Raw genomic sequence first — 53,877 nt, 5'->3', positions numbered from 1 at the left:
GAGAGGCTGTCGAAGTCATAGGCGCCTTTGGCGGCATCGGTGATCGTCGTCTGGCTGTGCACGTTCAGTGCTGCCATGGAAAGGATCAGGAGGCCGAGGAGCGTCCTCAGGGCGAAATGGCATAAGCGTCTTTGCATGATGAGGTCCTTTACAATGGTTACTGCGGTCCGGTGCTTGCGCGAAATGCGCATGGTCAACGTGTGGATGTAGTGGGTGAAAACTGGCATGATGCGCTCCTTGACAGCGGATGGAACGGCCATCCGGCCTGGATCTGGGCAACTCGTTATCGGGACGTGAGACTGATGTCTTTTGCGGGCATAGAAAACCCCGTGCCGAGAGACGATCAGAAGTAGCACGGGGACGCATGAAGGTCCGCGGGGTGCGGGTCCGCTGAGGGGACGCGAGGGTATTCTGAAGCGGTTGTTTATGAGCCTATGCGAATCGCACGGGCGTTGTGGTGTTACGAGTCCTCTTTGTTGGTTTCGTCAGTCGCAATCGATTGGATTTTCCTGTAACTCCTCGTAAGGCCCCGATGGACCGGTACCTTTACCGGTCCCCGGGCGTACCGGCGCGTTGCGCGTGCAACGTCGATCACCGGTTCTGTTCCAGTTTAGACAGCCGCTGCTCCAGCGACTGGATGTACCGTTCTTGCCTGGCAAGCTGCTGTTCCTGCGCGTCGATCACCTCACGCTGGGACGAAAGCGTTCTGTGCTGGTCGATGGTGTAGAGCATCAGTTCCTCCACCTTCTCCAGCAGCCGGGTCTGCATCCGGCCGACGCTGACGCCTTCGGCTTCCATCTGTGCGCCCGGGGCGATGCCCGGCAGGTGTCCGCGTTCCCGGATGTGTTCCTTCAACGCGTCCAGGGACATGAGGTCGTAGTCCTCGTCGAAGACGTAGTCGGCGGGCGTGACATCCTCCAGGCGGATCTCCTCGGCCTTGATGCGGCCGTCCACGACGAGCCGCTCGTCCGGGTCGTCCACGCCGATGCCCACGTTGCCTTCAAGCCGGTAGACGTTGCCGGCGTCCGACACCGACCACGGACTGCCAGCTTGCACGGTGACCGTAAAGGCGGTATTCATCGTTTGTCCCAGCGTCACCGTGATCTGCGCCTGGCCTTCCGCTACGGCTGTGATCGTAAGCTCGCTGCCGCTCAGGCTCAAAGTCACAACTTCCGTGTCCGGCGTAGTCGCTCCGAACTCAAGCGTTCCGATCATGCCGGTAACGAAGGTGGACAGGTCCAGCTCGAGCTCGCAGCAGATCGCTACGGCCTGCGCCGGTATGGTCCCCAGCGTCGGTGTCGACTGGTCGGGAGCCGGTCCGGCGAACGGTTCGGCGAACGCGTCTTCGAACTTGACTGCGGCCTGTGTGCCTGGCGTGATGAGTGCCACCAGCATCGCAACGTTTAAAAACATCCTGAACATGACTTGCTCCTTTCTATGGTTAATGGTAACCCTGGTGCTTCGCGATTCCCGGGCTTTGCGGTTCCCGGGATGTGGATCCTGCCAGAAAGTCATCTTTCCCATCTCCTGAGCCGTTGCTCCAGCTCACTTACCTGCGTCTTTTGAATCTCCAGCTTCTGCTGCTGCGAGGCGAGGCGGTCGCCCTGTTCGCGAAGCTGTTCGTGCTGCGCGATGATGTAGAGCGACAGTTCCTCGATTTTCTCCAGAAGCGTGGTCTGCATCCGGCTGATGCCCAGGCCGTTGGCCTTCATCTCCGCACCGGAGGCCACACCCGGCAGATGGCCGTGTTTCCGGATGTACGAGTCCACTTCATCCAGAGAAAGGAGGTCGTAACCCTCCTCGAACACGTAGTCGGCAGGGATCATCCTCAGCCGGTACCCCTCCGCCTTGACCGTCCCGTCCACGACGAGCTTCTGGTCCGGAACTTCCACGCCGATGCCCACGTTGCCATTAAGCCGGTAGACGTGCTCACCGGAGACCGACCAGGGATAGAGACCCGGATTATCCACCGCGGCCTCCACCGTGACCATGAAGGACAGTGACACGGGATCGCATGGATCACTTTCGGCCGTATCGGTAACCGTTACCGCGATGGCCTCGATCTGGCCGGCCGCCACCGGATCGATTTTCAGGTTGGTTCCCTCGATTGCCGCCGTGGCGATTCCCGGACTTGGGGACGTTACCGTGATTTCGATATCGTCCTGATCGATGTGTTCGAAGTGTTGCGTCAGATCGATTTCCGTCGTGCCCGCGCCCGCGATCAACGTCTGGGCCGGGATGGGTGCGTCCGCGATCGCGGCTGGGCAGGGCAGGATCACGGTGACTACAAAGGACTGCTTCACAGCATCGCAATCCTGCTTGCTGACCGTAACGCTTATCGTATCCATGCCGGCGGCCGAGGGTGTTACCGTCAGCATGGCTCCCGCAAGACTGGTCGTCGTTACGCTCGTATCGGTCGAGTTGACTACGTAGATCGGGACGAAATCCACCGGAAGCGAGAAATACTGCGTCAGATCGATCTGGGCGGCGCTCCCTCCCAAGGTGAGCGTCTGATCAGCTATGCTGCCCTTCAGCATGGGACAGATTGGCGGTTCGGTGACGGTGAGTGAAGCCGTACCAGAAACATCGTCTGTCTCCGCCGTGATGGTCGTCGAACCTGCATTCACGGCCGTGGCCAGCCCCGATGAACTGATGGTCGCGACCGTGGTGTCGCTGCTCGTCCAGGTAAAGGTTTTGCCCGTTATCTCTGTACCGGCCGAGTCGGTGGCCTTCGCAGTGAACTGCTGCGTCTCGCCCTTCTGGATTGATGCCGAAGCAGGACTTACAGTCACGGTGATCTCAGGCGGTGGTGCCTGGGGGTCCACCCTGACGTTGAATACCTGGCTGACTGCGGTTCCACATCCACATCTGGAAACCGTAACCGTAACCTGGGCAGTTCCGGCGATCCCAGGAGATATAGTCAGTGTGGTGTCCGTTCGACTGGCTGTAGCCACGTCGGAATTCGATGATTCGATAGCGTAATCGATCCCGTTGCTGGCCAGGTTGGTGAAATGGGCGTTGAGGTTTACGTCGACAGTGCTTCCGCCGACTAACAGCGATACGTCTCGGCTGGGCTGGGTTTGCTTTACCGCGGGACATTCGGATGCCGAAGGCGCAGCTGCGATGTTCACGTTGAAGTCTCGCGTGACATCGGTACACCCGTCTGCACTTGCTGTAATGATGACCTTACCGGTATCTCCGTGGGTTTTGGGGTCGATGGTAAGCGTGTCTCCGGAAATACTCACATTCGCTTTAGTAGTATCCGGGTTGTTGGTACTGTAGGTCGGGCTGAAGCCTGTCGGAATCGTAAAGTAGGTCGATACGACCATCGTCACCGGATCTCCTCCCACGCAAACAAAAGGGACTTCAATGACCTCGGTGTTTGCCGTTGGACAGGATGGAGGGGGTGGAACTACTGGTGGCCCGACCGATACGTTGAAGTCCCGCGTGACGTTGGTGCACCCGGTCGCGCTGACCGTGACGATGACCTTTCCGGTATCTCCCTGGGTTATGGGCTCGATGGTAAGCGTGTCTCCAGAGATGCTCACATTCGCAATGCCCGGACTCGGGTTGTTGGCGCTGTAAGTCGCGGTGACGCCTGTCGGTATCGTAAAGTACGCCGATACGTCGATCGTTACCGAATCCCCGCCAGCGGACATGGTCGGAACTGTGATGGGGACGGTATTTACTGTCGGGCAGGAGGGAGGAGGGGGATCCTTTGGTGGTCCAACTGATACGTTGAAGTCTCTTGTGACATCAGTGCACCCGGTGGCACTGGCTGTGACGATGACCTTCCCGGTATGCCCCTGGGTTACGGGTCTGATCGTCAGCGTGTCTCCGGAGATGCTCACATTCGCAATGCCCGGGCTCGGATTTGTGGTGCTGTAGGTCGCGGTGACGCCTGTCGGTATCGTGAAGTAGGCCGATACGACCATCGTCACAGAATCTCCCCCAGCTGACATAGCTGGGACCGAGATGGGGACAGTGTTTGCCGCCGGGCAGGGTGTAGGTGTCGTATCCTCAGGCCCCACGACGACTCTGAAATCCTCCGATATACTTGCAGGTATCGGGTCGTTATCGGTTGCGGTCACCGTGACCTTGCCGATCTCTCCCTGGGACTTGGGAGCCACCGTCACCTCGCTGCCTGATATGCTGACCCTGGCTACTGAGGTATCCGGGTCGTCTACCGTAAAGGTGAGCGTGTCTGAATCAGGGTCGGAGAAAACGCCCGACACGTCGAAACGCTTCGATGGGCCTCCCACCCTGAGGTTTACGTCTGCAAAGCTGTCCACGATCTCCGGTGAACGGTTGGTCACGGATACGCTTATGGTCTGAGCGGCCGAAGCCTTGTCAATGTCTTCGGCTTTCACGGTGATCGTCGCATTTCCAGTTCTGCCGGAGGTGATCGTGACGGTGCTGCCGGACACACTGGCGGTGGCCACGGCCGTATTGGACGATGTCGCGCTGTATGTAAGCGTATCTCCATCGGGATCGGTGAATTTGCCCGAGACGTCTACGTCAAGGGTGTGCGATTTTTTGTAGAGGGAAACTCCACCGATCGATCCTCTCGTCCGCGGTGATCTGTTAAGCACAGTAACCGTAAAATCAGTTGAAACAGAATCGTCGAGCGCATCCGTAGCCGTCACCGTAACGGTCGCGTCGCCGCCGTCATTTTTGGATGCGATCGTCACGGAATTTCCGGAGACGCTGACGCTTACCATTCCCGTATTGGACGTTCTGGCCGAGAAGGTGATGGTATCGCCATCCGGATCCGAGAAGTGGCTGGATGCGTTGATGCTTGTCGAACGATTCTTGTTGAGTGATATGGCAGAAATGGCACGCGTAACCCTGGGAGGCCTGTTTTCTACCGCTACGCTGAAGCTGTGTGTTCTTCTTGCGTTGTCCGTATCTTCGGCCGTCACGGTTATTCGGGTAGAGCCGAGTATACCGGGATCAACAGAAATAGAGCTGCCTGAAACACTGACCGTGGCCACGGACGTATCACCCGACGAGGCCGTATAGGTGAGGGTGTCGTTATCTTCATCGTTGAAATGATCCGACAAGTCGACACTTTGAGCAGCCTGGTTCCTGTGGAATGTCATTGCAGGAATGATTTTCCGTAGTCCAGGAGGCCGGTTTATCACTCTGACGTCAAAGCCCTGCGTAGCGGTGGCGTCGTCGGTATCTGTCGCGGTGACGGTGATCGTGGCCGTGCCTGTTACCCCCGACCTGACCGTCACCGTGCTGCCCGATACACCGACGGTCGCCACGCTCGTTCTGGACGATGAGGCTGAGTAGGTGAGCGTGTCGCCGTTGGGATCGGAAAACTTGCTCGAAACAGACACGCTCCGTGTCTTTCCTTTTTTGTACAGGGTTACATCGGAGATGCTCCCCTCGGGCTGTGGCGGGTCGTTGACCACCGTAGCGGTGAAATCCTGCGTCGCGGTCTCTCCATCGGGGTCCCTGGCCGTGACGATGATCTTGCCCGTTGAGCCGGTAGCCACCGGTGAAATCGTGACGGTACTTCCCGATATGCTCACGGCGGCGATGGACGGACTCGGGCTATTCACCGAATAGGTAAGCGTGTCGCCGTCCGGATCGGAGAACTTGCCCGAAACGCTTCGTGTGGCCGAGGATCCGCCCTTGCTGAGGGAGACATCCGAAATGGATCCCACGGCCGTGGGCGCCCTGTTCGGCGTCGGAGGCGGTGGTGGCGGATTGCTCACCGTGGCGGTGAAGTCCTGGGTAGCGGTGAGGCCGCCCGGGTCCCTGGCCGTTACGATGATCTTGCCGGTCGTGCCTGCTGCTTTGGGCTTCACCGTGACGGTGCTTCCCGAGATGCTCACGCCGGCGATGGACGGATTCGGGTTATTCACCGAATAAGTGAGCGTGTCACCATCCGGATCGGTGAACTTGCCCGATACGCTTCGTGTGGCCGAGGTGCCCCCCACCTGCAGCGTCACATTGGAGATGGACCCCACGGCCGTGGGTGCGCGGTTCACTGGCGGGGGATTCTCCACGGTTGCGGTGAAGTCCTGGGTGGCGGTCAGGCCGCCCGGGTCCCTGGCCGTGACGATGATTTTGCCGGTCGTGCCGGCGGCCACGGGCGCGATCGTGACGGTGCTTCCCGAGATGCTCACCGAGACGATCAACGTGTCCGGATCGTTTACCGAATAGGTAAGGGCGTCACCGTCCGGATCGGAGAACTTGCCCGACACGCTTCGCGTGGCCGAAGAGCCTCCCACCCGCAGCGTTACATTGGAGATGGATCCCACGGCCGTGGGCGTCCTGTTCGGCGGCGGGGCGTTCTCCACGGAGACGTTGAAGTCCTGGGTGGCGGTGAGCCCGCCCGGGTCCTCGGCGGTGACGACGATCTTGCCGGTCGTGCCCACCGCGACGGGCGCGATCGTGACGGTGCTTCCCGATATACTCACCGTGGCGACCGTCGGACTCGGGTTGTTCACCGAATAGGTGAGTGTGTCGTCATTGGGATCTGAAAAGTACGAAGAGGCGTTGACCGTCGCCGAGGAGCCTCCGACATACAGCGTCCCGACGTCGATGTAGTCCACCGTTTCCGGCGCCTGGTTCTGCGGAGGCGCCGGGCCGAAGGGAGACCCCGGCACTGCCCCGCGCGCGGCCTGTCCCGGTCCGGTCGCGAGCAGCAAAAGAGTCAGTAGTACGCGAAACATGACATTTCCTTTCATGGTGTGCATCCGTTGGTGGATGAGTGTTTCCGGCCGGACCCTCGTCCGTTCCGGGTGGTCAATAGCTCCATATCGCCGGACGGGGTATACCCGGCGCCTTGTCGAGATCGTCGAGGTGCACGTAGCGGCTTCGGAAGTCTCCCCGCTGCCGGATGCCGACGCCGGTGAAACCGAACATGAGCGCCATGCGGACGAGCCGGTGCGCCTTGTCGCCCGAAATGGCGATGTCCACGGCCCGGCCGGCCAGGTGAGCGGAACGGGGACGGCCCCCCACCTTCGCGTTGTGCGCCGGCGACCGGTACGCCGACGTGATGATAAGCGGGAAACCGAATTCCTGGCGCAGCGCCACGAGCCGGAGCATGAAGCGCTCGTCCATCTCGTGCCGGCCGGTGTCCGGCGAGGAAAGGACCTGGTTCGGGAAGAACGGCCATGACTTCATCTGCAAACCTCCTTGTCTTCCCTCCCTCGCGTCGAGGGGCGCAGACTTCGGAGAGGGAAGACCTTTGTGTACTGCGGTGAACGATACGATTGCCGATGCCCCATCATTCCTGCTCCCTGTGCCTGTCGAGCACGACCTCGTAGATCAGATCGATCTTGGCGGTCAGGTTCTCGATGTCCCGTTCGATCTTCGACAGGCGGACCTCGCGCATGGTCATGCGGTCGACAAAGGGAGCGATGAACTTGAAGATGAAAATCCAGAGTGCGGTCAGGACGCCGACGACGACGATCCAGACTGAGATGTTTTCGGGCATTTTGACTTTCTCCGGCTCATGCCTCGAGCCCGGTAGAGCGGTGAAAAGCGCGATGCAGCGGGCGAGCGCCCAGTCGCGTATCGCTTCCAGGCGCGCCGCCGGCCGTGTGTTCGAGCGAGTCGGTTTTTCGGGAAAGGACATAAAAAAACCCCGTGCCGTAGGTGGATCAGAAGTGGCACGGGGACGCTTGAAGGTCCGCGGGGTGCGGGTCCGCTAAGGGACGCGAGGGTATTCTGATGCGGTTTTCAGTGACGCCCGCGCTCCTGGCACGGGCAGCATGACAGTACTATACATGTGTATAGCATATCTGTCAAGCGGGTTTTTCAAAAAAACGCGATTTGTTTCCTTTTTTGCTGCAGTGGCCTTTACTGCAGTGACCGCTTAAGCTCCTTTCATTGTGCCTGGTTGTTTGCCTTGCACCTGCGGCACCGGATGCTCCAGGGTCGGGTGAAGTACTTGCCCAGCATGCGGCCGCACTTCCAGCACCTCGGCTCGTAGTCCGTAACGGGGTCCGAAATCTTGGATTCGTCTTCGGGGTGCTCGGCCTGATTTCCGCCGGATTCCGGTTCATCCGGGTGCTCGCACCCGTTCCCGCGCGGTGAAACGGTGGTACATTCCCGGTCAAGCCGGTTTCCGCACACCGGGCAGTTCCAGTAGGGACGATCGCCGGTCACGAGAGACATGGACTGGCCGCAGCACTGGGGAATGTTGGAGACGGTCATGAGAAAAGCCTTTCTCCGTCCTCCGGACGGCATAAACCATGCAGGAATGTTCGAATCCTGCACGGTTGAAAGTTATGAAATATGTACAAAACTAATGTTTAGTTAAGAGCGGAATATGTCAACAGGTTTTTTATTCGATTGGGTCCGGGAATTTGGCGCAAATTACCCGCATTAGCCCGTTTCCGGCGTGCCGCGAATACCGAAAGTTATTGTAAACGTACGGGTTGCGAGGAACGGCTGTTGGAAGGGGGTTGTTCGAGGGCGGGCGGGGGACATTCACCGGACAGACGGACGGTATACTATTGCGTCAGGGGGAGTTACGGGCTTTCTGATATTTGAGGAAGAAAAAACTTCATTCCGGTAACCGGGCGCGGTCGCCATTCTGGCACACGTTGCATACGCAGACCCTTCGTCTAGGGACCTGAGTCTAGGGACCTTCGTCGATCCACGCGACGACCTGGGGCATATCCGCGGGAGTACGCTGGGTTCTGAGGCGGTCCAGCGCATCCGCCGCACGGTAGGCTGCTTCTATATCATCGGTTTCAAACGCCTGGCCGGTATGGTGCAGATACAACTCGGCCGGGGTCGCGAGGGCCGCGGCCGCGGACAGCCCGCCCAGGCGCCGCAGCACCGGAATGAACAGCCTGCTTTCGTACGCCTCATCGCTGTCCGTCTCGAATCGGTCGGCGTCGATCACGGCGCGGTCGATGTGGGGCGAAAGACCGCAGGCCAGCAGGCACCACGGACCGGCCGCGCCGATGCCGACCAGGGACACCGAGGCAACGCCGCCGGTTCGCCGAAGCCAGGCGACGGCCGTAAGGATGTCCTGCACGCGGTTCGCGGTCGTGGTGCGGTTGTAGGTCGAGAAGTAGGCGTGTTCCCCGGAGGCCGGTTCGCGGTCCGCCGGGTCAATGCCCGCCGGGTCTCTTTCCTCACTCTCATTGTCCGCCAGGTCCGTGAGAAAGACGTCCGCCGACAGGACGAGCAGGCCCTTGCCCAGCAGGTGCTGAACAAGCGGGCCGGGATCCCGCCCGTTATCCTGCGTCATTGCCGACGCGCCGTCGGGATGAACCACGAGGACGGCGCCGTGAAGAGGGTCCGGCGGGCGAAATTCGATGAAGGGAACCCGATCGCCGAAGCGCTGCCATCCCATGAATCCTGACTGGACCATACAGGAATCGGACCGGTGCATGCCCAGGCAGGTCGCGACCAGGTCGCCGTCGGCCGCGTTGGGGGATCCGATGATCGATCGGAATCCGGCCGACATGACCTGCCGGAACCTGCGCAGCGACCTGGCGTCGGAGGGCTTCATCTTATTGAGCTGCTTCCGGGCGCGATCGATCCATACGTCCGTCAACCCCTCTTCGTCGACCCAGTCTTCCGGCCGGTTTTCGGCCGTAACCGCCAGCATCGATTCCGGCGGTTCCGGTTCGACGGGCCGCTCCGAAAACTGATTGCCGCTTTCGCTGTCCAGCATCCACCTGCCGAACCAGGCGTACACGGCCTCCCTGCTGGCGGCATTGTAGTTATGGCCCGCGTCGATCTGCACCTGCGTCAGGTGATCCTCCGCGTCGTAGAGCGCATAGACCGCCCGGATGGCCGGGTACTCCAGCTCGGGCGTATTTACCGTCCAGTCTCCCGTGGCGGACACCAGCAGCAGCGGCCGCGGCGCGGCGAGGGCGGCGATCTCCATGTTGTTTGTTTCGATGCGGAGATTGGGGCCGTTCTCGCAGATGCATCCGCCCTGCATGTGCGCCGACACCATGTTCACGGGCGCGGCAGCCCGAACGCGGTCGTCCACGGCGGTGAGCATGAAGGTCTGCGTCCCGCCGCCCGAGGCCCCGGTGCATGCGATGCGGCTGTTGTCCACGTCCGGCAGCGACTGGAGGAGATCGACGGAACGCATGCCGTTCCAGAGCTGCAGCCCCATGAGGCTGAGTCCCCAGAGCTGCTTCCGGTCGTCGCCGAACGTCCGGTGGTCCAGTTGCGTGCTGTCGTTGTAGCCGGCCATGGACCACGCGAAGGCCACGTAACCCTGGAGGGCGAAGTTGATGCACCGGGCCGGTATGGACCCATCGGGCTCGTGGGCCAGCCTGCCCTCCTTCCAGTGGCCGTGGGGATTCAGGATAGCCGGGCGGGGGCTGTCGGGGCTTGAGCCTTCGTCCCCGGCGGGGCGGTACAGGTTCCCGGTCACGTAGAATCCCGGCAGACTCTGGAATCGTACGTTCTCGATGCTGTACCCATCGCGTTCGACGCGGTGCGTGATCTCCGCGTTCAGCGGGCTGCGGGCGGGGTTCGGCCAGAGCCCCATGCTGACCAGGATATGCTCCCTGAGCGACCGGGCGCGCTTCTCCCAGGCTTCCTTCGTGGTAGGCGCGACGAACTCGCAGGGCAGGTTCAGGTGGCGTATCTCGGTCCTGCGGCGGTCGACGGGAGGCAGGGGATCATGGCTGTACATGGAGGGCTCCGAAGAGTAAAACCAGGCGGTGCACGCGAGAATCGCTCAGGATACGTTCCAGGGCCCGCCCGGCCGCTGGTACTCCGCGCCTGCGGGCGGGAGGAACTGGCGAAGATGCCGGCATCCCAGGGCGAATCCGGCCAGCCCGGGCATGCCGCGGTCCTCGTTCTCGACGCAGAGCACGTAGTCATATCCCGACTCGACCAGGGCGCCGATGACGGTGCCCCAGTTCAGCTGGCCCCGACCCGGCACGCGGTACTGCCACCACCAGTTGCCGATGATGCCCTGGCGAAGCAGCATGCGCGGGCTCACCTCGGCGTCCTTCACGTCCGCGTAGACCCACTTGCCCGCGAACATGCGGATGGCGTCCTCGGCGGGCAGGATCATCATCCACAGCCAGTGGGAAGGATCGCAGGAAAGGCCCAGGTGATCGGACGGCACCGCGTCGAGCACCCGCTCCCACATCTCCGGGTTGCAGGCGATGTTCCCCATGCGCACCGCGCCGTCCAGGGCGATGGTGACGCCGTGGTCTTCGGCCAGCTTCACGATGGGCGTATAACGCGCCTTAAACCGTTCCACCAGTTCCAAGGACCGGTCGCCGGGGTTCCCGGGCGGGGACGAAAACTGCCCGTAGAAGTGCCAGCCCACGGGACTGCCCGCGTGGGTGACGACCACGGGAACGCCCAGGGCCGAAGCCGCCAGGATGGCCTTGCGGAGCCGGTCCTCCGCCGCGTCCGCCTGCGCCACGTCGTCGTCCAGCAGGTTATTGTGGGCCGACAGCGCGGCCAGGTAGACGCCATGCGACTTCAGCGTGTCGTTGACCTCGCCGGGCCCGTCGGCGAGGATGCGGTCCGGTTCGACGGCCCCTCCGGCCGAAAGCCGCACCGCGTCGAACCCGTTCTCCTTCGCCCAGCCGGCGCATTCCGCCAGGGACCAGGCGTCCCCTCCCACGCTCGTGAAAAAACTGAGGTCCATGGTTACCCGCCCGGGCGCTGCGCGTTCACCGCCAGTCTGTTCAGCCGGACGTACCAGGCGCCCGATTCCGGTTTGCGGTACTTGTCGCCGATTTCGTCGAGGGCCACTTCGTCCGATTCCAGGACCGCGTGCAGCGCCGCCCTCCAGTCCACGGCGCCCCGGTTCTTCCGGTAGCGGACGTTGAGCAGCCTGCCGCTGCGTCCCTCCTCCGGGGTGAGGTCCAGCAGCGCTTTGCGCGCCGCATCGAGATCGGCCCTGGCGGCCTCGAGCCGCTTCAGGCACTGCACGTAGTCGTGTTCGGCGCGCTCCCAGTCGTCCCTGGAATCCATGTAGATGATCCTTGTCGATGTTTCTTGAATACGTGTGCTGAATGTAAAAAGGGTGTTATGCGGCGGCAGCTTGCGTTATACGGCGGCAGCGCACCCGGACCGCTTCGCCCACCTAAGCCGATTCGTATCGGTCCGTCGGCGTCTTGACCAGTTCCAGCGAGGGAATGTACCCTTCGTTTTCGATGTAGTAATGGGCGTGATCGTGGCATCCGGGCGGCTTCGTCCCGTCGAACACACTGATTGTGAAATCTTCGCTGTTCGTCCCGGCGCAACCGTGTTCGAATCCCGCGGGGATCATCCAGACGTCGCCTGCTTCCAGGGCGAAATCCTCCCGGTTGCAGTCGTGATCGATCCAGAATCCCGTCCCGCTCCCTTTCAGTATCAGCCAGGTCTCGTCATGGTCGTGGAAGTGCTTCTCGCACGTGGGCAGGAGGAAGCCGCCCTTCATCAAGGCTTTGTGGTGGGCCATCGGAGTTCCTTTCGGATTTGCGTGGCGTTGCGTTAAGCGAACGGATCATCGAAAGTCGCGGTTTTTCGAACAACGAAAGCGGCGGTAAACAGACTATCAAAAGTCGCGGTTATCCGACCGTCTGAAACTGCTGCCATTATTCGAATGACTTTACAAAAGTGTATTATAAGACCCCCTTAACGATACATCAAGGATCAATGGGAGGTGTGATCCCATGTGTAGTCATGACGCGGAGTCCTTAAAAATGGTATCCACCTCCGTAAAACGAACCACGCGGGCATCGGGCAGGTCCGGGGTTAGGTCGCCCGCGTAGACGACGTATCCCTTCCGCGCGGCGGGCGCGAATTTACGGAATCGCGTGATCCCTTTAACGAATTCCATATTGAAGGTCATGGCCGACTTGATCTCAATCGGGATCAACTCCCGATTCCGCCTGAACAGCAGGTCGACTTCATCGCCCCGGTTGTCGCGGTAGAAGTAGAGTTCGGGTTCTTTCCCCGCGTTGAGTCTGTATTTCAAGGCTTCGATGACGACCATGTTCTCGAAGAGATTGCCGATCAGCGGGTCCCGGGCCGCCTGTTCCGGAGATTCGATACCGAGCAGGTAGGAAGCCAGTCCGACATCGGTGAAATAGATTTTCGGCGATTTGATGATGCGCTTGCCGAAGTTCTCGAAATAGGGATTCAACCTGAAGACGGCGTGCGACGCTTCCAATACCGATAGCCATTCCTTCAGCGTGGTGCTCGACACGCCCAGGTCGCCGGCCAGCGCGTGGAGGTTCAGTACCTGGCCGACGCGGCCGGCCAACAGGCGCATGAAGTGTTCGAAATCCGTCAGCCTTCGGATGTTTATCATTTGCCTGATGTCGCGCTCGATGTAAGTTTGACAGTAGCTGCGGTAGAGTCGGGTCGGATCGACGTTTTCGTCGTACAGCCTCGGCATGAATCCCTGGTGTATGTACTCGTCCCGCGTGCAGCGGATGCCGGCGGCTTCGAGTTCCGAAATCGACAGGGGCAGCAGGCGCAGGAGGGCGGTTCGGCCGGCCAGGGATTGGGAGACCGCTTCCTGCAGGCGCAACTGGTGGCTGCCCGTGAGAATGAACTGCCCGCGTTCCCGGCTGCTGTCGGCAAGGACCTGGATGACGGACAGCAGTTCGGGTACGCGTTGGATCTCGTCGACGATGACGGGTGGCGGAAACTGGGAGAAGAAGGCGTGCGGATCGCCCATGGCAAGCTGGCGCGCATCGGGCGCTTCCAGGTTCGCGTAGGCGTGCCCGGGGAAATGCATCCTTGCCAGCGTGGTTTTGCCCGCCTGACGCGGCCCGATGATGGTCACCACGGGAAATTCCGCCGCGGTTGCGGTCAGTTCTCCGGCGATTTGTCTTGAAATCATGGCAACAGTCCCGGTTCTTGTTTAATACCTTCGCATGAGATCAAAATATCGGACTTCTGTACAATTTTCAAGTTCAATTTGAAATTTGTACAAAAACACGCTTCAAAACGCCGCTTGCATCACCATAAGTTCCATTCGGAATGAGGCGCCCACATGCCAGACTACCTGACCCTCGACCTGTCCGCACTGTGTAACGCCGGTCTCGACGTCCTGGATGAGAAGCCCAACACGCCCATCGGCGAACAACTGTGCCGCGGCCTGCCCTTCCGGGTAAACGACGATCCCGCGAACTGCTTCATCGCATTCGATAAGGCCTCCGGCGGAGTGACCATTCCCGTCAACAGCCGGGCTACGGGCCTGATCCTGGCCCATCGCCTGCTGAAATCCGACCTGATGGAGGGCGGTCCGCTGGGGATCCCCGTGGCGGAATACGTGTTCCGGCTGAAGGGCGGCAAGGAGGGCGGCAAGGAGAGCGGCGAGGAGATCCGCGTGCCCATCCGCGAGCGTTTTGAGATCGGCCATATCTCCCTGGGGGGCAAGCCTTTTATCGCCCTCACGGATCGGGGCCCGGTGAAGATGCGGCGTTACGCGGGGGACAACTGGGGCAACTCGGGCAAGCGCCAGACGGAAGTCACGGGCGACTATTCCCGGGGATACTACCTCTGGGCCTGGCGGAACCCCCATCCCGACCGCGAGATCGTATCGTTGGAGGTCATCCCGGCCGGGCCGCCTTTCATCATCGCCGGACTGACGGTTTCGCAGGCCAACGAGCATCCTTTCGTTCGCCAGGGGAAACGCGAGGCACGCCTTACGCTGACCGATCCCGAGGACGCCGAAAAGCCCTTCGACCTGCGCGTGGACGTGGACCGGGGTGTCGCCTCCTACGTCCATCCCTTGCCCGAGGCATCGGCCGATGACTTCGTCGGCGACGATTTCGCCGGCTGGGGCGAGGCGCAGAACCCGAAGTCGAGCCCGGCCTACTTCGAAGTGGCGGCCATCCCGTCCGCGACGGTGTCGGTGAAGCAGGGCGAGGAAACCGTCGGCGAGGTCAAATGGGGGGACGTCGAGCAGAAGAAGGTGGTCGAGACGCCGCGCATGCGCGTGGAGCTTCTGGACCGGGGCCGGAACTGGGTAAACGTCAACGTCCTCGATGACGACACGGGAAGGCCGGTCCCCTGTCGCGTCCATTTCCGCTCGCCCGAAGGCATCCCCTACCAGCCCTACGGCCACCACAACCAGGTCAACTCCAACCTGGACACCTGGCACATCGACATCGGCGGGGATCTCCGGCTGGGACAGATCACCTACGCCTACATCGACGGGAAGTGCCAGGGGTGGCTGCCCCGCGGCGAGGTCATCGTGGACGTGGCGCGGGGGTTCGAGTACGAGCCGCTGCGGACCCGGGTGAAGATCGAACCGGGCCAGCAGGACCTGACCCTTCGCCTGAAGCGCTGGGTGAACATGAACGCGCAAGGCTGGTACAGCGGGGATTCGCACGTCCACTTCCTCTCGACGCAGGGCAGCCACACCGAGTCCCAGGGGGAGGACCTGAACATCGTGAACCTGCTGCCCTCGCAGTGGGGCAATCTGTTCACGAACACGGAGGATTTCACGGGCCGGCCGAGCGTCTCGCAGGACGGGAACAACATCGTCTACGTGGGCCAGGAGAACCGACAGCACTTCCTGGGCCACCTCATCCTCTGGGGCCTGAAGGAACCGGTGATGCCCTGGTGCACCGACGGTCCGGGCGAGGCGGAGCTGGGCGGCACCCTCGAGATCACCATGAGCGACTGGGCGGACCAGTGCCACGCGCAGGGCGGCTCGGTCATCATCCCCCATCTTCCGAACCCGAACGGCGAACCCGCGGCGCTCATCGCCACGGGCCGCGTGGACGGCGTGGAGATGCTGCGCCACCAACCCTTCAACCACATCGAATATTACCGCTATCTCAACTGCGGGTACAAGCTGCCGCTGGTGGGCGGCACGGACAAGATGAGCAGCGACGTGCCCGTCGGCCTGTACCGCACCTACGCCTACATGCCCGACCAGGACTTCACCTACGACAACTGGTGCAACGCCGTCTCGCAGGGGCGCACCTTCCACAGCGGCGGTCCCATCATCCACCTCTCCGTGGACGGGCACCAGGTGGGCGACACGGTGCAGGTGTCGGGTCCGGGCACGGTGGAGGTCCAGGCCTGGTCGGAGAGCATCTTCCCGATCCACACGCTGGAAATCGTCCAGGGCGGACGCGTCGTGGCCTCCACGGAGGACCGCAACGGAACGCGCCGCCTGGAGCTGAAGGCCCACGTGAAGGTGGACGGGCACACCTGGCTGGCCGCGAGATGCGCGGGGCCGGATTATAGCAGCGTGCCCCATCACGACGGCTGGGGACGGGGGATCTTCGCCCACACCTCGCCGATCTACATCGCCTGCGGGGGCGAGTGGTGGATGTTCGACCGGGACGCCGCCCAGTACATGCTCACCCTCATCGACGGCGACCTGCAGTACATCTGCCGGACCGCAGTGCGGCACGAGCCCGGCACGGCCACGCATCATCACGGCGAGGAAGACCATCTCGCCTACCTGGAGCGGCCCTTTGTCGAAGCCCGGGAGGCGATTCACCGCAGGATGCACCAGCTGGGGATACCGCATTAGTGGCCTGGGCATTCTGAATGCATGAGTGCCCTGGCCGCATCAGTAAGTCAGGATTCGCAGATCAGCATTACGCAATCACAGGAGAGCAAGCCATGAGTTCAAGCAACGTAATACGCATCGGTTGTGTCCAGACGCCGGCCACGGCGACCTTCGAAGAGGCCATCGAGGTCGCCGGCCACCTGGCGGGCGACGCAGTGGCGAAAGGCGCCGAGTTGGTGTGCCTGCCCGAGTTCTGCGGCGGCCTGAGGACCGACAACGGTATGATCTGTCCGCCTTCGGCGCCGGAAGCGGACCATCCCGTGGTCGCGTCCCTGCGGGATTTCGCGCGGAACGCCGGCGTGTGGACGCTCATCGGCTCCGTGGCGGTGGACGGGCTCGACGGCCGGCTCATCAATCGCGGTTTCCTGGTGGACGACCAGGGAGAGATCCGCGCGCGCTACGACAAGATCCACCTCTTCGACGTGGACCTCTCCCGTGACGAGCAGTACCGGGAATCGGATGTCGTTTCCCCCGGCGAGACGGCCGTGGTGACGGACACGCCCTGGGGCCGGCTCGGCATGACCACCTGTTACGACCTGCGCTTTCCCCAGCTCTACCGCACGCTGGCCCAGGCCGGCGCCGAGATCCTCGCCGTGCCGGCGGCGTTCACGAAGACGACGGGACAGGCCCACTGGCACGTGCTGAACCGCGCCCGGGCCATCGAGAACGGCGCCGTGGTGGTGGCGCCCTGTGCCGCGGGTTCGATACCGGGCGGCGGCGAAGTGTACGGTCATTCGCTCATCATCTCCCCGTGGGGCGAGGTCCTGGCCGACGGCGGCGAAGACGTGGGCGTCATCGTCTCAACGGTGGACCTGGGCAGCGTCGCCAGCGCGCGCGGCCGCGTGCCGAGTCTCCGCCACGACCGACCGTTCAGCCTGCCCGCGAAGACCAGGGCGGACCGGCGATCGGTGGCGTGAGTCGTCGTTCGAAGGAACTCGTCCATGGGAGCGCTTCCAGTTGAAAGAACTCATCCTGGTACGGCACGCCAAGTCGAGCTGGAAGGACCCTACCCTAAGCGATCATGACCGGCCGCTGAACAAGCGCGGGAAGCGGGACGCGCCGGAGATGGGGGAGCGGCTGGCAGCGAGTGGGTACGATCCGGACCTGATCGTTTCGAGTTCCGCGGACCGGGCACTGGACACGGCGAGGACCATAGCCGGGAAACTCGGATACCCCCGAGAGCGCATCGCGGAGGAGAAGCGCCTCTTTCACGCGGGCGTTGCCGAACTGCTTCAAGTGATCCGGGGCACGGATGATTCGGTGGATAGCCTGATGCTGTTCGGGCACAATCCCGGGTTGACGGATCTTGCGAATCACATCGGCCCGAGAGAGATTTTCAATATGCCCACCTGCGCCGTGCTGCACCTGCGGTTCCAGGCTGACACTTGGTCCACCGTGGGAGAGGTGCCCGGCGACGAAGTGCTGTACGATTATCCGAAGCGCGTGGCGCGGTAGCGCATCGCAGTAGCACAACGCAGTAGAAGGTTATTTTACGTGGACGGTCCGCAGGGAGATATATGAGGAATTCCGGAGGAAGCTAAACGAGGAATGCTGGAGGGTTGAATGTCCGTCGATACGAGAGAAATGAAGTTCACTGCGACTGAAGAGAAAGGCGAGGTTTCGGCCATACTGGCGAGGCCGGCTGGCCCGGACGGCTCAGGCGGCTCCGACGACCAGGCCGCTGCACATGCCCTGCTGGTACTCGGACACGGATCGGGCACGAATATGCGCCATCGGTTCATGGAGGAACTTAGCGACGCGCTGAATGATGTCGGCGTCGCCACCTTGCGATTCAACTATCCCTATTCCGAAAAGGGCGGCGGGGGGATGGACGGCGAGAAGGTGCGCCTGGCCACGGTGCGGGCGGCCATCGAGACGGCGAAGGAAAACGCCGACGGGCTGCCGGTGTTCGCCGGCGGGCATTCCATGAGCGGTCGCATGGTGTCAATGGCGTGTGCCCATGAACCGGTCGAAGGGCTGCGGGGCATCGTGTTTTACGCCTTTCCACTCCACGCGAGCAAGAAGAACGCGGAGCGCGCCGAACACCTGAAGGCGATCGAGGCGCCCATGTTGTTCCTGTCCGGCCAGCGGGATTCGATGGCGGACCTGGATCTTCTGCAGCCGGTCGCGGACGACCTGCCAACCGCGACGCTGCACGTCGTGGATACCGCGGATCATGGATTCAAGGTACTGAAGCGTCGGAATACAGACGAACCCGTCATGGAGGAGCTGGCCAGGGTCTCGGCCGAATGGATGGCGGAACCGCGGTAGCCGGACTATGCTGACCATGCTGACCGCTTGACTACGGCACTTCCTTAGTGCCTTATTAACCCACATGGACACACTGACGATCATATTGCTCATCGCGCTCCTGGCCTGCCTGGCGCTGGCGGCCGGCGTGCTGGTCTGGAGCTTTAAGAACAGCAGCCGGGTCAATGCGCTCAGCGGCGAGAAGGCGGCCATGGAGACCGAACTGGGCGCGGTGCGCGAGCAACTGGCCGAAGCGCGGAATGCACTGGAGGAAGTCCGGAAGCTGGAAGTCGAACGGGCCGGCCTGCTTCAGAAACTCTCCAACGCGGAGGAACGCCTCGGCGAACGGGACGAGGTGGAGAAGCGGTTCAAGGACACCTTCAAGGCCCTGTCGTCGGAAGTCCTTAAGTCGCAGCAGGAATCGTTCAAGGCAAACGCCGAGGAAACGCTGAAAGCGCGCCAGGAAGCCGTCGAGAAACTGGTCAAGCCCCTGTCGGAGAAAATCGAGTCGCTGGACAAGGCACGGGCCAAGAATGCGGGCGAATTTCAAACTCAGATATCGAACCTCATGCAGGCCAACAGGGAACTCGCCAGCGAGGCCCAGACGCTTTCCAACGCGCTTAAGCGGCCCGACGTGCGCGGCCGGTGGGGGGAGACCCAGCTTGAGCGGGTCCTTGAGCTTTCGGGCCTTCGGAAGGACATCGATTTCACGGTGCAGGACAGCTTCGACAGCGAAGGGGAACGGATTCGAACCGACGTGATCGTCCATCTGCCGCAGGACCGGACGGTGATTCTCGATTCCAAGGTGTCGCTGACGGCGCTCATGGAAGCCTTCGAGACGGATGATGACGAAACCCGGTCGGCCGCAATCGACCGCCATGTCAGCCAGGTGAAGAGCCACGTGGACTCCCTGGCCAAAAAGGAGTACTGGAGCGTCCTGGCCTCGACGCCGGACATGGTGGTGATGGTCCTGCCCGAATTCGCCTTTCTCCCCGCCATCGAACGGGAACCCGGGCTGACGGAACGGGCCCTCGAGAAGAACGTGGTCATCGTCACGCCGCCCGCCCTGCTGGCGCTGCTAAAGGCCGTGGAGATGTCCTGGCAGCAGATCCGCGTCGCGGAGACCGCCCGGCAGATCAGCGACCTGGGCAAGGAGATGTACGACCGGCTGGCCGTGTTCGCGGGGCACTACGTCAACGTCGGCAATTCGCTTCGGCAGGCGATCGAACGGTACAATCGCAGCGTCGGTTCATGGGATACCCGGGTTGCCACGTCCGCCCAACGTTTCTCCGACTTGAACGTCCCCATCACGCGGGAACTCCCGGAGGTTCCGCCGGTCGATGCCATTCCCGGATCGATCCAGAAACTGACGGACGGCAAGCCGGAAGCCGGGAAGCTGGCGGACGGGAAGCTGGCGGACGGGAAGTCGGCGGACGGTAACCTGACGGACGGGAAGCCAGTGGACGGCCAGGCTGAAAACGCAGACGGCCGCGTCGTTGACAATGATGAATAACTTGAATTACTGATCACCGATCACCGCCAGAAGTCGATCTCTTCGATTCCAAAAAAACGCAATTCCGTTCTCCCACGGAACACCCAGGCACGCATCCCCCGGTACCAAAATCCATTTTCCAGGCTTGAATATCCCTCCCACCGGCGGCATCCTGTTGCCACACAACTCGTTTTAACGTAAAATTATATTGCTTTATCGCAATAATGGCGTATAATTTATTATAAAGAGCATAATATTACGCCCAAATGAGGTTGTAATATGAAAAACCGGACTGTGCTGTCCTTGATGAAACAGAAGTCGGGTACCCGACTGGGACGACTGATCGCATTGACAGGTGCCCGTCAGACCGGCAAGACCACCCTGGTGCAGGCCGGGTTTCCTGAATACGACTTCGTCTCGCTCGAAGACCCGATCGTACGCCCGGACTATACCGCGCTTTCAGCGGCACAGTGGTACCAACGTTATCCCAGGGTCATTCTGGACGAAATACAGAAGGCGCCTTCGATAGTCGAATCCGTCAAGGCGGTGTATGACCGATATCCCGACACCCGTTCCATACTGCTTGGATCCAGCCAGATCCTGTTGATGGATCAGATCCGGGAGAGCCTGGCCGGACGCGTCACCATATTGGAACTGTATCCGCTTACGATACCGGAGATGATGACCGATTCCTGGCACGATCCGGTCGTGGAATCCCGCCTGGTCCGGTTCCTTGAATCCGGGGATCCTGATATGCTTGTATCAGGAATACCCCAACAAAGCGACAGGTACGCCAGAGCGGTTGATCACCTCGATCACTACCTGAACTTCGGGGGCATGCCGGTCGTTACCGATGTTACGCTGTCCCGGGAGGACCGGTACGGTTGGCTGCAGGACTACCTGCGAACGTATCTGCAAAGAGATCTTCGCGACCTGGCCAATCTTCGGGACCTGGTTCCCTATGTACGCATGTTGCGGGCATTGGGCGGTTTGGCTGGCGGTTTGCTGAATACCAGCGAACTGGCCCGTCTCGCCGGCGTGACGCACAGGACGATCAATCGTTTCGTCACTTACCTCGAAATCAGTTACCAGGTCGTTCAGTTACAACCATGGTTCAGAAATCGAAACAAACGCCTTTCCAAGGCAGCGAAAATACACTTCCTCGATCCGGGCATCCAGCGCGCGTTGCTCAACCGCAGGGGTCGGCCCTCGGGGACCGAATTCGAAGGCGCCATCGTCGCGGAGATCTTCAAACAGGCGCGGAACCTGAGGTTGCCCGTTGATTTATATCATCTGCGAACGGTCGACGGTCGGGAAGTCGATCTGCTGATCGAGACCGAAAGCGGCTATGTGCCTGTCGAGGTTAAATACAAAGACAGGGTCTCGCACAGGGACGCGCGCCACCTGCGTCGTTTGGATGAGATCCTGGACAAACCCGTCCTGCAGGCGCTGGTGCTATCCAACGACCCACATATCCGAGACCTGGGTGACGGCGTGATGGGGATACCCGCGGGATGGGCGCTCGGTGGGTAAAAAGTGCTTCCCGGTGTGAACACCAATGCAATCTCGTCTCGATGACCATCGAACATGCGGAAGAAAACGCGAACATCATGGAATACGCTTTTGAGCGCCGGCCGAATGTGAGGGACTGACGCAACCTCCCTCACCACGTCCGTTCCTTCAGCAGGTCCTGGATGGCCGCCTTCGGGACCGGAAGTTCGTCCATGTGGCCCTCCAGCCATTCCGAGAAATCCGCCTCCATCCCGTCCGTCCACCGGTCATCGATCTGGCCGGGCGTGTATTTCCCCTCCCGCAGCCGCTGCTTGCCGAACATATCTCTCAGCTGGACGAGTTCGGAGGTCTTCACCACGGTCTCCGCGAGGTGGGGCGGGATGAAGGCGACGCCTTCGCGCTTGCCCAGGACGACGTCGCCGGGCATGACGGTGGCCTGGCCGATGCGCACCGCGGTGTTGACGCCCAGGAGCATGATCGTGGGCGAGGCGTAGGAGGGGTGCCAGCCCCGGACGAAGCAGGCGAAGTCCTCCAGCTCCTCGATGCCTTCCAAATCCCGCACCGACCCGTCGAAGACCACGCCGTTGCCTGAATTCGCGTAGATGGCCGTGGCCAGGTTGTCACCGATGATCGGCCCCTCGTCGACCTTGCCGTAGGTGTCCGCCACGTAGACGTCGCCGGGCACGAGCATGTCGATGGGCCAGGAGATCTGGTCGCCGATGCAGCCGGCGGCGGCGCCATTCGCTTCCATCACAGCGCGCATGGCCGGCCGCCGGGGCATGTACATGGCCGTCAGCGCCCGTCCCACGAGTGTCTTGCCGGGATGGGTCTGCATCCATCCGCCCTCGTACTGGTGTTCGTAGCCCGAGCCGCGCATCACGCCCCAGGCCTGGGTGATGGACACGTTCTTCATCCGTTCCATGATCCCGTCCGGCACCCTGGGCCGTCCGTCCGGGAAGCGTTCGCCGTCCCAGTCCGGCGTGTAATCGATGAGTTCCTCAGGGGACAGGTTCAGCGGGCAGAATTTGTCGGACATGGGTGCTCCTCGGGCGTCAGTTTCAGCGCGCGGCTTCGGTCGAATACGAGTGCTCCCCGCGGGCATCTCCCTGCCGGGGCGTCGCATCTCCCTGCCGGGGCTTCGCGGGTTCGATCAGATTCCGCTGGCCTGGTCGTGGTCCCACTGCCATCGGGTGATCTTCGGGTTCAGGGTCAGCACGGCCAGCGCCCCGATGTAGTCCGGACCGGGGTCGACCGACGCCATGGACCAGCGGTCCGTCTCCAAAGGGTCCCAATGCGTGGCCCGCAATTCGGGCGGATCGTTTGGGTCGACGGAGACGTCGAACTGGTCGAGGGGGCAGGACAGGCCCTGCCCGATGGCCTTGACGAAGGCCTCCTTCCGCGTCCAGCAGGCCAGGAAGGCCTCGTCGCGCCGGTAACGGGGCATGGATGCCAGTTCGTTGTATTCGCGGTCGGAAAAAACGCGGTGGGCGATCTTCAGCCGGTCCATGGTCGCGCGGCGACGCAGGTACTCCACGTCGATCCCCACCGGCACGCCCGCCGTGACCGCGTAAACGGCCAGGTCATGAGAATGTGACACGTTGAACCGGATCGATGTCGCCGGATGTGCGAGTTCGGGTTTGCCGTATTCGGTATAGTGGAATTGCAGCTCGGCGGGCACGGCGGAGACGTAAAGGGCAAGGAGGTTGCGAAGGACAGCCCGGGCAACCGTGTATCGATCCCGCGCGCTGCGCACGAGGAACCGCTTCGCCCGCTCGAGTTCGTCGGCCGCCAGGAAACGCTCCAGTTCCCCGACCCGGTCACTCGGCAGATCGAGGGCGGCCCGCCAGACGTGAATCTCGCTTTCCGCGGGCTGCCGCTTCCCGAACGGTTCGGCGGGCGCCGCCTGCCACGTACTGGTGTACCCGATTCCGTCACCGTTCATAGACGATTTTTCCGCCGCCGACTGTCAGGTCTGATTTCGCGTCCCCTGACTTGCACCGGCGGGATAGCGTTCGGGGTGTCCGCCCCGCTTCACCAGTCTGCCTGGTCCGCCGGTAAGCGCTGCGTCCGCTCGGTCCGCCCCTCTTCACCAGTCCGCCTGGTCCGCCGGTAAGCGCTGCGTCCGCTCGGTCCGCCCCGCCCTACCAGTCCGCCACGCTGCCGTCCGTGTCGTAGAAATGCTCGCCGCCCAGTTCCTCCCGGTACGGCGCCCGTTCGCTGATCGCCTGCTCGTCGATCTCGATGCCCAGCCCGGGCTTTTCGGGCAATTCGATATGGCCGTCGACGACCTTCCAGTTTTCCTTCAGGAGGTCCCCGCCGAGCGCCCAGTCCACCTGCTCCTGGGCGAGGAAGTTCGGGATCACGGCGTCCACGTGCATGCAGGACGTGAAGGCCACGGGTCCGATGGCGCAGTGGGGCAGGACGTGGATGTAGTAGACCTCGGCCATGTTGGCGATCTTCTTCAGTTCGGTGATGCCGCCGGCGTGGGATCCGTCCGGCTGGATGTAGGCCGCGGCCTGCTTCTCGAAGACCTGGCGGAACTCCCAGCGGCTCAGCAGCCGCTCGCCCGTGGCAATGGGGAAGGTGACGTGGTCCGAAACGAGCTTGAGGGCGTCCACGTTCTCCTGCGGCACCGGCTCCTCCACGAACATGGGCCGCATGTCCTTGATCTCGTGGCAGATCTCGATGGCCAGAGCGGGAGTCATCTTCCCGTGGAAATCGAAGGCGAGCTCCACGTCCGGCCCCACCCATTCCCGCATGAGAAAGGCGCATTCGACGAACTCGTCGATGACCGCCGGCGGCTCATGGCCCCGCCACTTGCCGCCTGGGCCGGTCTTGAAGGCCGTGTACCCGCTTTCCAGCAGCATGTCCAGCCGTTTCCGGGCCGCGGCCTGGGTTTCGTCGGACAGGTTGCCGATGCCCCAGTGGGCGTATACGCGGATACGGTCCCGAACGGCGCCGCCGAGCAGCTTGTAGACGGGAACGCCGTAGTGCTTGCCGGCGATGTCCCAGAGCGCCTGGTCCAAGGCGGACAGGGCGGTCATGAGGATGGCCCCGCCGCGGAAGAAGGCCGAGCGGTACATGTGCTGCCAGTGATGCTCGATGCGCAGCGGGTCCTTGCCGAGGAGATAGTCGGCCAGCTCGCGCACCGCGCCTTCCACGCTCTCGGGCTTCCCTTCGAGGGTGGACTCTCCCCAGCCTTCAAGGCCAGTGTCCGTGGTGACCTTGACGAGCCGGGTCCGGTGGCGGGGGAAGAACTGTTCGACGGATGCGATTTTCATGACGATTCCCGGCGCCGGGCGGCCGCGTCATCTAACGAAAAGCGGGCGGCCCGCGTCATCTGCCGAATAGCTGCCCCGGATTGATGGCCTCGATGGCGTAACCGGCCGGGACGACGAATATGGAGGGATCGACGGTATGGGGTTTTACGTTGGTCGCGGTCAGGGTCATGGACATGGCCGTCCCGGGGAAGGACGTGGTGACCTGCAGCGGGAAACCGGACAAGCCCTCGGTCCAGAAGGGCATGCTGTCCTTCAACGCGTTTCCGAGGGAAGCGGCCAGGTCCAGCTGGATCGCGTCGGTGACCCACATGTACTGGGTCATCGCGCCGGAAGGATTGGCCCTTGTGATCTTGTACTTCCTGCATTCGTAGCCGGCGATGACCGTCGTTTCGTTCTCGTCGACGATGACTGGCGCGGTCCGTTCTTTCAGGTTCGGGTCCGCGACGATCTCGTAGGCCTTGCTGTTCATGTGGCTGATGACGAATCCGCGGCCCGACGATCCGTCGATGATGACTTCGCCCATCGTCAGGCCGATCATGCCGCCCCGCATGAGGATCTTGGTCTGGCCGCCCTTGATGTAGAGGGTGTAGGACTCGGGCACCAGCATGGTGACCTGGGCACGTTCCTGCATGTTGCCGCCGCTGAACGCCACGCTGAAGTCGAGGCTGCCTTCGAAGGCGCCTTCCTGTGGTTGGGCATATGCAGATGGAAAGGGCGCCAGGACGAGGCCCAGCAGTACTGCGATCGCCGCGTATCTTGTCACGTCTCTCTGATCCCGTCTGGTTCGAAGTCTGCGAAATGCGATGGATGCCTACTCTTCGGAAATGATGGTGAGTTCACCGGCGTGGCAGGTGTAGCAGGTAACCAGTTGCAGGTCTTCCTTCTTCATGACGTTGCTGTTGATGGCTACTACCTGCTCGTTGACCTGCTCCACGAGCCTGATGAACTCGCGGCCGATGAGCTTCGTTTCCTTTTCGTCGCTGGCGTAGTCTTTCAGGTTGTGGCAGTAGTCGCACTTCTCCCCGATGCCGCTGCTGACCGACTTCATGTATTCGCGTATATCCCGGGTAGAGAGATCCGTCAGGACCTGGACGTTCTGGGGGGTGCGCTGGGCGTCCACGGTTGCGTCGACCAGGACCGTCATCACGAAGCAGGCGGCTATCACCGGTATGAACCGTTTCATCGCGACTCCTTTCGTCGTGGGCATTGCGGACTCTGTTGCCCGTCGCCGGGCCTTCCCCGCGCCTCGGGCGGTTCGGGCAAATTAGGTACGCTCCCCCGCGCTGTCAAGGGCTTTCAGGCCAGTCTTGCCGTCCCGTCCTTCCGCCTTATTTGTATTGACAGTTCCGCCCGTTTGCCTTTTCAATACCGATGTCTATCCGGGACCGGCGGCACTCCCCGGCGGCCGGCCCGGCCGGACCGCCACTTCCCGTTCGATGGTAACCCCACCTGGTATATACCGTGATCGATTCGATCTTATACGCGCTCGGCCTGATCGGAGGGTCCGAGCACCTGTCCTTCAGAACTACGATCCCTGTCTGGGTCATCGTCCTCTTCACCCTGTCCGTGGCAGGGCTCGTCGTCCTTTTCTACCGCCGCATGCCCGTGGCGACTTCCACGCCGATGAAAACCATGCTCACCACGCTGAAGATCCTGCCTCTGCTGCTGGTCGTGTTCTGTCTCATGGAACCCGTCATCGTGTCGTCGGAGGTCTCGCCCCGCAGGGGTTTCCTCCTGATGCTGTTCGACGACTCCGGGAGCATGGGCATTCAGGACGCAACGCGGGGCCTTTCGCGTGTGGAAGCGGTGAAGCGCCGGTTCGGGGATGATGGGCTGCTCGAGGAACTCGCCGCACAGTTCAGGCTGAGGTCCTACCGGTTCGCGGACCGGACCGAACGGGTCCCGGGTATCGGGGAACTGGACGCTTCCGGGACCGCGACGGACATGGCGGGAGCGCTCGCACAGGCCGCCGGCGAGTTCAGGGACCTGCCCGTGGCCGCCGTGGTGCTGGTGACCGACGGCGCGGACAATACGGGCACGGGTACGGACAAGCTGGCCAACGCGGCCGCATACCTCGCATCGCAGGACACGCCGGTCCATGCCGTGGGCGTCGGCCGGGAACGGATCGATCGGGACGTGGAGATTCTCAAGGTAGCCGCATCGGACCGGGTCACGGAAGGTACCATAACCGACCTGGTCGTCACCCTTCGCAGTTCGGGGTATTCGGGCCGGTCCGTCGACCTGAACATCAGGGAGGGCGGTCGCGTGGTCCAGACGGTACCCGTACGGCTGGGCGGAGACGGCGACATCCAGCGGGTCCAGGTCTTTCTCTCGCCGGAATCGCCGGGCATTCTCGAATACTCGGCCGAAGTCGCCCCGCAGAACGCGGAGACGATCGCGGAGAACAACGCGCAGGCCTTCCTGCTGGACAACCGGTCGAAAACCGGACGGGTCCTCTACGTGGAGGGATACCCCCGGAGAGAGTTCAAGTTCATTCGAAGAGCCCTGGAGGAAGACCCCAGGATCGATCTGGTCTCGATCGTCCGGATCTCACCGGACGGGAGGATCTACCGTCAGGGAATCCGGGATCCACAGCGGGAGCTGACAGCAGGATACCCCCGAAGCCGCGAGGAGCTGTTTGCCTATGACGCCGTCGTTTTCGGAGATGTCGAGGCAGACTGGTTCACGCCCGAGCAGTTGCGGCTCACCGAGGCCTTCGTGAGTGACCGCGGCGGCGGCTTCCTGATGATCGGCGGACTGAGTGCCTTCCGGGAAGGTGGGTACGCGGGAACGCCGATCGAGGACCTGCTGCCGGTTCGACTCACCGGCGAAGACTGGGCCATGGGCATCGTCGACCACGCCTTTCTCCTCGAACCGGCCGCGGAAGGGATCGACCATCCGCTGCTCCGTTTCGGGTCTACCCGGGAGGAAAACAGCGCGATCTGGAGCGAGTTGCCGGAACTGATGGGCTACAACCGGATCGGCGGTGCGAAACCCGGCGCCGCCGTGCTGGCGATTGACCCGAAGGCGGACGCGCTGGAAGGATCGAACGTGGTCCTGGCGGTTCAGCGTTATGGAAGAGGACGGTCCATGGCCTTTACCGGTTTCAGCACGTGGCGATGGCAGATGCATCTTCCGTCGGAAGACCAGTCGCACGAACGGTTCTGGCGCCAGATGATACGCTGGATCTCCCTGTACGCCCCCGGTCGGGTATCGGTCGCTACGGATCGGACGAACTACGCCGGACACGAGCCGGTCATTATCGAAAGCCGCTTGTTCGACCAGGAATTCGAACCGGTGGACGGCGCCGAAGTGTGGGCCGACATAACGGGCCCTGCCGGACGTACGGAGGCCGTGCGGCTCGAGCGGATCCTGGGAAGGAACGGACTGTACAGCGGCGAGTTCCGGCCCGCACTGGGCGGAACGCACAGGGTGGAGGTGTCGGTCCGTTCCGGAGATGGCGAGTTGCTGCGTGACCAGACCGGGTTTACCGTGGCCCCTTCGGCCACCGAATTCACGAACGCGGGGCTTCGCCGGGAAGAACTCGAAAGACTCGCGGCGTCCACGGGCGGCACGTACCTGCCGCTGTCCGATGCGGGACAGCTCACGGAACTGATCGCGCCTGTCGAGGATACGGCGACTTCGATCCGCGAGAGAGACCTGCGGGACGCCCCCTTCCTGTTCGCAGCGATTCTGCTCTTCCTGAGCGCCGAGTGGTTCCTGCGACGGCAGAAAGGACTTTCGTGATGGGCCTGGTCAACCTGGCCCCATGTATGGCCGCGAGCATGCTGTCCGCGAGCATGCTGTCCGCTTGCCTGCTGTCCGCTTGCCTGCTGTCCTTGGGGCTGTTGCCGGCTCATGCGGTCGGTCCTCAGGAAATGAAACCCGCGGGACCGTCGTCGGGCGTGCGATACGGGCTGGTCATCGCGGGTCTCGGCGGCGAGACGAAGTACGTGGAACAGCATCTGGCCTGGGCGCGCGGATTCTACGAGGTATTGAAGACCGAACATGGTTACCCGGAAGACCGGTTGTTCCTGCTGGTCGAAGACCCGGACGCCGCGGGCGGCCCCCCTGCTGTGAAGTCCACACTCGAGGAGATCCGAGCTGCCCTGACCGAGCTGGCGCGCATGGTGCGTCCCAACGACGATCTGTTCGTCCTGCTGATCGGCCATGGCAGCGCCACGGGCACGGGCGCCAGACTGAACATACCCGGCCCCGACCTGACGGCGGACACGCTCCGTGACGCGCTCGATGAGATCGGAGCCCGATACACGGTCGTGGTGAACGGAGCGAGTTCCAGCGCCCCGTTCATCGACGCGCTCAGCGGTCCCGGCCGCGTAATCGTAACGGCAACCAAGAGCGGCGCCGAACGGCTGTCCACGGTCTTCCCGGAACACCTGCTCGACGCACTGAAAGCGCAGGCGGGCGACCTGGACAAGGACGGGCGGGTCTCCGTGCTGGAGTCCTTTATCTTCGCGAGGAACAGGACCGCGGAGTGGTACGTAGGCCAGGGGTTGCTGGCTACCGAGCATGCCCTGCTGGACGACAATGGCGACGGGCGGGGTACCCGGGAACCGGGACCCGGCGGTACGGATGGGACGCTGTCCGGCAGGATATACTTCGGACGCGGGCCAGGCGGACCGGAAGCCACCGCCGGGACCGTGCCGCCCGGCGGGCAGGCGCTGCAGGCGCGCATAGAGGAACTGCGTTGGCTGATCGATGACCTCAGGGCCCGTAAGGACCAGGAGGACCCCGGAGAATACGCGGCGCGCATGGAGGAAATGCTGATCGAACTGGCCCGGGTGACCCGCCAGCTCAGGGAACTTCAGACACCGGAAGACCAATCCCCTTGACCCTTTCCGTCTTGTCCTTGACGCATGGTCCGGAGCCGTTAACATATGGAGCGGTTGAAGCAGTGAATTGCGTACGGACGCCAACACGGAAAGTGCCCGCATGACGGATATCGTTTCAATTCGAGGTCGAGAAATCCTGGACTCCAGGGGGAACCCCACGGTGGAGGCTGAGGTACAGCTTTCCTGTGGCGCCTTCGGGCGGGCGATCGTCCCATCGGGCGCTTCGACGGGCGCCCACGAGGCGCACGAGCGCCGAGACGGCGACGGTTCGCGCTATCTCGGCAAAGGCGTCCTCGGCGCCGTTGCCAGCGTCAACGGTGAAATCGCCGAGGCGCTGCGCGGCCGGGACGGGACCGACCAGACCGGGGTGGACCGCGCCATGATCGAACTCGACGGTTCGGCCAACAAGGACGTCGTCGGCGCCAACGCCATCCTCGGCGTGTCGCTGGCGGTGGCCCGCGCGGCGGCGGAGGCGGCCGGCCTGCCGTTGTACCGGTACCTCGGGGGCGACCGGGCCCGCATGCTCCCCGTTCCCATGATGAATATCCTCAACGGGGGATCCCACGCCGACAATAACGTCGACCTGCAGGAGTTCATGATCATGCCCGTAGGCGCTTCCTCCTTCGCCGAAGCGTTGCGCATGGGCGCCGAGGTCTTTCACAGCCTCAAGGCGGTGCTCCTGAAGAACGGGTACGCGACTTCCGTGGGCGACGAAGGCGGTTTCGCCCCGAACCTCTCTTCGAACGCGGAGGCCGTCGAAATGCTGATGTCGGGCATTTCCGACGCCGGTTACGAACCGGGCGCCGACGTGGCGATCGCCCTCGACGCGGCGGCCTCGGAGTTCCACGAACAGGGCATTTACCGGCTGGAAGCGGAATCCCGGCCGGAAAAGACCGCGGAGGAGTTGATCGAATACTACGCGGACCTGGCCGGCAGGTATCCCGTCGTTTCCATCGAAGACGGCGTGGCGGAGGACGACTGGGACGGATGGAAGCAGCTCACCGACCGGCTTGGCGATGACGTGCAGCTCGTCGGCGACGACCTCTTCGTGACCAACACCGGCCGGCTTTCCCGGGGCATCCGAAGCGGCGTCGCCAACAGCATTCTGATCAAGATCAACCAGATCGGCACACTGACGGAGACCTTCGAAGCCATCGACATGGCGCAGTCCTCGGGCTACACGGCGGTGATTTCCCACCGGTCCGGGGAGACGGAAGACACGACGATCGCGGACATCTCGGTGGCGAAATCGGCCGGTCAGATCAAGACCGGTTCCCTCTGTCGTTCCGAGCGGACCGCGAAGTACAACCAGCTGTTGCGTATCGAAGAAGAACTCGGCGAAGGGGCCCGGTACGCGGGCCGGTCCATCCTGCGCCGGGACGCATAGGCAGAGCACGGCCCATGGCAGATAAGGGACCTTTCCAATCCGATGACTCGGCGGCGTCCGATGCTTCGGCGGCGCCCGATCCCTCGAGGGGGTTTGCGGCCGGCCGGCGCCGGCGGTCCAGGAAGCGGACCCGGCTGAGGTGGATCGTCCTCGGCGTGATCGCCGTCGTATTCGGCTACGTCTATATCGGCGGCAGTTACGGATGGTACAACATGTGGAAACTCAGGGAGCAGCGATCCCGGCTGCAGGCCGACCTGAAGGAACTGGAATCCAGGGAGCGCGTTCAGATCGGCGAACTGGAACTGCTGGAAGGCGATGCCGAGACGGACGACCGGACGCGCTTCGAGCTGGAGAGGCGTGCCCGGGAGGAACACGGCATGGTCCGGGAAGACGAGTTGATATACCGATTCCCCGCGGAAACGGATTCCGCCGAAGCGGATTCTGTCGAAGCGGATTCCACCGAAGCCAGGACGTCCGATCCCGGCCGCTGAAACGGTTTCCTCCCGGGAACCAGCGGGCCTCCTCATGGCCATACGATCCTCGGAAGCCATCGTATTGAACCGAATCCCGCTGGGGGATACCAGCCTCCTGGTCACGGTCTACGCGCGGGCATTCGGAAAGGTGAAGCTCGTGGCCCGCGGGGCGCGGCGTCCGAAAAGCAGGATGGCGTCCTCGCTGCAACCGCTGTGCGTAATCACCGTATCGTACAACCATCGCGAGAACCGTGAACTGCAGCATCTTTCGAAGGTCGAGGCGGGACCGTACTTCAGGCGGATCGGGGAAGATCTCACGAAGGTGGGCTATGCCAGTGCTGTCTGTGAACTGGTGAACCGGCTCGTCCTCGGCGAAGAACCCGGTGAGCAACTCTTCGGACTGATCTTACGTACACTGGAAGCCATCGACCAGCTGTCCGCGGACGCATGCGAAATGCTGTTTTGGCGCTTTCAGATAGAATTTGCCGACGTCTACGGCACCGGTCCGGAGTTCACCGCCTGCCTGGGTTGCGGGGAGTGCCCGGAGGAAGCCTCGGTCCGATTCAGCCCGTCTCTGGGCGGGATCCTCTGCCGGAACTGCCAGGCGCAGGACGGCGAGGCCATGCAACTCTCCCTGGGTACCACCCGGTTGCTCGCCCGTGTGCGCGAAATGCCGCTGGAGCATCTGCCCCGGCTCAAACCCGTCGGGACGTCGCGCCGGGAGATCCAGCGTGTCATGCGCGCCTTCTACCTGTACCAGATGGACGACGGACGGGAGTTGAAGTCACTGAAATTCCTGGAGTCGATCGAGGAGGACGGACGGGAGCGCAAGCCATGAGGGACCGCAAGCCATGAGGGACCGCAAGCCATGAGGGAGCGCAGGCCATGAGGGAGCGTGGAAAAAAGTATGACGTGGTGACCTGGGGCGAAGGTTTTCTTTGCCTTACCCCGAGGGGGCGGGAGCGGTTCGAGCAGTCCGGCGGTTTCGATGCGGCCGTGTCCGGCGGCGCGCTGGAGGCTGCAGTCGGTCTCGCAAGGCTTGGTCTGCGCACGGCCTGGCTTTCCGCCGTGGGCGACACGCCCCTGGGCATGAAGCTCGTCAATAAGGTCCGGGAGCACGGCGTGGACACCCGGCACGTGGTCCGCGTGCCCGGTGGCCGCACCGGGCTGTGCTACGCCGAGACGGGCAGCGCGCCCCGGCCGGCCCGGTACTGGTACGACATGGAGGGTACCGCTTTTCGTGCTGCCCCTCCCGGTACGGTGGACTGGGCCGCGGCCCGCGACACGGCCGTTCTTCACCTCGATCTCACGGCGCCCATGCTCGTCGACGCGAACGCCGGCCGGCTGCAATCCGCCCTTGAATACTCCAGGGCCGCGGACCACCCGGTCAGTATCCTGCTGGACGTTACGGAAGGGGCGCGTCTCGACGCCGCGGTCGGCGCGAGCGTGCTTGGCCTCGTGGAATCCGCGGGCGTCGTCATGACGACCCGAAGAGCCCTGGAGACGATCTGGGATTTCGAAGGTCCGCTGGCGGCGGCGGCCGACCTGGCGCGCAGCCGGTTCGATTCGAAGCACGTGGCGGTCGTGGAGCACCGCCTGACCGCCGAGGGGGCCGCGGTCTGGGCTTCCGTCGCGGTTTCCCCATCGGGAGAGACCTTCGAGGAGCGGTCGGGGGAGATCAGGGTGGTCGATACCGATGGAGCACTGGGCGCTTTCGCGGCGGGTTTTCTCCTCGGCTGCCTGGAGGGCTGCAACCGTTCCGCCGTGCAGTTCGGCAATGCCGCCGCCGCGCTTTCCTGTTCCATTCCCGGTCCGCTTAACTGGTTCACCCGGGACGACCTTGAAGCACAGATCGAGGGAACCGGATCGGGGCTCCGGCGTTAGCCAGACGGAAGCGGATCGAACGCGGATCCTGCCATTTTCGTTTTTTTGCGATTGAATCGAAGAAAAAGTGCACACAGAGTGTATATAAGTGCATCCGTAATGTATATATGTAGATACCGTCGTCGCACCCGCGGGAACACAGTACGCAGAAACCATGGACGGCTCGATGACCACAGCAGTTCGTTTCGACCGTCCTCCCCGGGTTGAATCCCACCAAAGGAGGCATCAAAATGGCAGGAAGATACCTTGCAGCGCGGTCCATCGCGCGTCCGAAGACCTTCGTCTCTGACGCAGGCACGCCGTTCTCGTCTCCGGAGTGTTGTTGGGGCATTCCCTGAGTCCCGGACCCGATCAGGGGAACTGACGCACGTCCTCCGGAGCCGCGAGACCTACGTCACGCGGTGTTTTTTTTGTCCTTGAACGAATCGAACCGGAGGTAGAATCACTTCATGTATAATCCAGAGTTCTGGGAAATCCGATTGGACCAGGTTGACCTGGAGCAATATCCCAATGAAGCGAATATCTGGTACGAGACGGGGGAGGATCGGGTGCACAGGTACCAGCGCGAAGACCGTGTGGACGAACTGGCCGACGCGGTCTACGATTTCCTCTCCCAGTATCTGACCCAGAAACAGTGCGAGGTTGTGGTGCTGTATTTCATCTACCAGAAGACCCAGCAGGAGACCGCGGAGATCCTGGGTATCTCCCGCAGGGTAGTGAGCCAGCACCTGTTCGGGATCTGCCGGGGCGGAAAGCACATCGGCGGCGCGGTAAACAAGCTGCGCAAGCTGTGCGACCGGCATGGCATCGATTTCCAACCGGCCGAGCCGTCGTTCGAGTCGCAGGAATACAGCGAACAGCTCGCCATTTCCGCCTGAAACACGATCCCTTAACGCTTCATGCCACTACGAAAAAGCCGCCGGAGTCATCATCCGGCGGCTTTTTTGGTGAAAGCGACTGAATGGTGAAAGCGACTTGATTGATGGACCATGATCGATTTACCGATGCCATAGAACGCATCGACGCCGCGAACGGCGCCGATCCGGAATCCGAAGAAGTCGACGGCCGGCCGATGCCGAAGGCGCTCCTGTACGGCTTGCGGATGTCGGCCTGCCTTGAAGACCTGGCGCCCGGCGCGTCGGAAGCGCTGCGGCTGGCCGTGCGCTGCCAGCACATCCAGCGGTGGAAGATACCCCGCGGCGATTTCCCCGTGGGCCGGCTCGGCTACCGGCAGTGGCGCACTGAACTGGCCTGGTACCATGCCCAGACCGCGGGCGCCATCCTGCGGGATGCCGGCTATGACGGCGCCCTGGTGGAGCGCGTGCAGGCACTCGTCCGGAAAGAGCGCTTCAAGGCCGACCCCGAGGCGCAGACCCTTGAGGACGTCGCCTGCCTGGTGTTTCTCCGGCACTATCTGCACGAGTTCGCGAAAAAGCAAAGTGACGAAAAACTGGTCGATATCCTGGCGAAGACCTGGAAGAAGATGTCGCCCGCGGGCCGGGACGCGGTGCAGAAAATAGACTTCACTCCCGCGTTGAAGTCGTTGCTGGACCGGGCGGTCCGGGCAGCATGATGAGGAGACCATGATCCATGCCCGGACACCACGCTAAGAATATCGTGTTCGTGTTCAGCGATCAGCACCGATGGTGCAGCACCGGCTTCGGCGGCAGCCGCCAGGTGCGGACACCGTACATGGACCGCATGGCCGACGAGGGGGTCGTCTTCGACCTGGCGGTCTCCAACATCCCGGTCTGCACGCCCTGGCGGGCGGCCTTTCTGACCGGCCAATACCCGTTGACGACGGGCATGTTCATGAACGACGTGCGGCTTCCGACGGACCGGCCGACCCTGGCCACGGTCCTGCGCGCGGCGGGCTACGACACGGCCTACATCGGGAAATGGCATCTCGACGGTCCTTCCCGGAGCGGATACACGCCGCCCGGTCCACGCAGGCAGGGGTTCGATTTCTGGGCGGTGGGCAACTGTACCCACGACTACATGAACTCGCTGTACTATCGGGATTCGGACGCGCCGCTGTACTGGAACGGCTACGATGCGGAGGCGCAGACCTCCCTGGCCATAGAATACCTGCGCGCCCGGGGGCGTGACCGGGAGGGGGACCGGAGTCGGAACCGGGCGAGCGACCGGCCCTTCGCGCTGGTGCTGTCGTGGGGACCGCCGCATAATCCCTACGAATCCGTACCCGGCCGCTACCTTGACCAGTATCCGCCGGAAGAAGTGGAGGTGCGTCCCAACTGTCCCGATCCCGTCCGGACCGACCTGGCGGGTTACTACGCGCATATCACGGCCCTCGACGACCAGTTGGCGCGGCTCGGCGGCTTCCTCGAAGAACAGGGACTGATGGACGAAACGGTTTTCGTATATACTTCGGACCACGGCGACATGCTCGGGTCGCAGGGCCGGCAGCGCAAGCAGCACCCCTGGGACGAGTCCATCCGCGTCCCCTTCGTCATGTGTTGCCCGGAGCAGGCGGGCAAGGCGGGCCAGGCGCACGCGGAGCAGGCGGGCCAGGCGCACGCGGAGCAGGCGGGCCAGGTGCACGCGGAGCAGGCGGGCCAGGTGCACGCGGGGCTCCGGATCGGCACCCCCTTCAACGTGGTGGACATCATGCCGACGCTCCTCGGCCTGGCGGGCATCGAGGTCCCCGATACCTGCGAGGGCCGGGACCACGCCCCGGCGGTGCGGGGCGAGGCCTTTACGGGCAACGATGCCGCTTACATCATGAGCATCGCGCCCTTCTCGGAATACCGGGGCCAGCCCTGGCGGGGAATACGAACCGCCGGGCACACCTATGTGCGCAATCTCGACGGGCCCTGGCTGTTGTACGACAACCGGGAGGATCCCTGCCAGCTGTCCAACCTGGCCGGCCAGGAAGAACATGCCGGCCTGCAATGCCGCCTGGACGGCATGTTGCAGCAAGAGATGGCCCGACGGGGCGACGCGCTGCTTCCCGCCGGCCATTACCTGGAGCGGTTCGGATACGAAGTGAACGAAGCCGGGGCGATACCCTACGAGACGGCGGTTCCCCCGCCTGGTCGACGCGGTAGCCCGGACCATGGTGGGACCACTTGAGATGGTAAGGAGATGGTAAGGAGAGGACGATGGCGGAACAAGCCAATCTGCGACTGATCGACCCGGTGCGGGATACCGCCGCGATCGCCGAGATGTGGAACGAAAGCGACGGCGAATGGCCCGGCACCTGGAACAGCGGCGTGCCCACGACGGCGCGGGACATCCGGGACTGGCACGAAAAGTTGGAATACACCGCGGTCTTCGTCTGGGCCGAAGGGGAGAAGATCGGCGGATACTGTTCCCTGGTATACGACAAGGACGACAGCGAGGCCCTCTACCTCGCACTGTTGAACGTCTCACCGCGCTTCCAGGGAAGAAGCATCGGCCGGCGATTGCTCGTTCGCTCGGTGGAGATGGCCATCGAGGACAAGAAGTACCACCTCGACCTAGATACCTGGTCGGGTAACGTGAAGGCGATGGCGCCCTACAAGCGGACGGGTTTCTTCTGGGACGCCGGCGGCTGGCCGATCATGCGCAACTACATGCCCGCCATCCTCGAGATGCCCTGTACGCGGTACTACTTCGACAGGCACGATTGGTACGCGTCGCTGCAGCGGCGGATCGACCAGCGTCCTGACGATGAAACCTGGGAAGGACTGCGGGTGTTTACCTACCGGTTTATGGCCGGGGGGACGCCGTCATCCGGTGGCGGCGCCGGGTCCGGCGCGGATGAAGCCGGTCCTGCCGCAGACCGGGAGGAATTGACGGTACGGGTGGACCGCGAAGCCCGGCACGTGACCGCGGTGGAGACGGCAGAACTGTCCGCCTGGGCAACGGTGGACGACATCGAGCCGGTACGGGGCGGGCAGACGGTTCTTCGGTGGAAACTGGAGAACCGGAAGGACGTTCCGGCCGCCGTCGCGTTGACGGCGAAAGAGACAGGCGATTTGTCCATCGACTACCACTGCCGGAAGACGTTGGGCCCCGGCGAGACGGTCACCCTCGAGGCGCCGGTGAGCGTGTCGGCCGAAGCCAAGTCCGTGGACCTGAAGAAGACCGCGCCGAGGGTGCGCACCGGCATACGTTGGGACGATTTGCCCATCGACCTCGCCACAGGTATCCGGCCGCGGGTCGAGATGTCCTTTTCCATCGATCCCGGGGAGATCACCCTGGCGCCCGGCGCGCCGCGACCGGTGCGCGTAACCCTGCACAGCCAGTTGGCCGAAGACAAGGAAGCGCAGGTCCGCGTCACGGCATCGGACGGCCTCTCGGTGGACCGCAGCGCGCGATCCGTCGCGGTGCCCGCCCGGGGATACGGAGGATTCGAAACAGTCCTCGAGGCGGACCGACCGGGCGTGTTCGAACTGACCCTGTCGGGCCGCCTGGAACGGGAGGGCGGACCGGTCGACCTGGCGGATGCGAAACACGCCGTCTTCGCTTTGGCACCGGGCGGGATGTTGTACCACCAGGACGGCGCGATACGGTTCGAGAACGAAATCTTCCGGGCAAGCTTGGAGGCCGAGGGCGGCCAGCTGAAGATCAGCGACCGGTCCACCGGGAGGTACCTGGGAACGGAAGGCGGGCGTCCCATACCGCCGAAGTGGCCCAGCGAATACAGCGAGTCGGACTTCAAGCTGAAAGCCGAAGAGGTCGGGCACGGCGTGGTCCTCACGGCAACCTATGCACCCCGGAAGGCCCCCGGCCTCGTATTCAGCCGGATCATTCGGTTGAACGCCGGACCGGTCATTACCGTGGAGCACACGCTGGAGAATACCGGCTTCGACCCCCGCACCTCCCGCCTCTACCAGTTCGTCACGAACGGAGGCACGGACCAGGCGACGCTGGCGCTGCCGCTCCGGGAAGGGATACTCACAACCCGTTGCAGCGACCGGCCCGCGCCGGACGACCACGACTTCAAGACCGGCGACCCCTACGCGGAAACGTGGGGCGCCTTCGAAATGCCCCACGGAACGATGGGGGTCCTGTGGCCCGACGGTTCGGAAGAGGTCGAATGGAACGGTTTTGAATTCCAGTCGGTGAGCGTGGAGACGACCTGTGCGCCCCAGTCCCGCGTCTCCTTCGGCGCAATGACGCTGCGCGTCGGAGACGGTGGCTGGCAAGGCGTGCGCTGGCTGTGGCGGCGTATCCGGGGGGAACCGGTCGGAGAAGTCGAGCCCGCTCCGCGGATCCTGGACGAATTCGAAGCATCGACCGATCCGTCCGTCGCCGTGGTAAGCGGGGACGAGACCGACCTCCGATTCCGGATTGCGCAGTGGAAGTCCCGGAAGGCCAGCGGGACCGTTTCATTCGTCATGCCGGACGGGTGGCGGTGCGACCCGCCGTGGGTTTCGTTCTCCGAGATCGACTGGCGGCAACCCTTCGAGGGCTCGGTGCGGCTTTCCACGTCGCGGCCGCCCGGCGTCTACACCGGTCGCATGGTGCTGGACAGCGGGGAGCGCGGCGCGGAGGTCGAGCTTCCCCTCGTCCGGCTGACGGACGGATCGGCCGTGGAAATCGACGAGATCGAATCCGGGAGCCACATCGAATCCGGGAACCACAACGAATCCGGGGGACATGTCGAATCCGGTGGGCACAGGGTGTATACCATTCGTAACCAGCGGCTCGAAATCGACGTCGCCCCCTCCTTCCTCGGATCCGTGTGCGCCATCCGGGATGCCGGCGGCGAATGCAACCACCTGGCTTCCGCCTTCCCCGAACCCAGGGCCTTCGGATGGAGCTACCCCTGGTATGGCGGGTTGCAGCCCGAGATCGTGCTGGACCGCCTGTCCTGGACGGAATCCCTCGAGGACGAGACATTCACCGCGGAGCCCGTCTCCTATCGTGCCCGGGGTCTCGAATGGACGGGCCTGCGACAACGGGCGGCCTTATCCAAAGAGGCGTCCCGCGGCCTGATCCTGGAACTCGATACCCTGACCCTGGGGGGTGGACCGGTAATCAAACTGGTATGGAGGCTGCTGAACGAGAGCGACGCGCACCGGCGGCTGAGGGGCGGATGGCATCTGTTCCTGAAGCCCGACGGCGAGATGGACGACACCGTCCTCTTTTCGGCGGACAGCGAGCAGAAACGGCGCCCGTGGTATGTCGAACAGGATGGTGGACACTGGGCCGCCGCCGCCAACCCGCGCACCGGGCGGACCTTCGTGCTCGTTTCGCCGGGGAACGGCGTCCGGATGGACAGCTGGGGCGACGCCGGGGGCCACCTGAAGCTCATGCGGAGTCACGAAGTGGCCGCCCATGGAGTCAGCGAGGAAACGGCTTACCTGGTCCTGGCCGGATCGAGAGAGGAAGCGCGGCGATACGCGGTGTTGAAAGACCTGCGATGATTTACGCGCAGTCGGGGACACCCGGTTTGAAGGACCGGGCGGAGTGGACAGATCAGGTGATCCTGCATCACCCCGGCAGGCCGTTCGATCCCCAGAGATCGGTGTTTTCCGTCAGGATCTCGGGACCGTCGGACAGGATTGCTACCGTGTGTTCGAAATGGGCGGACAGCCGTCCGTCGGCGGTGGAGGTCGTCCATTCGTCGTCGAGGACCCGGATCCGGTGCGCGCCCGCGCACACCATGGGTTCGATGGCGATGACCATGCCCGGTTTGAGCCGGATGCCGCGTTGCGGCCTGCCGTGATTGGGGACCTGCGGTTCCTCCCAGAGACTGCGGCCGATCCCGTGGCCGCACAGGTCCCGCACCACCGAGTATCCGTGAGATTCCGCGTATTGCTGCACCGCGTGCCCGATGTCGCCGATGCGGTTTCCCGGCTTCGCTTCCTCGATCCCCTTGAATACCGACGCACGCGTGACGTCCATCAGCCTCTGCGCCTCCGGTGAAACACGGCCCACGGGGAAGGTGAAGGCCGTATCGCCGTGGTACCCGTCGATGATCATGGCGAAATCGAGACTGAGGATGTCCCCATCGTCGACTTTGCGCCGCGGACTGGGGATGCCGTGCACGATCTCGTCGTTGATGGACGCGCAGATCGTGGCGGGAAAGGGCGGGTGGTAGCTGGGCCGGTACCCCAGGAAAGAGGAGGTGCCCCCGAAATCCCGGATCATTCTGCGGGCGATCCGGTCCAGCTCGGAGGTCGAGATGCCCGGCCTGACGGATTCTCCCATGCGCTGCAGCGTCGCGGTCGCGGCCTGGCCGCTGCGGCGGATGGTTTCGATCTGTTTTTCGGTCTTGAGAATGATTCCCATAGCCGTTGCCCCACGATATTCCACACGTAATCCGGCACGCGATCATCAGATACCTGGCGCGTCCGGGCATGCGCTTGACCGGCGCGACCTCAAAAACGCCCTTTGCATGATAAGCGGGAAGGCGGATTAGTCAAGGGCAATAAGGTGGACCTGCCTGGTCACGCATGGTCGCGCCCGCTTCGAGGTGTCCCCTGAAATACCTTGTCCCCCTTTGGGGTGTCGTGTATGTTCAGTCGCGGGTTTTGCGCCGGGCTTCCCGGCTGCAATGGGATATAAGCGAAATCACCGGTAACCAGGAGTAAAGTGAACAGGATCATGGACCAATCGGCACTCAACGAAGCACCCACGCGAAAGTGGCTGACCTACCGGCCGGAGATCAAGCTCATCGACTGCACCATTCGGGACGGCGGCCTGATGAACGACCACCGTTTCGACGCGGATACCGTCAAGGCGGTCTACCAGGCCTGTGTCGCCGGTGGGATCGACTACATGGAAATCGGGTACATCAACTCGCGGCAGATCTTCTCCCCCGACGAACACGGACCCTGGAAGTTCTGCGCCGAGGAGGACATCCGCGGCGTCGTGGGTGATAATGACTCGCCTGTAAAACTGGCGGCGATGGCCGACGCGGAGAAATCGGACTACAAGACCGATATCCTGCCGGCCGAGGACAGCGTGCTGGACATGATCCGGATCGCCACCTACATCCACCAGATACCCCTGGCGCTGGACATGATCCAGGACGCCCACGACAAGGGCTACGAGGCCACGTTGAACCTCATGGCGGCGTCGACGGTTCCGGAAAGCGAAATGGACGAGGCACTCTCCATGCTCGTCGAATCGCCCGTGGACGCCATCTACGTGGTGGACAGCTTCGGCGCCCTGTACAGCGAACAGATCGAAGCGCTCGTGGACAAGTTCCTGAACGCCCTTCAATCCACCGACAAGGAGGTGGGCATCCACGCCCACAACAACCAGCAACTGGCCTTTGCAAACACGATACAGGCGCTGATCCGCGGGGCGAACTACCTGGACGCCAGCCTCGCCGGTCTCGGCCGCGGCGCCGGCAACTGCCCCATGGAACTGATCGTCGGATTCCTGCACAACCCGAAGTTCCGCCTGCGTCCGCTGCTGGACTGCATACAGTACCACGTCGAGCCGATGCGGGCCGAACTGATGTGGGGGTTCGACATTCCCTACATGATCACGGGGCTGATGAACCAGCATCCCCGGTCGGGCATGCGGTTCAACGCGGCGAAGGAAAGGGGCAGCATGGCCAGATTCTACGACGAGATGGAGGACGCCGGCTGACCCGGCGCCCCCGAACCCGGCCTCCCCCGCAAGCCCATGATAACCCCGCTCGAACAGCGCATCGTGGAACAGGTACGCGTCCTCCGCGACGACATGATCGGGTTTTTGCGGGAGATGATCCGCATTCCCTCCGTGAATCCGCCGGGTGACGGATACCCGGACTGCGCCCGGCTCGTGGGCGACCGGTTGAGCGCACTGGGTTACGAAACCCGGTACGTGACCGCCGCCGGCCATCCGGACCATTCCGATGAATACCCCCGGGTCAACGTGGTGGGCCGGCTTCCCGGCCGGTCGCCGATGCCCACGCTGCATTTCAACGGCCACACCGACGTGGTTCCGCCGGGCGAACACTGGACGGTCGATCCCTTCGGCGGCGAAGTGAAGGACGGCAGGATATACGGCCGCGGCGCGTGCGACATGAAGGGCGGCATCGCCGCGGCGCTCTTCGCGGCGGCCGCGGTACGGGAGGCGGGCATCTCCTTGCGCGGCAGTCTCGAGTTCAGCGCGACGGTCGACGAGGAAACGGGCGGGTTCGCCGGCATGGACTACCTTGCCCGTGAAGGCTTGATTTCCCCGGAACGGACCTCGTACGTGATCATCCCGGAACCCTTCGGACCGGGACGCATCTGCCTGGGCCACCGCGGGGTCTACTGGTTCCGGGTCGACACCATCGGCCGTACCGCCCACGGCAGCATGCCCTTTCTGGGCGTCAGCGCCATCAGCCATATGGAACGTTTCCTGAGCCAGGTCTCGTCGGAACTCGCGCCGGCCCTTCGCGCCCGGATAACGGACATGCCCGTGGACCCGCCGGAAGCGCGCCGGGCCACGATCAACGTGAACGGAATAACCGGCGGACAGACGGACGGGAACGTGGGCTCGCCCTGCGTGGCCGACCGGTGCTCCGCCATCTTCGACCGGCGTTATCTGAAAGAGGAGTCCTTCGACGACGTCAAAGGAGAAATCCAGGCCATGATTGCCCATCTGGCCGCGGAAGACCCCAATTTCAAAGCGGAGCTCACCGACCTGATGAACGTTCGTCCGGTCGAGACCGACCCGAAGGCCGAGCTGGTCGGTACGGCCGCCCGCGCGATAGAGGATCTGAACGGCGCGCCCGCGGAATTCGTGGCCAGCCCCGGCACCTACGATCACAAGCACGTCCATAACACGGGACGGGTGAAGCAGTGCATCGCCTATGGCCCCGGACTGCTCCATCTCGCCCACCAGCCCGATGAATACTGTGAGATCGAGCATCTCGTCCGGAGCTGCGAGGTCATGGCGGTCACCGCGGTCCGGATGCTCGGCGTGAACTGAAGAGGGGGGACCGATGGAATTCGCCTTGAGCGGCGACCAGGCCATGATGCGGGACACTGCCCGCCGGATCGCCGAGGAGAAACTGAAGCCCCACGCCCGGGACATCGACGAGCGCGAAACCGTGCATTACGATACGATCCGGGAACTCGGCGAGATGGGTTTCATGGCCATGATGGTTCCCGAGACGTATGGCGGCGCGGGCCTGGATACGCTCAGCTACGTGCTGGCCGTGGAGGAGTTCTCGAGGGTGTGCGCGTCGACCGGGGTATGCGTCTCGGTGAACAACTCCCTTTTCGCCGACGGCGTCTTCGCCTTCGGAACCGAAGACCAGAAGAAGGCATATCTGCCGCCCCTGGGACGCGGCGAAGCGCAGGCCTGCCTCGCGCTGACCGAGCCCGGCGCCGGGACAGACGTCGGCTCGACGGTCACATCGGCGCTGAAGGACGACACGGAATACGTCATCAACGGCAAGAAACACTTCGTGACCAACGGCGGTTTCGCCGACTACCTCCTCGTGCTGGTGACCACCGCCCCCGGCACGGGCCATCGCGGCCTCAGCATGGTCCTCGTGGAGAAAGGAACCCCCGGATTCACCGTCGGCCGCCAGGAGCAGAAACTCGGCATCCGGGGCTCGGACACCAGCGAGTTGCTATTCGAGGATTGCCGCGTGCCGCAGACTAATTTGTTGGGCGAGGAAGGCCGGGGACTGAACATCGCGCTGTCCATCCTGAACGGCGGCCGCATCGGCATCGCGGCCCAGGCCCTGGGCATCGCGCAGGGGGCCTACGACGCTTCCGTGCGGTACGCGAAGGAACGGACCCAGTTCGGCAAGCCCATCGCCGAGTTTCAGGCGATCGCCTTCAAGCTGGCGGAAATGGCGACCGAACTCGAGGCAGCCCGCCTTCTGACCTACCGGGCCGCGTGGCTCAAGGACGCCGGGCAGGACTACATCACGGCGTCGTCCATGGCCAAGCTGTACGCTTCCGAGGCCTCGATACGGATCACGAACGAAGCCATTCAGATCCACGGCGGTTACGGCTACATCCGCGACTTCGACGTGGAACGCTTCTACCGCGACGCGCGGATCACCACCCTCTACGAAGGCACCTCCGAAGCCCAGAAGATCGTCATCTCACGGAACATCCTGAAGTCGGACGGCGCCGGGTCCTAGGACGTCCGGCAGTGGGTCCCGGGACGTCCGGCAGTGGGTCCCGGGGCGTCCGGCAGTGGGTCCCGGGGCGTCGGCAGTGGGTCCCGGGGCGTCCGGCCTGCGCGCCCCGGTCCAATCACAGGCCGGCATGCGCAATAGTACCCACGCGGGTATGGATTTCCTTGACAAATTACCAAACAGACGTAGCGTATATTGTCACGCGCGGCATACGGCCATACAGCGTATATTGACACGCGCGACATACGGCCATATATTGTGCTAACTGCATGGCCTGACACGACATGTTCTAATGGCGATGCGGCATGATATGCATGTTGCCGCAGTCATCTGCTATCGGGAAAGGACCCATGGCGACCCGGAACGGTTCGAGAAACGGAGAGGACCAGCACACCCAGCTCGACCTGCTTACGCCGCGGGAAGAAGGGGCGAACGGCCGGTCCGGCAACGGGAACGGTTCGCGCGGCAGCGGTGCCGAGACCAACCGGAAACCGGTCGAATCGGAAAACGGCGCGCAACCGGATGAAGGCAATGGACCACCGGCCGCAAAGCCCGCCGACGGCAATGGATCTTCGTCCGCACGGCCCGCCGACGGCAACGGATCTCCGGCCGCCGCGGACTCTGCGGACGCTTCGGACACCGCGGCCGCTACGGACGCCGCCGTCTACGATGAAAGCAAGGTCAAGACCCTCTCGTCGCTGGAACACATCCGGCTCCGTACCGGCATGTATATCGGCCGGCTCGGAAGCGGCAGCGACCCCGAAGACGGCATCTACGTCCTCCTCAAGGAAGTGATCGACAACGCCGTGGACGAGTTCATCATGGGCCACGGCCGGCAGATCGACGTGTCCATCGAGGACAACCGCGTCCGCGTCCGCGACTTCGGCCGCGGGATTCCCCTCGGCAAGGTCGTGGAGTGCACTTCGATCATCAACACGGGCGCCAAGTACAACGACGAGGTCTTCCAGTTCAGCGTAGGACTGAACGGCGTGGGCGCCAAGGCGGTCAACGCTCTTTCCGTCGATTTCCGCGTCGTGGCCTACAGGGACGGGCGCTACGCGGAGGCGGTGTACGAGCGGGGACAACTGCAGGGGCAGAACGAGGGCGCCGCGGACGAGCCGGACGGCACCTTTGTCGAGTTCCTGCCCGACGAGGAGATCTTCGGGGAATACGCCTTCCAGCCGGATTACGTCGAGCGCCGCATGTGGAACTACGCCTGCCTGAACAGCGGCCTCCGCCTGGTCTTCAACAAGAAGCGCTTCGTTTCCAGGTACGGACTGCTGGACTTCCTGAAAGCCGAGGTGGGCGAGAACGTCCTCTACGAGCCCTCGTACCACAAGAGCCAGTATATCGAATTCTCCTTCACGCACACCACCAACTACGGCGAGACCCTCTTCTCCTTCGTGAACGGCCAGTACACCGCGGACGGCGGGTCCCACCAAAGCGCGTTCCGCGAGGGCATCCTCAAGGGCGTCAACGAGTACTTCAAGAAGAGCTACGGTGGGGTGGACGTTCGTGAGTCCATCGCGGGCGCTATCGCCATCAAGCTGAAGGAACCCATTTTCGAATCCCAGACCAAGAACAAGCTGGGCAATACCGAGATCCGGGGCTGGCTCGTTTCGGAGATCCGCAGCGCCGTGGTGGACTTCCTGCACAAGAACCAGGAGTCCGCCCAGAGAATCCAGGAGAAGATCACCCAGAACGAACGTCTGCGGAAGGAACTGAACGCGGTCAAGAAGGAAGCCCGCGAGGCGGCCCGGCGCATCGCCATCAAGATCCCCAATTTCAAGGACTGCAAGTACCACTACGATCACGCGAAGTTCGGGGAGGATTCCTCGATCTTCATCACCGAGGGGCCTTCGGCCGCCGGTTCGATGGTCTCGGCGCGGGACCCGCTGACCCAGGCGATCTTCGGACTCAAGGGCGTGCCGCTGAACGTCTTCTCCCGTACGCGGGCGGCCATCTACAAGAACGAGGAGCTCTACAATCTCATGATGGCTCTCGGCATCGAGGAAGGGTTATCGAACCTGCGGTTCAACAAGGTGATCATCGCGACCGACGCCGATTACGACGGCTACCATATCCGCAATCTCCTGATGACCTTCTTCCTGAGCTACTTCGAGGAAATGGTGCTCGCCGGCCACGTCCACATCCTCGAAACGCCGCTATTCCGGGTGCGCAACACGAAGGAAACCGTCTACTGCTACAGCGAAAAGGAGCGGAACGCGGCCCTGGACCGGATTCGAGGGGCGGAAGTGACCCGGTTCAAGGGACTGGGCGAGATCTCGCCCGGCGAGTTCGGCCAGTTCATCGGTGCCGACATGCGGCTCGTGAAGGTCAACGTCCGTTCCATCCACAGCATACCGGAAACCCTCACCTTCTACATGGGCAAGAACACGCCCGAGCGCAGGGACTACATCGTGGAGAACCTGCTGGACGAAGTATAGGACCCCATGGCCTACGCCGATACCCTCTTCGACGACTACTACCTGAAGTACGCCTCCTATTTCATCAAGGACCGGGCGATTCCGGAGATCGACGACGGACTCAAACCCGTGCAGCGCCGCATACTCCATACCCTTTTCGAGATGGACGACGGGAAGTTCCACAAGGTCGCCAACGTGGTGGGCCAGACCATGCGGTACCATCCCCACGGGGACCAGTCCATCTTCGGCTCGCTGGTCAATCTCGCGAACAAGGACATGTTCATCGAGAAGCAGGGCAATTTTGGCTCGACCCTCACCGGCGACCCCGCCTCGGCGGCCCGGTACATCGAGTGCCGCCTGACGCCGCTGGCCAAGGAGGTGCTGCACGATCCGGAGATCACCGAGTACGTGGATTCCTACGACGGCCGCAACAGAGAACCCATCGCCTTTCCGGCGAAGATCCCCGTCCTCCTGGCCATGGGCGCCGAGGGCATCGCCTCGAGCATGGCGACCCGGATCATGCCGCACAACCTCATCGAACTCATGGAGGCCCAGATCGCCTGCCTCCGGGACGAGCCCTTCGAGGTCCAGCCCGATTTTCCGACGGGGGGCCTGGTAGACGTTTCGGAATACAATGACGGCAACGGGAAGGTGATGGTCCGCGCCCAGCTGGACGTGAAGGACCCCAAGCGCATCGTCATACGCCAGCTGCCCTTCGGTTCGACCACCGAAAGCCTGATCGCGTCCATCGAGGCGGCGGCGAAGAAGAACAAGCTGAAGATCGCCGGCATCTCCGACTTCACGGCGGACGAGGTGGAAATCGAGATCCGCCTGGCCCGGGGCGTCCATTCCGAGGAAACCGCCGACGCCCTCTACGCCTTCACCGACTGCGAGTCCTCCATTTCCACCAACGTGCTGGTCATCCGGGCGGGCCACCCCTGCATCCTGCCCGTGTCCGATGTGCTCAGGCACAACACGCAGCGGCTCCTGGAGGTCCTCGAAGCGGAATTGAAGATCGAACGGAAGCAGCTGCACGCGAAGCTGCGCGCGAAAACGCTGGAGCAACTCTTCATCAAGGAACGGATCTACAAGCGTATCGAGGAAGTCCGGGAGCAGGATAAGATCCACGAAGCGATCCGGGCGGGGTTCGAACCCTTCGCGGCCAAGGTGAAAGAACTGACGTCAGAGGATATCGACACCTTGCTCAAGGTGCCGATCCGCCGGATTTCCCTGTACGACATCAACCGCGCCAACGAGGAGATGAAAGCCATCCGCAGCCGCCTCCGGGAGATCAGGGATCACCTGGGCCATCTTTCGGCCTACGCGATCACGCTCCTGGAAGGACTCATTGGACGGTACCGCGAGACTTTTCCCCGCAGGACGACCATCACCGCTTTCAAGCGGGTCGACGCCCGGGAGGCGGCGCAGCGGAACCTGGCGCTCAAGTACGACCGGAGCACCGGGTACCTGGGGTACGGACTGGGCAGCGGGGACACCCTCTTCGACGTGTCGCCCTATGACCGGGTACTCGTGATCCGCAAAACCGGCGCCTACGCGCTCCACGACGAGATCGAACGGCTCTTCGTGGACAAGGGCATGCTGTACTGCGGGTTCGTCGATCCCGACCTGGTGTTCACCATGGTCTACCGGGACCGGAAGGGCCATCCCTACGTCAAGCGCTGCAAGCTGGACAAGTTCATTCTGAACCGGGGATACGAGCTTGTGCCCGAGGGTTGCCGAGTCCTTCAACTGACCACGGATACGGACGTCATGGCGAATATCACCTACAAACCCACGCCGCGGATGCGGGTCTTCGAGGAAGCCTTCGAACTTTCGCTTTTTCCCGTGCGGGGGAACCGGGCCAAGGGCATACGCCTGACTCCTAAGGCGCTCAAGGGCGTGAGGCTGACCAGGAAGCAGGAGCAGGCGGAACCCACGGCTCCCCCGGCCGATCCCGGACAAGGCGAGGACTGACATGACCCTGGAAATGCGCATCGGCCTGGGACAGTTCAACGTGCTCACCGACGAGAAACTGGCCTATATCAAGCAACTCGGCGCCGACGACTTCCTCATGAACACGCCGAAACTACCGGGCGAGAAACGCTGGGAGCTGGAGGACCTGGTAGACCTGAAGCGACGGGCCGACAACGCCGAACTGCGCCTGATGGCCCTGGAGAACGTGCCCATCCCCTTCTACGACAAGGCCATGCTGGGGCTGCCGGGCCGCGACGAACAGATCGAAAACATGAAGTACACGATCCGCAACATGGGCAAGGCCGGCATTCCCATCCTTGGTTACCACTGGATCCCCAGCTCCGTCTGGCGTACGCCCGATCCTGCTGTGCTCCGCGGCGGGGCCACGGCCACGCGGTTCGATTTCGAGGCCCACAGGGACGCGGAACCCACCTTCGGCCGGATCTTCTCTGCAGACGAGATGTGGGACAACTACGAATACTACATGTCGAGGATCCTGCCGGTCGCCGAGGAAAGCAACGTCAAGCTTGCCCTGCATCCCGACGACCCGCCCATCCCCATGCTGGGCGGCGTGGCGCGGATCTTCAGCAGCTTCGAGGGCTTCAAGCGGGCCATGGACACCTTCGACAGTCCCTGCCACGGCCTGGATTTCTGCATGGGATGCTGGTCGGAGATGGGGGGCATGACTACGTGATCAAGGCCGTGCGGCACTTCGGCGGCGCCGGCAGGATCATATATGTCCATTTCCGTGACGTGCAGGGGAACGTGCCCTGTTTCAACGAGTGCTTCATCAACGAGGGTAACGTGGATCCCTACGAAGTCATGCGGACCCTGAAGGAAGTCGGGTTCACCGGGTTCATGATCACCGACCACGTGCCCCGTTTCGTGGACGACACCGACTGGCATCACCGGGGGCGCGCCTACGCCATCGGCTACATGACGGCCATGCTGGAGATGGTGAACAAGCGGCAGCCCGCTTCGGCCTAGTCCACACCGCCCCGCCAGGCTGCCCGCCTTCCGTGCTGCTGTCACCCGCCTAGAGCGAGAACCAGTAGTTGAACTTCAAAAGGAAGATGTTCGAGGGATAGGTATCGAACAGGTCGTTCAGGTCCTGCCCCGCGTCGAACTCGCCCGTGCCGCCCGAGCGGCTGCGCTGCTGCTGCCACACGAGGAACAGCGTCGAGCCCGGCGTATACTCCCACCGCAATACCAGGTTCGATCGGAACTGAAGGAAGTTGAAGTCGGGATCGTCGAAGGAATAGTCGGTCCGGCCGTCCATATTCTCATCCACGCGGTAAGCTTCGTCTGCATCGTCGTAGGCCAGTTGGCCGTCAGAAAGCAGTTCGAAACGATCTGCGTACCGATCGGCCCGCGGGTCCGTTATCCGCTTGAACCGGTCGTAGTGGCCGGCCGATACGAAGGGCTGGCCATAGTACTGGATAGACATGTTGTTGGTGATACTGTAGTTGAGCCGGATACCGATCCCCAGCGTCTTCTGGTCGACGCGGCCCAGCAGGTAGCGGTCCGCCTGGGAGGCCTGGTCCGCGTCGCCGAAGTTCTTATTGGACACGTACTGCAATTCGTTCCGGGCGGTGTCGAAAAACGGGTTGATGCGGATATTCATGGCGTTACTCGGCCGGTACTGCATGGACAGGTATAACCATCTCGAGCTTCCCGCGTCGTCGCGGCGCAGGTTCTGGCCGCCGCCGATGCCGAAACTGAGCGGCTTGCGTCCATCGGTGTCGACGTCGAAGTTGAATTCCACGTTGCCCGGTGATTTGAGGGCCGGTCCGCCGCGCAGGGCGGTGGTGGACAGGCCTTCGATCTCCGAGTTCAGATTGAACCACACCCACCAGTAGTTGTTGAACTGGCCGCCACCGTTGATGTTGCCGCCCAGGAACTTCCGATCCCCGCCGAAGGTTAAGCCCTGCCACTGGTTCAGGAACAGGTTGTACTCGCGGAAGATCCAACCCGGTTTTTCCGACCGGTAACCGAACCAGCTGTTCTGCATGAATACATCGGCCTGGCGAAGGAATCCCACGTCGTTCAATTCGAGGCCCGGCGACCGCCAGGTTCCGCCGATGCCTATGTTCCACGGGCTGTTGCCCGACCGGCCCACGCTGAAGCTGCCGCCATGGCCGCTCAGGGCGGTCAGCGTGGAGTCGAGGGTCACGTAGTCGGCGTCGGGGCGCTGGTAGTACCGCGCGGAATTGCGCTGCACGCGGGTAATCGCTTCCGGTTCGCCGCGGATGTGGCTGAACGACAGGCTCGCGTTGAGCCAGTAGGTCCGGTCGCTCCACTGGTGACGGAAATCGATCCCGCCCGTGTAGGCCGCCCGGTTGAGGAAATCGAAGTGGTCCCGGTTGTTGTTCCGGTTGGTCGCCGTGAGCATCGTGCCCAGTGACGTGCCCCCGTCATTGAAGTCCTGCTGCAGGCGCGCGATCAGATAATTAGTCAGCGGTTCCACCGACTCCTCGCTCCTCGCGCCCTTCGTGTCTATCCGGGCGGCGGTTTCCGCGGTCACCGCGTCCACGATGCCGATGGAAAGGCCGCCCGGTGTCTTGCCGGTGATCTTCGCGGCGGCGAGTATAGGCGTATTCCGGGGCTTGTCCATGGTCTGGCCGTCGGAGAGGTCCGGGCTGCGCTGGGGAGCCCGTCCGATGCGCCGCGAGTAGAACAGCCGGTCGTTCCAGAATGGACCGCCGCCGCCTACCTGGAATTCGGTGATGTTCTTCCCTTCGACGAACAGGGGCCGCCGCTCTTCGAAGAACAGTTCGAAGGCCGACAGGTTGACCCGCGAAGGGTCCGCCTCGACCTGGCCGAAGTCGGGGTTCACGGCCAGGTCCATGGTGATGTTTCCCGCGAGCCCGATCTTGCCGTCCAGTCCGATGCGACCATCGGCGCGCTGGCCGTCGCGGAAGGGGTTCTGCGCTTCGGCCTGGAACCGGTTGAGGTCGCCCACCACGTAGGGCAGGATCTCGATCCGATGGGAAGACTCGATCCCTTCGAGCCCGCGCAGCTCACCGAACAGGCTGACCCAGCCCGGCGAATTCCGTTGGATGTGCTGCCAGCCGGAACGTTCCTGGCGGCGGTACAGCCTTCTCTGTACCTGCAGGCCCCATACCTGTCCCTCCTCGCCGGAGAACCGCAACTGGCTCAAGGGTATGCGCATCTCGGCGAGCCATCCCTCTTCGTCGATGGTGGACGCGCCGTACCATACGGGGTCCCAACTGGAGTCCCAGTCGTTGCCGTCGTTCGATATGGCCTCGTCGCCCCGCCCGCCGGAGGAGGACAGCGTAAAAGAAAAAGCCGTGCGCTTGTCGTGGTAGCTGTCGAAATGGATCTCCACCCAGTCGTTGTCGAAATCGTCCCGCCGGGTTACGCGGTGGGTAATCTGGTCCGGTTCGGTATCGAAGGCCCGGATCAGCACGTAGAGGTTATGGTCGTCGAAAAGGATCTTGAAGGCCGTTTGCTGTGTAGGTTCTCCGCCGTCGTCCGGGTCCAGCTGGGTAAAGTCGCCGGACCACTCCACGTCGCCCCAGGCCGCATCATCGTCCCTGCCGTCGATGTCGGGGGGCAGCGACGTGATGTGCCGGGTATTGTACACCCGTTTCTCCGGCGCCGGCTGGCGTGCTTCGGATTCCACGGGTCCCAGTATGATCAGGGCGGACAACATGATCGTCCACCGGTGCAGTCTGTTCAGAAACAAGGTATAGCCTCCAGCCTTTTGTGGGTCCTCGCCGACCATCGATTCTTGCGCTGCATCTAAGACAGGGAAACGACCCGAATGGTTGCGTTTTTTCGCGCCCCCGGGTCTCACGCGGCGATATCGAACGGCGAGACGTACTGCATACATCCTTTCTATCCATCCTATTCACAAAAACCTGTCCGATTTTCCCCTGCGCGGATGCACTTGTCCTTTCTCCCCGTCCGACGGCGGGCCTGTGTGCGTGCTCTCGTCCTTCCTACGTGGCTGACGGCGTGCGCACACGCGTGCATCCCCCGCACGTGTGTCCAAACAGAATATGCTTTTGCCTATCGGGAAACACGGCTGCATATTACCCTGCAGGCGGCACGATTGCCGCCCGTCGCGTCGTGCGGTCTTTTGCCGCTGCGCGCGGCCGCACCCCGCAGCGCGCGGAGATCCCAAATGCCCGCCGGTCGACCGAACGTACTCTTCATCATGACCGACCAGATGCGGGCGGACTGCATGTCCGGCGTCGACCACCCCGTGGTCCGAACGCCCCACCTCGATCATCTCGCCTCCGAAGGCGTCCTCTTCCGGCGGGCCTACGTGCAGTCGGCGGTCTGCGGACCCAGCCGCATGTGCTTCTACACGGGCCGGTATCCTCACGCCAACCGGTCTCCCTGGAACGAAGTGCCCCTGCCCGCGGACGAGAAGACCATGGGCCACTTCTTTGGCGAGGCGGGTTACCGGGCGGCCCTCTGCGGCAAGACGCACTACACCCCCGATCCCTTCGGCGACCCGAAGGCGCAGCCCGAACAGGGGTTCCGCCGCGCGGCCCTGGCCGGCCTGGAAACCTGGGAATTGAACGAATCCAGGGGGGAGGGCTGGCTGGCCCATCTCAGGAGCAAGGGGTACGCCGAAGACGTCATCGCCGATCCTTTCGCGGTGGAAATGCCCGCGGACGCCGGCCGCGGAGGACCTCCCTTCCGGGACCATTCCGCCTACCCCACGCGTTTCCGCCGGGAGGACAGCGATACCGCCTTCATGACGGACCGGGCCATGGCCTTCATGGACGACGCCGGGGATTCGCCCTGGTTCCTGCACCTCTCCTACTTCAAGCCCCATCT

45 protein-coding genes (1 of these 45 cut by a window edge) are annotated in these 53,877 nt (G+C 63.0%); 27 read left to right on the top strand and 18 right to left on the bottom strand.

What is annotated here, in order from left to right; translation table 11 throughout:
* From OXH56_12055 to OXH56_12045, 3 genes are all read right to left on the bottom strand, one after another.
* Window positions 1–227, bottom strand: a 227-nt coding sequence (locus tag OXH56_12055; protein MCY3556039.1) for a hypothetical protein, incomplete at its 3' end; no start/stop codon positions are given.
* Between the two features lie 364 nt (window positions 228–591).
* On the bottom strand, window positions 592–1,413 hold the full coding sequence (locus OXH56_12050) for a hypothetical protein (protein ID MCY3556038.1): 822 nt from the start codon (window positions 1,411–1,413) through the stop codon (window positions 592–594).
* A gap of 98 nt (window positions 1,414–1,511) precedes the next feature.
* Complete coding sequence (locus tag OXH56_12045; protein ID MCY3556037.1) at window positions 1,512–5,675, bottom strand: Ig-like domain-containing protein; 4,164 nt, start codon at window positions 5,673–5,675, stop codon at window positions 1,512–1,514.
* On the opposite strand from OXH56_12045, the gene OXH56_12040 reads away from it, so the two are divergent.
* The 3 genes from OXH56_12040 to OXH56_12030 are packed head-to-tail and all read left to right on the top strand — an operon-like array spanning window position 5,665 to window position 6,471.
* Entirely contained in the window at window positions 5,665–5,883 is a 219-nt protein-coding gene (locus OXH56_12040; protein MCY3556036.1) for a hypothetical protein, read from the top strand. The two genes, OXH56_12045 and OXH56_12040, sit on opposite strands and share 11 nt — an antisense overlap.
* 30 nt (window positions 5,884–5,913) lie before the next feature.
* Window positions 5,914–6,177 (top strand): hypothetical protein, encoded by a 264-nt coding sequence (locus tag OXH56_12035; GenBank protein MCY3556035.1) that lies wholly within the window; start codon window positions 5,914–5,916, stop codon window positions 6,175–6,177.
* A 30-nt stretch (window positions 6,178–6,207) separates the two neighbouring features.
* Window positions 6,208–6,471, top strand: coding sequence for a hypothetical protein (locus tag OXH56_12030; GenBank protein ID MCY3556034.1), 264 nt, complete (start codon window positions 6,208–6,210; stop codon window positions 6,469–6,471).
* A 291-nt stretch (window positions 6,472–6,762) separates the two neighbouring features.
* Here the strand turns inward: OXH56_12030 and OXH56_12025 are convergent, their stop codons facing one another.
* The 8 genes from OXH56_12025 to OXH56_11990 all read right to left on the bottom strand — a co-directional run bounded on the left by OXH56_12025 (window position 6,763) and on the right by OXH56_11990 (window position 13,801).
* A complete protein-coding gene (locus tag OXH56_12025; protein ID MCY3556033.1) occupies window positions 6,763–7,143 on the bottom strand; it encodes a D-Ala-D-Ala carboxypeptidase family metallohydrolase in 381 nt (126 codons plus the stop codon).
* Between the two features lie 103 nt (window positions 7,144–7,246).
* A complete protein-coding gene (locus tag OXH56_12020; GenBank protein ID MCY3556032.1) occupies window positions 7,247–7,456 on the bottom strand; it encodes a hypothetical protein in 210 nt (69 codons plus the stop codon).
* 392 nt (window positions 7,457–7,848) lie between these two features.
* On the bottom strand, window positions 7,849–8,178 hold the full coding sequence (locus OXH56_12015; protein MCY3556031.1) for a hypothetical protein: 330 nt from the start codon (window positions 8,176–8,178) through the stop codon (window positions 7,849–7,851).
* A 427-nt stretch (window positions 8,179–8,605) separates the two neighbouring features.
* On the bottom strand, window positions 8,606–10,636 hold the full coding sequence (locus OXH56_12010; protein MCY3556030.1) for an acetylxylan esterase: 2,031 nt from the start codon (window positions 10,634–10,636) through the stop codon (window positions 8,606–8,608).
* A gap of 45 nt (window positions 10,637–10,681) precedes the next feature.
* Window positions 10,682–11,611, bottom strand: a complete 930-nt coding sequence (locus OXH56_12005) for a sugar phosphate isomerase/epimerase (GenBank protein MCY3556029.1) — start codon at window positions 11,609–11,611, stop codon at window positions 10,682–10,684.
* Between the two features lie 2 nt (window positions 11,612–11,613).
* Entirely contained in the window at window positions 11,614–11,940 is a 327-nt protein-coding gene (locus tag OXH56_12000) for a hypothetical protein (GenBank protein ID MCY3556028.1), read from the bottom strand.
* A gap of 112 nt (window positions 11,941–12,052) precedes the next feature.
* Window positions 12,053–12,409, bottom strand: a complete 357-nt coding sequence (locus OXH56_11995; protein MCY3556027.1) for a cupin domain-containing protein — start codon at window positions 12,407–12,409, stop codon at window positions 12,053–12,055.
* 222 nt (window positions 12,410–12,631) lie between these two features.
* A complete protein-coding gene (locus OXH56_11990) occupies window positions 12,632–13,801 on the bottom strand; it encodes an ATP-binding protein (GenBank protein MCY3556026.1) in 1,170 nt (389 codons plus the stop codon).
* A 153-nt stretch (window positions 13,802–13,954) separates the two neighbouring features.
* On the opposite strand from OXH56_11990, the gene OXH56_11985 reads away from it, so the two are divergent.
* From OXH56_11985 to OXH56_11960, 6 genes are all read left to right on the top strand, one after another.
* A complete protein-coding gene (locus OXH56_11985) occupies window positions 13,955–16,456 on the top strand; it encodes a CehA/McbA family metallohydrolase (GenBank protein MCY3556025.1) in 2,502 nt (833 codons plus the stop codon).
* A 92-nt stretch (window positions 16,457–16,548) separates the two neighbouring features.
* Entirely contained in the window at window positions 16,549–17,412 is an 864-nt protein-coding gene (locus OXH56_11980) for a carbon-nitrogen hydrolase family protein (protein ID MCY3556024.1), read from the top strand.
* A 40-nt stretch (window positions 17,413–17,452) separates the two neighbouring features.
* Window positions 17,453–17,950: a histidine phosphatase family protein gene (locus OXH56_11975; GenBank protein MCY3556023.1), complete on the top strand. Its 498-nt coding sequence runs from the start codon at window positions 17,453–17,455 to the stop codon at window positions 17,948–17,950.
* Window positions 17,951–18,058: 108 nt separating this feature from the next.
* The gene (locus OXH56_11970; protein ID MCY3556022.1) at window positions 18,059–18,766 is read left to right on the top strand and encodes a dienelactone hydrolase family protein; all 708 of its coding nucleotides are present in this window, start codon (window positions 18,059–18,061) and stop codon (window positions 18,764–18,766) included.
* A gap of 64 nt (window positions 18,767–18,830) precedes the next feature.
* A complete protein-coding gene (gene rmuC, locus OXH56_11965) occupies window positions 18,831–20,258 on the top strand; it encodes a DNA recombination protein RmuC (GenBank protein MCY3556021.1) in 1,428 nt (475 codons plus the stop codon).
* Between the two features lie 258 nt (window positions 20,259–20,516).
* Window positions 20,517–21,770, top strand: a complete 1,254-nt coding sequence (locus tag OXH56_11960) for an ATP-binding protein (protein MCY3556020.1) — start codon at window positions 20,517–20,519, stop codon at window positions 21,768–21,770.
* Between the two features lie 130 nt (window positions 21,771–21,900).
* On the opposite strand, the gene OXH56_11955 is transcribed toward OXH56_11960, so the two are convergent.
* The 5 genes from OXH56_11955 to OXH56_11935 all read right to left on the bottom strand — a co-directional run bounded on the left by OXH56_11955 (window position 21,901) and on the right by OXH56_11935 (window position 26,213).
* On the bottom strand, window positions 21,901–22,785 hold the full coding sequence (locus OXH56_11955; protein MCY3556019.1) for an RraA family protein: 885 nt from the start codon (window positions 22,783–22,785) through the stop codon (window positions 21,901–21,903).
* A 114-nt stretch (window positions 22,786–22,899) separates the two neighbouring features.
* Window positions 22,900–23,691, bottom strand: a complete 792-nt coding sequence (locus OXH56_11950) for a 4'-phosphopantetheinyl transferase superfamily protein (protein MCY3556018.1) — start codon at window positions 23,689–23,691, stop codon at window positions 22,900–22,902.
* Window positions 23,692–23,890: 199 nt separating this feature from the next.
* On the bottom strand, window positions 23,891–25,030 hold the full coding sequence (dgoD, locus tag OXH56_11945; protein ID MCY3556017.1) for a galactonate dehydratase: 1,140 nt from the start codon (window positions 25,028–25,030) through the stop codon (window positions 23,891–23,893).
* A 55-nt stretch (window positions 25,031–25,085) separates the two neighbouring features.
* Window positions 25,086–25,793 (bottom strand): DUF4412 domain-containing protein, encoded by a 708-nt coding sequence (locus tag OXH56_11940; GenBank protein MCY3556016.1) that lies wholly within the window; start codon window positions 25,791–25,793, stop codon window positions 25,086–25,088.
* 48 nt (window positions 25,794–25,841) lie between these two features.
* On the bottom strand, window positions 25,842–26,213 hold the full coding sequence (locus OXH56_11935) for a c-type cytochrome (protein ID MCY3556015.1): 372 nt from the start codon (window positions 26,211–26,213) through the stop codon (window positions 25,842–25,844).
* A 278-nt stretch (window positions 26,214–26,491) separates the two neighbouring features.
* Between OXH56_11935 and OXH56_11930 the strand changes: the two genes are divergently transcribed.
* The 10 genes from OXH56_11930 (at window position 26,492) to OXH56_11885 (ending at window position 40,004) form a co-directional block, all read left to right on the top strand.
* Window positions 26,492–28,777, top strand: coding sequence for a glutamine amidotransferase (locus OXH56_11930; GenBank protein MCY3556014.1), 2,286 nt, complete (start codon window positions 26,492–26,494; stop codon window positions 28,775–28,777).
* Window positions 28,777–29,883 carry a hypothetical protein gene (locus tag OXH56_11925; protein MCY3556013.1) on the top strand — a complete coding sequence of 369 codons (1,107 nt, stop codon included), beginning with the start codon at window positions 28,777–28,779 and terminating at the stop codon, window positions 29,881–29,883. The genes OXH56_11930 and OXH56_11925 overlap by 1 nt, the downstream gene beginning before the upstream one ends.
* Before the next feature lie 100 nt (window positions 29,884–29,983).
* Window positions 29,984–31,270, top strand: a complete 1,287-nt coding sequence (gene eno / locus OXH56_11920) for a phosphopyruvate hydratase (protein ID MCY3556012.1) — start codon at window positions 29,984–29,986, stop codon at window positions 31,268–31,270.
* Between the two features lie 14 nt (window positions 31,271–31,284).
* Complete coding sequence (locus OXH56_11915; protein ID MCY3556011.1) at window positions 31,285–31,761, top strand: septum formation initiator family protein; 477 nt, start codon at window positions 31,285–31,287, stop codon at window positions 31,759–31,761.
* Between the two features lie 34 nt (window positions 31,762–31,795).
* Window positions 31,796–32,581, top strand: coding sequence for a DNA repair protein RecO (gene recO, locus OXH56_11910; protein ID MCY3556010.1), 786 nt, complete (start codon window positions 31,796–31,798; stop codon window positions 32,579–32,581).
* A 47-nt stretch (window positions 32,582–32,628) separates the two neighbouring features.
* Window positions 32,629–33,627 (top strand): PfkB family carbohydrate kinase, encoded by a 999-nt coding sequence (locus OXH56_11905; GenBank protein ID MCY3556009.1) that lies wholly within the window; start codon window positions 32,629–32,631, stop codon window positions 33,625–33,627.
* A 479-nt stretch (window positions 33,628–34,106) separates the two neighbouring features.
* Window positions 34,107–34,505, top strand: coding sequence for a hypothetical protein (locus tag OXH56_11900; protein ID MCY3556008.1), 399 nt, complete (start codon window positions 34,107–34,109; stop codon window positions 34,503–34,505).
* A gap of 104 nt (window positions 34,506–34,609) precedes the next feature.
* On the top strand, window positions 34,610–35,200 hold the full coding sequence (locus OXH56_11895) for a DUF4202 domain-containing protein (protein MCY3556007.1): 591 nt from the start codon (window positions 34,610–34,612) through the stop codon (window positions 35,198–35,200).
* A gap of 17 nt (window positions 35,201–35,217) precedes the next feature.
* On the top strand, window positions 35,218–36,720 hold the full coding sequence (locus OXH56_11890; GenBank protein MCY3556006.1) for a sulfatase: 1,503 nt from the start codon (window positions 35,218–35,220) through the stop codon (window positions 36,718–36,720).
* A gap of 29 nt (window positions 36,721–36,749) precedes the next feature.
* The gene (locus OXH56_11885; protein MCY3556005.1) at window positions 36,750–40,004 is read left to right on the top strand and encodes a GNAT family N-acetyltransferase; all 3,255 of its coding nucleotides are present in this window, start codon (window positions 36,750–36,752) and stop codon (window positions 40,002–40,004) included.
* 67 nt (window positions 40,005–40,071) lie between these two features.
* On the opposite strand, the gene map is transcribed toward OXH56_11885, so the two are convergent.
* A complete protein-coding gene (gene map, locus OXH56_11880) occupies window positions 40,072–40,872 on the bottom strand; it encodes a type I methionyl aminopeptidase (GenBank protein ID MCY3556004.1) in 801 nt (266 codons plus the stop codon).
* Window positions 40,873–41,187: 315 nt separating this feature from the next.
* On the opposite strand from map, the gene OXH56_11875 reads away from it, so the two are divergent.
* From OXH56_11875 to OXH56_11845, 7 genes are all read left to right on the top strand, one after another.
* On the top strand, window positions 41,188–42,183 hold the full coding sequence (locus OXH56_11875; protein MCY3556003.1) for an aldolase catalytic domain-containing protein: 996 nt from the start codon (window positions 41,188–41,190) through the stop codon (window positions 42,181–42,183).
* 36 nt (window positions 42,184–42,219) lie between these two features.
* Complete coding sequence (locus OXH56_11870) at window positions 42,220–43,494, top strand: acetylornithine deacetylase/succinyl-diaminopimelate desuccinylase family protein (GenBank protein MCY3556002.1); 1,275 nt, start codon at window positions 42,220–42,222, stop codon at window positions 43,492–43,494.
* Window positions 43,495–43,507: 13 nt separating this feature from the next.
* Window positions 43,508–44,665 carry an acyl-CoA dehydrogenase gene (locus OXH56_11865; GenBank protein ID MCY3556001.1) on the top strand — a complete coding sequence of 386 codons (1,158 nt, stop codon included), beginning with the start codon at window positions 43,508–43,510 and terminating at the stop codon, window positions 44,663–44,665.
* A 722-nt stretch (window positions 44,666–45,387) separates the two neighbouring features.
* On the top strand, window positions 45,388–47,109 hold the full coding sequence (locus tag OXH56_11860; protein ID MCY3556000.1) for a toprim domain-containing protein: 1,722 nt from the start codon (window positions 45,388–45,390) through the stop codon (window positions 47,107–47,109).
* Between the two features lie 6 nt (window positions 47,110–47,115).
* Window positions 47,116–49,062, top strand: coding sequence for a DNA topoisomerase IV subunit A (locus OXH56_11855; protein ID MCY3555999.1), 1,947 nt, complete (start codon window positions 47,116–47,118; stop codon window positions 49,060–49,062).
* 1 nt (window position 49,063) lies between these two features.
* The gene (locus OXH56_11850; protein MCY3555998.1) at window positions 49,064–49,756 is read left to right on the top strand and encodes a mannonate dehydratase; all 693 of its coding nucleotides are present in this window, start codon (window positions 49,064–49,066) and stop codon (window positions 49,754–49,756) included.
* On the top strand, window positions 49,723–50,049 hold the full coding sequence (locus OXH56_11845; GenBank protein MCY3555997.1) for a mannonate dehydratase: 327 nt from the start codon (window positions 49,723–49,725) through the stop codon (window positions 50,047–50,049). The genes OXH56_11850 and OXH56_11845 overlap by 34 nt, the downstream gene beginning before the upstream one ends.
* Window positions 50,050–50,098: 49 nt before the next feature.
* Here the strand turns inward: OXH56_11845 and OXH56_11840 are convergent, their stop codons facing one another.
* The gene (locus tag OXH56_11840; protein MCY3555996.1) at window positions 50,099–52,771 is read right to left on the bottom strand and encodes a DUF5916 domain-containing protein; all 2,673 of its coding nucleotides are present in this window, start codon (window positions 52,769–52,771) and stop codon (window positions 50,099–50,101) included.
* 441 nt (window positions 52,772–53,212) lie between these two features.
* On the opposite strand from OXH56_11840, the gene OXH56_11835 reads away from it, so the two are divergent.
* Window positions 53,213–53,877, top strand: the 5' end (the start) of a protein-coding gene (locus tag OXH56_11835) for a sulfatase-like hydrolase/transferase (GenBank protein ID MCY3555995.1). It continues 1,012 nt past the right edge of the window; only the first 665 of its 1,677 coding nucleotides appear in the window; its start codon is at window positions 53,213–53,215; its stop codon lies beyond the right edge, outside the window.

It is taken from the genome of Gemmatimonadota bacterium (assembly GCA_026702745.1).
Taxonomy (GTDB): Bacteria; JAAXHH01; JAAXHH01; order JAAXHH01; family JAAXHH01; genus JAAXHH01.
The sequence above is the reverse complement of the archived record's forward strand: the minus strand, read 5'-3'. Positions and strand labels throughout refer to the sequence as shown.

Excerpts from the sequence above, each read along its gene's own strand:
- OXH56_12050 (MCY3556038.1), bottom strand. The coding sequence starts at position 1,413 with ATGTTTTTAAACGTTGCGATGCTGGTGGCACTCATCACGCCAGGCACA.
- OXH56_12040 (MCY3556036.1), top strand. The coding sequence starts at position 5,665 with ATGGATCCCACGGCCGTGGGCGCCCTGTTCGGCGTCGGAGGCGGTGGT.
- OXH56_12025 (MCY3556033.1), bottom strand. The coding sequence starts at position 7,143 with ATGAAGTCATGGCCGTTCTTCCCGAACCAGGTCCTTTCCTCGCCGGAC.
- OXH56_12020 (MCY3556032.1), bottom strand. The coding sequence starts at position 7,456 with ATGCCCGAAAACATCTCAGTCTGGATCGTCGTCGTCGGCGTCCTGACC.
- OXH56_12015 (MCY3556031.1), bottom strand. The coding sequence starts at position 8,178 with ATGACCGTCTCCAACATTCCCCAGTGCTGCGGCCAGTCCATGTCTCTC.
- OXH56_12010 (MCY3556030.1), bottom strand. The coding sequence starts at position 10,636 with ATGTACAGCCATGATCCCCTGCCTCCCGTCGACCGCCGCAGGACCGAG.
- OXH56_12005 (MCY3556029.1), bottom strand. The coding sequence starts at position 11,611 with ATGGACCTCAGTTTTTTCACGAGCGTGGGAGGGGACGCCTGGTCCCTG.
- OXH56_12000 (MCY3556028.1), bottom strand. The coding sequence starts at position 11,940 with ATGGATTCCAGGGACGACTGGGAGCGCGCCGAACACGACTACGTGCAG.
- OXH56_11995 (MCY3556027.1), bottom strand. The coding sequence starts at position 12,409 with ATGGCCCACCACAAAGCCTTGATGAAGGGCGGCTTCCTCCTGCCCACG.
- OXH56_11990 (MCY3556026.1), bottom strand. The coding sequence starts at position 13,801 with ATGATTTCAAGACAAATCGCCGGAGAACTGACCGCAACCGCGGCGGAA.
- OXH56_11985 (MCY3556025.1), top strand. The coding sequence starts at position 13,955 with ATGCCAGACTACCTGACCCTCGACCTGTCCGCACTGTGTAACGCCGGT.
- OXH56_11980 (MCY3556024.1), top strand. The coding sequence starts at position 16,549 with ATGAGTTCAAGCAACGTAATACGCATCGGTTGTGTCCAGACGCCGGCC.
- OXH56_11970 (MCY3556022.1), top strand. The coding sequence starts at position 18,059 with ATGTCCGTCGATACGAGAGAAATGAAGTTCACTGCGACTGAAGAGAAA.
- rmuC (MCY3556021.1), top strand. The coding sequence starts at position 18,831 with ATGGACACACTGACGATCATATTGCTCATCGCGCTCCTGGCCTGCCTG.
- OXH56_11960 (MCY3556020.1), top strand. The coding sequence starts at position 20,517 with ATGAAAAACCGGACTGTGCTGTCCTTGATGAAACAGAAGTCGGGTACC.
- OXH56_11955 (MCY3556019.1), bottom strand. The coding sequence starts at position 22,785 with ATGTCCGACAAATTCTGCCCGCTGAACCTGTCCCCTGAGGAACTCATC.
- OXH56_11950 (MCY3556018.1), bottom strand. The coding sequence starts at position 23,691 with ATGAACGGTGACGGAATCGGGTACACCAGTACGTGGCAGGCGGCGCCC.
- dgoD (MCY3556017.1), bottom strand. The coding sequence starts at position 25,030 with ATGAAAATCGCATCCGTCGAACAGTTCTTCCCCCGCCACCGGACCCGG.
- OXH56_11935 (MCY3556015.1), bottom strand. The coding sequence starts at position 26,213 with ATGAAACGGTTCATACCGGTGATAGCCGCCTGCTTCGTGATGACGGTC.
- OXH56_11925 (MCY3556013.1), top strand. The coding sequence starts at position 28,777 with ATGGGCCTGGTCAACCTGGCCCCATGTATGGCCGCGAGCATGCTGTCC.
- eno (MCY3556012.1), top strand. The coding sequence starts at position 29,984 with ATGACGGATATCGTTTCAATTCGAGGTCGAGAAATCCTGGACTCCAGG.
- OXH56_11915 (MCY3556011.1), top strand. The coding sequence starts at position 31,285 with ATGGCAGATAAGGGACCTTTCCAATCCGATGACTCGGCGGCGTCCGAT.
- recO (MCY3556010.1), top strand. The coding sequence starts at position 31,796 with ATGGCCATACGATCCTCGGAAGCCATCGTATTGAACCGAATCCCGCTG.
- OXH56_11905 (MCY3556009.1), top strand. The coding sequence starts at position 32,629 with ATGAGGGAGCGTGGAAAAAAGTATGACGTGGTGACCTGGGGCGAAGGT.
- OXH56_11895 (MCY3556007.1), top strand. The coding sequence starts at position 34,610 with ATGGACCATGATCGATTTACCGATGCCATAGAACGCATCGACGCCGCG.
- OXH56_11890 (MCY3556006.1), top strand. The coding sequence starts at position 35,218 with ATGCCCGGACACCACGCTAAGAATATCGTGTTCGTGTTCAGCGATCAG.
- OXH56_11885 (MCY3556005.1), top strand. The coding sequence starts at position 36,750 with ATGGCGGAACAAGCCAATCTGCGACTGATCGACCCGGTGCGGGATACC.
- map (MCY3556004.1), bottom strand. The coding sequence starts at position 40,872 with ATGGGAATCATTCTCAAGACCGAAAAACAGATCGAAACCATCCGCCGC.
- OXH56_11875 (MCY3556003.1), top strand. The coding sequence starts at position 41,188 with ATGGACCAATCGGCACTCAACGAAGCACCCACGCGAAAGTGGCTGACC.
- OXH56_11870 (MCY3556002.1), top strand. The coding sequence starts at position 42,220 with ATGATAACCCCGCTCGAACAGCGCATCGTGGAACAGGTACGCGTCCTC.
- OXH56_11865 (MCY3556001.1), top strand. The coding sequence starts at position 43,508 with ATGGAATTCGCCTTGAGCGGCGACCAGGCCATGATGCGGGACACTGCC.
- OXH56_11860 (MCY3556000.1), top strand. The coding sequence starts at position 45,388 with ATGTATATCGGCCGGCTCGGAAGCGGCAGCGACCCCGAAGACGGCATC.
- OXH56_11855 (MCY3555999.1), top strand. The coding sequence starts at position 47,116 with ATGGCCTACGCCGATACCCTCTTCGACGACTACTACCTGAAGTACGCC.
- OXH56_11850 (MCY3555998.1), top strand. The coding sequence starts at position 49,064 with ATGACCCTGGAAATGCGCATCGGCCTGGGACAGTTCAACGTGCTCACC.
- OXH56_11845 (MCY3555997.1), top strand. The coding sequence starts at position 49,723 with ATGCTGGTCGGAGATGGGGGGCATGACTACGTGATCAAGGCCGTGCGG.